The organism is Mesorhizobium sp. GW821-FHT07A06 (genome assembly GCF_059419085.1).
In genome coordinates, this window is sequence record NZ_JBWKRC010000001.1 from 1 (window position 1) to 55,736 (window position 55,736).

The following is a 55,736-nucleotide window of genomic DNA, read 5'->3' on the forward strand; positions in this document are numbered from 1 at the left end:
TCTGAAGAGCTTCACCGGAACAGTCGGTGGGGCGCCTCAATGCCTGATTCTGAGACAGGATTACAGAGTCAGGATAAGGCGTCATGATGCACCAACCCATGCAGGCCCATCGGTGCAACCACAATCGGGTAAGCCAGCTTTGCGCCGAGCAACTCCACCCGAAGGTCGATCATTTTTGAGTCGATCCCCGTCAGCCTTCGAGTCATGATGGGAAAGTCTTCAAACGCCCTACGATTTTCGCGTGATGTCCATTCGTCACCTGCGGCGCCGCTGACGAAAGCGTATGCGTAGTCGGTAATTTTTGCCTTCGCCTGCTCCTCCAGGACGTCAAGATTGATAATCTTCACGTCTTCGTTGGCGGCACTGGCCTGGTATTCTCCCGAATTGTCGGTCCCATTGCTGATGGTCTCTGCTGCCGCCACGGTCGCAAAGTGCGCTGTTCCCAGAGCGCCGGCTCCCAAGGCTCCTTGTAAAAGATAACGTCTCGATAGATGCATCCTGCAACTCCAAATGTCCTCTGCAGCGCGAGATTAGCAATTGACTGAATCCAAAAAAGAGATATAAAATTGATCAACTCCATCTAGATTAATGATGATGCTGGACAGCTTCAGCCTCGATCAACTTCGCGTATTCGTCACCATCGCGGATCTTGGCAGTTTCACCGCTGCCGCACGCCACCTGCGCCGGGCGCAGTCAGCGATCAGCCACGCTGTCGCGAACCTGGAGAAATCGTTAGGTCTCGCTCTATTCGATCGAAATGATTGGAGGCCACGCCTCACGGCGGATGGCCAAGCGCTCCTGGCCGATGCACGGAGCGTGCTCGCACGTGCGGAGCAGATGAAGCTGCGCGCGAAGGGTCTGAATCAAGGCCTGGAGGCTGAACTTTCGATTATTTTCGACGTCTTTTTCCCGGTCGCTAGAATGGTCAAATTGGTCAGCGACTTTCAACAGGCATTTCCAAACGTTGTGCTTCGCCTAAGGACAGAAGCACTTGGCGGCGTCCCAGATCGGGTTCTCAACAAAGATTATTGTCTTGGCGTTCAGGGTTCATTGCCGGATATTGATCCCACCCTGGTAAGCTATTCCATGCCCGAGATTGGTCTCGAGCCGGTCGCTGCTCCCACGCATCCGTTGTCGCTTCTTTCAAAAATTTCTCGAGACTTGTTGCGGGAGCATCCACAGGTCATTTTGACTGATCCAAGCAAGCGAACTGAGGGGCGGATGTTTTCCGTCTATGCAGAGCAACGCATTTTGACCAGTGATTTCGGGTCCAAGCACGGAATGCTTCGGTCGGGCTTGGGTTGGGGATTTATGCCGTTGAGTATTGTCAAGGACGACATCGATTGCGGGCGTCTCACAGTGCTGGATTTAGCTGACCGGCCGCCCCGCACCAGGAGAATGCCGCTCTACCTCATTCATCGATCCGAAGAATCGCCCGGAATAGCCGCACAATGGGTTATTCGCGAGCTTACTGACGCGGAACGGGCAAGCTATTGATTCCGTTAAGGACTGCTCCGGAACAGCCGGATATTTCCATTGAGGATCGAGGGGCGGACACCCTCCCGACGACGTCGCAATGCGTCGCTCCGTGGAGGGAGCATTCATGAAGGACGTGGCATGTCGGCAAGGACCTGCGCAACGCGGCCTTCAAGTCCACGGAGTCGGCGCGGATGGCGGTGTCGCGAAGCTCTCCAGGCTGCCACCTCTTCGTCTTGGGATGAAATTGCCTAATCCCTCGAGTTCCTATCCAACCGATACCGCAGCCACGCGTTCAGTCGGCTGACGACGAGAACGGGATCAACGCTCGGATTCTGGCATCACGGAGATACAGTCCACCCCAGAGAAATATTCCGACATAGACGCCAAACAGCACATGTGTGTAGAGCGGACTCTCAATCCGCAAATGAGTTGAAACGGCTCCGCCCAGGTATCCGGTGACGATTATTGCTCCCATGACGCTTGTTCTTGGCCACAAATAGAGGAGCGTGGGGAAAAATAGCAGGAACCCTAGCATTCTGAGTGTGATCGGGTCGGAATTCCACCCGAGGGTGGCTGCGGCGTCGCTCGGAACCAGGCCTAAGATCTTGACGGACGAATCCAGAACAAGAAAGGCAGATACCAGCGCGCTCAAGCCCCACCCTGTCCAGGCGAAATACCGATCTCGTGCGGCAGAAAGCATGCTTTGAGATTGAGCAGTCATGATTAGTACCTGTCGCTTGTCGCCTCTGCGTTAGCGTCTATTCAGTCCTCATTGAACTTCGGTGACCAATCGGCGCATTATTTCACTCAGATGATCTTCGATGTTCTTCACATCTTGCATCGACCGGAGTTTGACGTAGGCTCGCCCCTTTGGTCCAGGCTCAAGAACGTCAAATTGGTCTACAAGTTTACCTGGATTGTGGAATATCAAGGCAACATAATCTTTGACACGAGGGTTTACCGATACAATCGGCTCCTTGTGCTCGAAACTCGGTCCTCCCCATCGGATGGTTTCGTCGATATCTGGATGAGAGGAAATGATGATCGACCGTACCTCGCGGATCTCGTCCTTCAGTGGATGGTCGATCTGATCAATGAAATCGGCGACGCTAACCCCTTTCTTCACTTCATTGCTCCGTCTTCGTCGCGTTCGGCATTTGCATCGTCGTTTCAACCGCCGCATTGCTTGGGGATGCGGTAGGTTCTAACGTCGCCGACAATTATCTCGACGCAATCTCGACGTCAAGATAGATTGCACGATGTCGCGAAAGCAGGGAGTATTGTGCGTGGTGAACGAGGCGAAGGGCAGGGCAGTCGATCACATCGACATGCTCCGGGAGCAGTGGGCACGGGAGCTGCCCGACCTGGACACGGAGGCCGTAGCGATTCTAGGCCGAGCGCGCCGGATCACGCTGTACGTGCGGCAATCGATCGAGGCCGTCTTTGCCCGACACGGCCTTGATGCCGGAGAGTTCGACGTGCTGGCGACGCTGAGACGGGCCGGCCCCCCTTACTGCCTAACGCCGACCGATCTCTACCGCACGCTGATGATCTCTTCGGGCGGCCTGACCGATCGGCTCTCCCGGCTCGAGGTCGCGGGCCTCGTGAGGCGGCGCCCAGCTCAGGCCGACAAACGCAGCCTGCTCGTCGAGTTGACCGAGCAAGGACGAGAACGCACCGAAAACGCCCTTAGGGAAGACATGGCGCTGGAGTTGGCGCTCATAGCAGGGCTCAGCGCCAGCGAACGGCGGCAGCTTGCTGATCTTCTACGAAAGCTTGCGATCAGCCTGCCAGCCGATGCCCCATTGCCGTAGAGCGATCCACCGTCCGTCGGGTGCTGCAGCGGCCTGCCTTCAGTGGCGGCATCATTCGGCCTGAGGTTGCCTGCCAGCGATGCCTTGCTACGCCGGCTCGGTCACGCCCCCCTTCTGCAGCCTCGCCAGCTCCGCATAGGGGATGTGACAGCGGATCGAGTGTCCGGGCTGGGCCTGGGCCAGTGGCGGCTCCTGCTGCTCGCAGATCGGGCCGATCTTGCGCGGGCAGCGCGTGTGGAACACACATCCCGAGGGCGGGTTGGTGGCGCTGGGGATCTCGCCGTCGAGCCGAATGCGCGCCGTCTCGGTCTGGTCGAGCTTGGGCACCGCCGACAGCAGCGCTTCCGTATAGGGGTGATGCGGTCCGGAGAAGACTTCCTCCGATGGTCCAATCTCCATGATGCGGCCGAGATAGAGCACGGCAATCTTGTCGGAGAGGTAACGCACCACGCCAAGGTCGTGCGAGATGAAGATGTAGCTGACGTCCTCCTTGGCCTGCAAATCGGCGAGCAGGTTGAGGATCGCCGCCTGGACGGAGACGTCGAGTGCCGAGGTTGGCTCGTCGCAGACCACGATGCGGGGATCGCCGGCGAAAGCACGCGCGATGGCGACGCGCTGCTTCAGCCCGCCTGAGAGCTGGCGCGGCTTGACGGCCAGATGCCGGTCGGTGAGGCGCACCGAGCGGACGAGGTCGTCGAGGCGTGCCTCCTGTGCCTTGCCCGAGAGGCCGGCGAGCCGCTTCAAGGCGCGGCCGAGGATATGGCGGATCGAATGCGCGCGATTGAGGGCCGAGTCCGGGTTCTGGAAGACGATCTGCATCGCCTTGACCTGATCGTCGCCACGGTTCTCCAGCTTCGGCGCCAGCGCCTTGCCCTCGAGCTCGATGGTGCCGCCGTCATCGGGGGGCACAAGGCCGAGCAGCAGCCTGGCGAAGGTCGTCTTGCCGCTGCCGGATTCGCCGACCAGCCCCAGCGTCTCGCCGGGGCTGAGATCGAGCGAGACGTCCTTCACCGCGCGCAAGGGATGGCCATGGCTGGCATAGGTCTTGTTCAGTCCGGCGACACGCAGCACCGGTGCGGTTGCCGGCTTGGGCGCTGCCGCCACGTCGCTCGGTGTGGCGCGTGGCAGGGCTTGCGCCCTGTCGTGATGGAAGCAGCGCGACAGGCGCTTGCCTCGCTCGTCGCTCAGATCATAGAGCGGCGGCAATTCGGTGCGGCAGCGGTCGTCCGCCAAGGCGCAGCGGTCGGCGAAGGCACAGCCTTTGATGTCGGCGCCAATACCCGGCAGGAAGCCCGGAATGGTGTCGAGCCGCCCCTGGTCCTTGCGCTGGCCGCCGCGCGGCAGGCAGCGTAGGAGTGCTACCGTATAGGGATGGCGCGGGTCGTTGAAGACGACATCGGTCGGTCCTTCCTCGACTAGCATGCCGGCATAGAGCACGCCGACGCGGTCGCACATGTTGGACACGACGGCGAGGTTGTGGCTGATGAACAGGATCGACGCCGACAGTTCTTGCCTGAGCTGCGCGATAAGGTCGAGCACCTCGGCCTCGACCGTCGCATCGAGGCCGGTGGTCGGTTCGTCGAGGATCAGCATCGAGGGATCGTTGGCCAGCGCCATGGCGATCGCCACGCGCTGCTGCATGCCGCCGGAGAGTTGGTGCGGATAGCGCTGCATGACGCTTGGCGGATCGGAGATGCGCACCCGGTTGAGCATGGCGATGGCGCGATCGGTGGCCGCCTCGCCCGTTATGCCGCCAAGCTCGAAGATCTCGGTCAGCTGGCGGCCGATGCGGATCGACGGGTTCAGCGCCTTGCCGGGATCCTGATAGACCATCGAGACGCTTTCGGCGCGCGCGCGCCGCAAGGCCTCGGCGTCGAGCTTCATCACGTCCTTGCCGTCGAGCGAGATCGCGCCGCCCGATATCGAGCCGTTCCTCGGCAGATAGCGCACGACGGTGAGCGCCACGGTGGATTTGCCGCAGCCGGATTCGCCGACGAGCCCATAGGCCTCGCCTTGCCCGATGTTGAGGCTGAGATTGCGCAGCACGGCCCGATTGCGCCCGGCCACCCGGTAGGCGACCGACAGGTCGGTGAGTTCGAGCGCGTTTTGCGCCTTCGCGGAGTTAGTCATTGAGCGCTCCATGAACGCCGTCGGCCACAAGGTTGACACCGATCACCAGCGAGGCGATGGCGAGCGCGTCGAACAGCACCGTCCACCAGAAGCCGCCGCCGATCATGCCGTAATTGCTGGAGATCGACAGCCCCCAGTCGGGTGAGGGCGGCTGGATGCCGAAACCCATGAAGGAGAGCGTGGCGACCGCGAAGATGGCGTAGCCCAGCCGCACGGTGGTCTCGACCAGGATCGGCGGGATGACGTTGGGCAGGATCTCGACGAACATCGTGTGGAAGGCGCTCTCGTGCCTCAACTGCGCGGCTGCGACGTAATCCAGTTCGCGCTCGGCCAGCACCGCCGAGCGCACGGTGCGGGCGATGATCGGCGCGAAGCTCAGCCCAATGACGACGATGACGGTGGCCTTGGAGGTGCCGAGCGCGACGATGGCCAGCAACGCGACGATGACCACGGGGATGGCCATGAAGGCTTCCAGGACGCGGCTGACGACATCGTCGACAATGCCGCGGAAATAACCGGTGAGCAAGCCAAGCGCCGTGCCGGCAACCGTCGCCAGCAAGGTCGCCAGTGGCGCGACGGTGAGGATGTCGCGCGAGCCGACAATGACGCGTGAGAAGACGTCGCGGCCGATCTGGTCGGTGCCGAACCAGTGTTCGGACGAAGGCGGCGCCAGCGCGTTGATGATGTCGTCGGCAAGCGGATCGTAGGGTGCGAAGTGCTCGCCGAAGAGCGCGCAGGCGACCCAGAACAGCACGATGAAAAGGCCGACGAGGAAGGTCCGCGAGCGCATGAGCGAGAAGAGGACTTCCGCGAGGGGACTGCGCCGGCGCGTGCCGTCTTGTGGGGGAGAGGTGGTCTGCACGGCGCTCATTGGTCTGACCCCAGCCGGATGCGTGGATTGAGCACGGAATAGAGGAAGTCGGCGATCAACGTCGCCACGGCATAGACGATGCCGATGGTCAGGATGCCCGATTCCAGCATCGGAAAGTCCTTGCCGCGCGCGGCGGTGAAGATCAGCGAGCCGATGCCCTGGTAGCGGAACAGCGTCTCGATCACCACCAGGCCGCCGATGAGATAGCCGGTCTGGGTGGCGATGACGGTGATGGTCGGCAGCAGCGCATTGCGAAGCACATGGCGCCAGATCACCGTGCGCCAGGGCAGGCCCTTGAGCACCGCGGTTCTCGTATAATCGGAATCAAGCGCCTCGATCATGCCGGAACGCGCCATGCGCGCGATATAGCCGAACAGCACCAGGAACAGCGGCAGCGACGGCAGGATCAGATAATAGAGCTGGGTGAAGAAGCCGGCATCCTTCGGCCATGCCGCCGAGATCGGCAGCCAGCGCAGCCACACGCCGAAGATCAGGATCAGGATGATGCCGGTGACGAATTCCGGCAGCACGGTCACCGACAAGCCGCCAAGGCTGATGATGCGGTCGAGCGGCCGGTTGAGGTTGAGCGCCGCCACGACGCCGCCGAGGATACCGATCGGCACCACCAGCACGAAGGCGACCGCGGCCAGCTTCATCGAATTGCCCAAGGCATCGATGACGAATGGCGCCACCGGCGAGCGGAAGATGTAGGACGTGCCCATGTCGCCGCGGACAAAATTCCAGATCCAGGTCGCATATTGGGTGAGCAGCGGCCGGTCGACGCCGAGCGTATGATTGAGCGCGTCGACCGCGCGCTGGTCGGCAAACGGCCCCAGGATCGCACGCCCGACATTACCGGGCAGAACCTGGCCGCCCAGGAACACCATGATGCTGAGCAGGAACAGCGTCACAAGCGACAGCGAAACACGCCGGGCAAAGAAGGAAAGAATGGCTAAGCCTCCTTGTGATGGGGCTGCGGTCCGGCCAGGCCGGGCACATCGGCTAAACGCACTGTGGCAGGCGGATCGAAGGCTGTCACCGGGGGGACGGCTCCGTCAAATCGAGATACCTCGACCAGCGTCGAATTGCAGGTCGGTGATTGGGCAAGGCGCGACGTTCCCCGGTCGCGCGTCAGCACGTTCGGATTGCCATGCTTTTCCAGACTGTGCGGCTGTCCCGGCGTGGAGGGGTCAAACCATGCACCGGTGGGCAACTGGACGACGCCGGGGATCAGTCCATCCGTCAGCACCGCGCCCGCGAGGCACGCTCCGCGATCGTTGAAGACGCGCACGACGGCTCCGTCCACGATACCGCGCGCCGCGGCATCCGCCCGGTTGATCCACAGCGGCGCGCGGTCCGACACCTTGCCTGCCCGGCTGACCGAACCGTGATCGTACTGGCTGTGCAGCTTGTCGGCGGGCTGTGGTGACAGGAGATGCAGCGGGAACCGGCTGGCAAGCTCGCTGCCCAGCCATTCCCTCGGCTCCCGCCAGACGGCATGACCGGGACAGTCGTCATAGCCGAAGGAGTCGATCGTCTGCGAGAACAGCTCTATGCGGCCCGATGGCGTCGCCAGCCGCTGGCGCTCCGGATCGGCGCGGAAGGAACCGAGCAAAGTCTGCGACGTCAGTTGCCGGGCAAGGTCGGCGTGGCCGTCATGCCAGAAACGGTCGAAGGGCGGCATCTCCACTCCGGCCGTGTTCGCATTGTTCCTGGCCTGCTCGTAAAGCAAGCGGATCCAGTCGCTGGCCGCGCGTCCTTCGGTGAAGGCTTCGCCGGTACCGAGCCGCGTCGAGAGGTCGGCAAAGATCCGATAATCGTCGCGTGCTTCCCCAACCGGGTCGATCGCTTGCTTCATGGCGACGACGAGGTTTTCCCGGTTCGAGAAGGCGAGGTCGTTTCGCTCCAGCGGCGTGGTGACCGGCAGCACGATGTCGGCATGGCGCGCCGTCGCCGTCCAGAAGGGCTCGTTGACGATGATCGTTTCAGGCCGCTCCCAAGCCTCCACCAGCCGGTTCAGGTCCTGGTGATGATGGAACGGATTACCGCCGGCCCAGTAGACCAGCCTGATGTCGGGATAGGTCATCGCGGCGCCGTTGAAGTCGAAGGAACCGCCCGGGTTGAGCAGCATATCGGCCATCCGCGCGACCGGGATGAAGTCCGGAACCTGGTTCCTGCCTTGCGGCACGGATGGCCACCGGAATCCCATCTCCGGTCTTCCGGCGCCGTTGGTCGACGAATAGCCGAAGCCAAGGCCGCCGCCCGGCAGTCCGATCTGGCCGAGCAGCGCGGCAAGCGTGATCGCCGCCCAGTATGGCTGTTCGCCGTGGTCGGCGCGCTGCAAGGACCAGCTCACCATCAACATCGTGCGCTTGGTGGCCATTTCCCTGGCCAGGGCGACGATCCTGTCCTGCGCCACGCCGCTCAGGGCGGCAGCCCATGCTGGACTTTTCGGCTGGCCGTCGGTTTCTCCCAGGATGTAGGCCCGCACAGCCTCGAAGCCGGTGCAGTAGCGCGCCAGGAATGCCTCGTCATGACGATGCTCGCTGAGCAGGACATGGCACAGGGCCAGCATCAAGGCGGTGTCGCTGTTCGGTCGCAGCGCCAGCCATTCGGTCTCGACGCCACGCGGTGCGTCATCGCGCACGGGCGAGACATTGATCAGCCGGGCGCCGTTGGCGACAGCATTGCGCAAGGCCGCGGCGGCCTCGTGACGGGCCGCGCCGCCGCCTTGTATCTGCGCATTGCGCCAGGGCAAGCCGCCAAAGGCGATGATCAGTTCGCTATGCCGTTCGATACCGTCCCAGGTGGAATGATTGCCCGTCAGGCCGTCGGTCCCGCCAAGCACATGCGGCAGGATGATTTCGGCCGCGCCGTAGGAATAGCTGAGCACCGAGCTCGTATAGCCGCCAATCGTGTTGAGGAAACGGTGGACCTGGCTCTGGGCATGGTGGAACCGCCCCGCGCTCGCCCATCCATAGGAGCCCGCATAGATTGCGCTGTTGCCATGCTCGACGCGAACACGGTCCAGTTCGGCCGCCACGATGTCCAGTGCCGTTTCCCAGGAGACTTCGACAAAAGCCTCGCCGCCGCGCCCGCCCCTGCCGCCGGACCTGTTCCCTTCCAGCCAGCCGCGCCGGATGGCAGGACGGGAGACACGCAGGTCGCCCTGCACGGTGCCGAGCATGGACTTGCCGATCGGCGATGGATCGGGGTCGCCGATCCACGGCTCGACGCTGACGAGCCTGCCCTTCTCGGCACGGACTTCGTAGGTCCCCCAATGCATGGTGGTGAGCAGGGTCTCGGACTCCATGGGCAACGATCGATCGTCCCGCAACGCGAGGCTCCGCGTCCGGCCGGCGCGCTCGGCCTGGCAGCGAAAGCGCCAGCCCCACTGGGGGCTGGCGGTCGCGGGATGGGCTTGTCTGCCTCCGCTTAGGCCTTCGATGCCTTTTCGAGGAACAGCTGCGACATGGCGGTCGGCTGTACGCCGGCCACGCCCTTCGCCGTCGCCGTCAGGTAGTCGTAGAAATAGCCGAAGATAACAGGCGTTTCCTCGAGCAGCAGCTTCTGGATCTTGCCGGCATCGGCCTTCTGCGCCTCGAGATCAAGCGCCGCGATGTAGCTGGTCGCCAGGGCGTCGTAGTCCTTGTTCTTGAAGTGCGCCGCGTTCCAGGTGCCTTCGCTCTTCAGCGGGGCAGCGAGATAGACATTCGGCACGCCGCGGTGGCCATAGTCGGTGATGCCCATCACCGAATCCAGCCAGTTCGATTTGCCGAACACCGCGTCGCCGTAATACGCGCTCTGGTCGAGGATGTTGAGCTCGAGCTCGATGCCGATCTCCTTGACCCAGTTCTGGATGAGCTGGGCATATTCGGGGATTTCGAGGTAGCGCTCGGTGGTCAGCGTGATCTTGAAGCCCTTGCCGACGCCCGCCGCTTCCATCAGCTGCTTGGCCTGTGCGATGTCCTGCTTGCGCTGCGGCACGCTGGTATCTGTGGACGGGTAGACCGATGCGAACGGGCTGTCATTACCCGCCACGGCGCGACCCTTCATCAGGCCGGCGACCAGCTTGTCGCGATCCATGCTGAGCGCGATGGCGCGGCGCACGCGCGCGTCCTTCAACGGGCCGTCGTCGCAGCGCAGGTGCAGTTGCTGATGCGCTGAGGACTTCAGGCTGATGATGTCGACGCTCGGATCGCTGAGCAGGGCGACGCCGGCCAGGACCGGCATCTGGTTGATGATGTCGACCTGGCCGCCCTGCAGGGCCAGGATCATCGGCTGCACATCGGTGAAGAAGGTGAATTCCGTGCGATCGGGCAGGGCCTTCTCGCCCCAATAATTCTCGTTGCGGACGAAGGATGCGCCGACTTTCGGCGTGTACTTCTCGACCTTGAACGGCCCGGTGCCGTCGAAGCTCTTCTCGTAGTCGCCCTTGTAGCTCGCCGGGATGATGACGGCGTTGTAATTGTCCGATGAGAGCATGTAGGGGAAGTTGCCGTTCGGCGCGTCGAGGTGGAACTCCACCGTATAGTCGTCGACCTTCTTGCTGGCGCCTTTCGACAGGATGCCGGTGAACACCGACAGCGCGTTGGACGAGTTTGCCGGGTCCGCAAGGCGGTCGATGCTGGCCACCACGTCCTCGGCCTTCATCTCGCCGCCCGAATGGAATTTCACGCCCTTGCGCAGCTTGAAGGTCCACACCGAGCCGTTGTCGTTCGGCTTCCAGCTTTCGGCCAGTGCCGGCTTGAGCACGAGGTCCGGGCCATCGACGCAGAGGAACTCGGCAACCTGCTGCATGACCAGCAGGCCGCCGGCGTCGGCGATGGTGACCGGGTCGATGGCTGCCGCCGGCACGCTGCTGGCGACACGGATGGTGGCGCCGGGCGCGCCCTGGGCGCGGGCGAGCGACGGCATGCCGCCGAGGCCGGCGGCCGTGGTGATGCCACCCAGGAGTGGCAGCGACAGGCCGAGCAGGCTGCCGTGGCGGATGAAGTCGCGGCGGCTGACGCGGCCGTCGACGAGACCGTCGATAAGGTGATTTTCGAGCGGCGAGCGGTTGCGCCGGATCAGGTCGAGAATGCGGTAGTTCTTGCTCATGGGTTTAACCCTTTCCCCTTGTTTCTTATGGCTGAAGAATGCACTTGCGGTTGACGAAATTCCGTGGAGTTCTCCTGTCCCGGCCATCAACGAAGTCGGTCGACCGGGACTGTAGCATGCTGTCTTTTCTGGTCCATCCGATCCTTGCGGCGCAGGGTCAGATTTTCTTGAAGCAATGCTTCCACCCGTCAGGTGCTACCTTGGCGATCCAAGTCGCTGCGGCGCCCCTTGTTGTCGGCTAGTCTCCTTTCCTTCTCTGTCTCCTAGTTCAGCGGCAGGCGGCGGTATGTTCCGGGCTTTGCCGGGTCGTGATATTTGTTGCACGGGCCGTTCTCGGTGAAGTCGCGATGGCAGGCCGCGAGGTTTTTCCGCGACAGGGTAACGCCGAGGCCGGGGCCTTCCGGCACGCGCACGACATTGTTCCTCGGCGAAAACGGCCCTTCTTCGGTGATGTCCATCGGCTGCATGCGAAACAGCGACTGGTTCGGCTCCCGGATCCAGCCGAGCGCCGCGCACAGATGAAGATAGGCCGCGCTGCCGATGCCGCTGTCGCCGCTATAGCACCAGAAATCGACGCCCGCATGTTCGCAGGCGCCGACGAAGCGCAGCAGGCGGCCGATGCCGCCATGCGCCGTCGGATTGCCGACGAAGGCGTCGGGAACCTTGAGGTCCATGGCGCGCGCGATATCGATATTGTGGGTCGAGAACGGGATCGAGCAATGCTGCCGCAACTGCCTCATCTCCTCGATCGTCGCCACCGGGTCCTCCCAGTTGCGCACCCCGAGGTCTTCCAGCGGCCGCGCCAGCCGCCGCGCGGTGGCCAGCGAATAGGCCTGGTTGGAATCGATGCGGATCATCGCCCCGTCGCCGAGCTTTTCGCGGATCAGCTCGACCATTCTCAGCGAGACTTTCGGGTCCTCGGTCGAGAATTTGCCTTCGAAGAAGGTCGTTCCATGTGTCTCGTTGAGTTCGACGCAATAGTCGGCGACTTCTTCAGGCGTCGTCTCGCCTTTCACCTTGGGCCCGTCGCCGCGCAACGAAAAATAGTCGGTGAACGGAATGTCCTTGCGCACGGCGCCGCCGAGCAGCTGGTAGAGCGGCTGCTTCCACGCCTTGCCGCGCAGGTCCCACAACGCCATCTCGATGGCGCCGAAGGCCATGATACGGGTGCGATCGTTGATCGACTGCACACCGGTCCAGTAGGGCAGGCAGACATATTCGGCGCCGGCGATGTCGAAGGCATCTCGTCCGACCAGGCGCTCGGCCAGGACATCGTTGATGATCGCGGCTGCCGCCGGCGTTGGCGCTTCGCCGAGGCCGATCAGCCCATCCTCGGTCTCGACCTCGACAATGGTCTGCGAAAAGCCGTCGAGCTCGCCAAAGACCCAGCCATAGGGCGCTTCGAGACGAAGATTGATCGGCGTGGCCTTGATGCTGCGGATTTTCATCTCAGCCGACCTCGAAGAAAGGCTTGCCGAGCAGGCTCGGGTCCACGTCGATGCCGAGGCCAGGCCCATCCGGAATGCCCATATGGCTGCCGGTGACCGGCGGGGCGTTGAAGGCCGTGCGCACTGTCACCCATTCATGGAAGGCAATGGCATGCAATCGCCGCTCTTGCGGTGTAGACAGCGACAGATGTGCCATCGCCGCCGTGTCGATCTCGGCGCCGCCCGTGTCCTCGACCGTGATCATGAAACCGAGGTCGACGGCAACGTCACGGATCTGCCGGGTCCTGGTGACGCCGCCCAGCCGCGAGATTTTCAGCGTCAACCCGTCGGCCGCGCCCAGGCGGTGGATCTCCAGCATCTCTTCCAGCGACGTCACGGATTCGTCGAGCACCATCGGCTTGTCGAGCATGCGGCGCACCGACATGTTCTCCTCGATCGTCGTGCAGGGCTGCTCGAACGTGTAGTCGATGCCACGCGTGGCATCGGCGAACTGCCGTGCCTGATAGGGTGTCCAGCCGGCATTGGCGTCGCAGAAAATCACCGTGCCTTTCGGCACGGCCGAGGCGACCGTCGCTACCCGCTCGATGTCGTCGTGCACATTGCCGCCGACCTTGACCTGCAAACGGCGACAGCCCTCGGCGATGATCCTCTTTGCCAGGGCCGCCATCTGGTCGAGCGTGCCGTGGGTGACGACCCGGTAGGTCTCCGCCATATCGCTCTCGCGGCCGCCGAGCATGGTCACCAGGGGCACGTCGGCGGCGCGTGCGGCCAGGTCCCAGCAGGCCATGTCGAGCGCCGATTTGATGTAGGGATGGCCTTTGAACACCGTGTCCATCAGCCGGCCGATGCTGGCCAGCCCGCGCGGGTCCTGGCCGATGAGATGCGGCGCGATCTCCGGCACGCCCGCGCGTGTCCCTGCTGGAAACGCGGCCGAATAGAAATTGCCGAGCGGCGCCATCTCGCCCCAGCCGGTCACGCCGCTATCGGAAGTGATGGCGACGATGACGGCGTCGAAGCAGTCGGCGACCCGCCCCTTTGACATGCGGTAGGGGCCGTCCACGAAGGGCTGAACGACATGGTAGGCCTTGATGGATTTGATCTGCACTATTGTCTGTCCGCTGTCGGTGATTTCAGGAAAGCATCGCCGTGATGGCGAGGGCCTCAGACGTTGTTGTTCCGTCCGGCTCGATCGGCCTTGGCGCCCTTCGATTCCCGTTGCTCCAGCCCGCGCGCATAGGCGAGCAGCTCCTCGAAATCGATGTCGATATGTTCGCGGGCATAGCGCTGTGCGGCGCGCATATCCTTGCCTTTCATGAGCCGCACATAGGTTTCGTGCATGTCCTCGACCGGCACCGGCTCGTTGCGGGCATGCAGATGGAGCGCGAAATACATCTGCAGCCGGCTGGTCAGCCGCTGCCAGGTTTCCAGCAGCACCGAATTGTCGGCCCATTCGTAAATCAGTCCGTGCAGTTGCAGCGCGGTCTCGATCTGGCGCGTGGTGTCGAGAGCCCGCGTCGCCTGCTTCACCGCCTCATGGCGCCGGTCGATCTCGTCGAAGAAGCGCTGGTCGCGTAGCGGCCAGGTGCGCTCGATGGCGAATTCGTCCAGAACCTTGTTCAGCGAATAGGCATCGTCGATGTCCTTGGCGGTGACGTCGACGACGAAGGTGCCGGCGTAGGGAATGCTGGCGAGAAGACCCTCCTGCACCAGTTCGCGCATCGCCTCGCGCAATGGCGCGCGGCTGACCCGCATCTGCTCGGAAATCCTGAGTTCGTTGAGCTTCTGGCCGGGCTCCAACTGGCCGGTCAGGATGGCGCGCCGCAGCAGCGCCACGATCTCGGCGCGGCGCGTCGTGTCGGCAATCGGGCTGAAATCCGTCTTCACCATCCGGCCCACTCCAGTGAGAACAGACAGCAAGACAATCAGATTGTCGACAATCTAACAAGGTCTCATCTTCGGATTTTTCTCGGCGCCGCGCAAAATCCGACCCGGATGCGGTGGAGGGCGGTTCAGGCCGCCCGGCCGTAGAAGCCGACCCGTTCCTCGGCGCTGAACATCACGCCGGGTTTCTCGTAATAGGAGAAAACCGCGATCATGCGCTCGCGTTCGCCTTCGACGGTGGTGACGCGGTGCGCGGTGTTCTTGCCGCGGAAGACATTGAGCGTACCGGGCTTCATGCGCAGGATTTTTGCGTCGGGGTCCCGCCCTTCGAGCAGCCTTGCGACGCCGTCATAGTTTGGATCGTCGTCCGAGCGCAGATCGGTGCGGTATTCGAGGTCGCCGCCACTCTGCGCCTGCTGCAGCAGAAGCGTCGTGGTGAATTCCGAGCGGTCGAAATGCCAGTTCAGCGCCTCTCCGGCGCGGTAGGCCATGACATTGGTGCGGGCCAGCGGATCCTGCATGACATGTAGTTCTGTCTTGCCCATCGTCGCTGCGAGGAAACGCACAAGGGGTTCGTATTCGTAGATGGCAAGCACGGTGCTGTCGGGAAGCTGGTCGGCACAGACAGTGTGGCTGATGGTCTCGACCTTGCGCAAGGCGGGATGGTCGGGCGCCAGTTCGGGGATGCTGGGCTTGAAGTAGATATTGTGCATGCGCTTGTGGATATGGGACTGCGTGTCCATGACCGGCTTGATTTCCCGCACTGCCTGTTCTGCGACGCCGGGCCGCAAAAAACCTTCGAGATTGAACATGCCGTCGGCTTTGAGCGCCGCGACGGACTGTTCGACGAGGCGCTTCCAGTCGGCGCTGCCTTCGCGGTCGAGCGGATAGCGGTCGAGATCGAGAATGTCTTTCATGTCACGTGCTCCAAAGGTTGAACACAGAAGACGGCAAAAAATTCTTTCTCTCAACGTGGAAAATTATTAGGATTGACCAAGAAAATCTTACGGAACCTGGCATGGAAAAACTACCGCCGCTGAACGCGATCAAGGCCTTCGAGGTCGCCGCCCGCTCCGGCAGTTTCACCCTGGCCGCGAGCGAGCTTGGCGTGTCCTCGGCGGCGGTCAGCCAGCAGATCCGCAATCTCGAAACCTGGTTCGGCAAGCAGCTGTTCGTGCGCACTGGCAACCGCATCACGCTGACCGACGCCGGCCACGCCATCTACCCGCAGACCGCGCGTGCGCTTGGCGACATCGCGGCCATCGGCCAGCGCATGCTGGAAGGCGGCCTGAGAACGCGGCTGGTCGTCAGCGTGCCGTTTTCGCTGGCCGAGCTATGGCTGGCGCCGAGGCTGGCTGCGCTTCTCGATGCCTTTCCGCACATGGCGATCGACGTGCGCGCGGAAGACGATCCGATTGATCTGATGCGCCAGAATGTCGATCTGCGCATTTCCTATGGCGACTATCACTATCCCGGTTTGCGGATGATCCGCCTCGTCCATGACGATGTGCTGCCGGTCTGCGCGCCGGAATTCCGGAACCGGCACGGCAATGGCGATCCGGGTCTCACGGACCTGCATGAGAGCCTGTTCATCCACACCAATTGGGGTCCGAACTACGCCTCGCACCCAACCTGGGCCGACTGGTTCGCGGCATGCGGCGCGAGCCGCTCGCCAGACCCGTCGCATGGGCGCCGTGTCGGCTTGTCCAGTCTGGCGATCGCCTCGGCGAGGCTCGGCCTGGGCATTGCCCTTGGCCAGCGGGTGATGGCGCAAGCCGATCTGGAGGCGGGCCGCCTGGTTGCGCTTTCCACTGTTTCAGTGCGCCTCGGCCATCCCTATTGCGCCTTCATGCCACCGGCCAGGGCCGATCGCGCCGATGTGGCCGCCCTTGTCGGCCTGCTCGTGAAAACGGCGCCCGCGACCTGAGAAAAGGTCGAGGGCGCCGCGCGGAAACCGGGCCTGCGGGGGATTCAGGTAGCCGGTTTCTGTGGCAGTGGCGAGATCGGCATTCCCGGTCCGATCTTCTGCAGATTGCCTGTGATGATCTGGTCGCCTTCGGCGACGCCGCTCAGGATCGCAACCAGATCGCCGCTGGTCGGGCCGAGCGAGACCAGGCGCTGGTCGACCGTGTTGCCCTTGCCGACGACGTAGAGATATTTGCCGAGCTGGCTCGAACCCAGCGCCGTCTGCGGCACCATCAGCGCGTCGGGCTGCTGCCTGATATGCAGCCGCACGCGGACATACTGGCCAGGCATCAGCGTGAACTTCGCATTGCCGATGGTGGCGCGTGCGGTGATGGTTCCGGTCGAATGGTCGACCGTGTTGTCGATGAAGGTGAGTTCGCCCTTCTGGCTGGTCTCGGTCTCGCCCGGAAGCAGAACCTCGACCTCGATCGGGCCGGCCGCGCGGGCCTGCTCGATCTCGGCCAGATCCGTCTCGCTCGGATTGAAGGTGACATAGATCGGGTCAAGCTGCACCAGCGTGTTGAGCACCGTGCCGGCGACGCTGACCAGCGTTCCGACCGAAGCCTGATTGCGGCCCAGGCGCCCGGTGAACGGCGCATGGATCTCGGCATAGCTCAGATTGAGCTCCGCCGTGCGCACCGCTGCCTGGTTGAGCGCCAGCGACGCCTGTGCCTCGCGCAAGGTGCTTGTGCGCTGGTCGAAGCTGTCCTTGTCCAGGTAGCCGCTCTTGGCGAGCTCGGTGCCGCGGCCGAGATTGGAACGCGCATAGTCGAGTGTCGCCGTATCGCGCTGCACCTGGGCTTTCGCCTGGTCGAGAGCTGCCTGGAAGTCGTCGGGCGAGATCTTGTAAAGGAGGTCGCCCTGCCGCACATCCGCGCCATCTTGCGCGGTCTGTTCCTGCAGGTAGCCCGGCACGCGCGCTTGCAGCGTGATGCTGCGGATCGGCTCGATGCGGGCGGCATAGTCGAGATAGATCGGGATCGTCTTCTTGACGACGCTTGCCACCGGCACCGGCATGACGAATGCCGCCGGAGCCGGCGTCGCCGCTCCCGCCGTGGCGCCGCTCAACCTGAGGTTACCCATGTCGAGCAGGTGGACGCTGGCCACCGAGATCGCGCCCAGTGCGACAGCCGTTCCCAACGCGATTTTCCATTTACGCATGATTAGTCTCCAATCTTATTCGGCCGCTTCCGCCAGGGGAGGGAAGGCGGGTTCGGCAGTTGGTTCAGTGTGCTTGGAGGCGGGCTCGCCGCTTTCGCGGCGCTCCCGCAGTTGTTCAATGACCGCGTAGAAGACCGGCACGAACACCAGCGACAGGATGGTCGCGGCGACCATGCCGCCAAACACGGTGGTGCCGATCGACTGACGGCTCGCGGCACCGGCGCCAGTGGCGAACATCAGCGGCAGCACGCCGAGGATGAAGGCGAAAGCCGTCATCAGGATCGGCCGCAGCCTGAGCCGCGCGGCTTCCATCGCCGCCTCGACGATGCTGAGGCCCTCCTCGCGTCGCCGTCTTGCGAACTCGACGATCAGGATGGCGTTCTTGGCCGCCAGGCCGATCAGCATGACGAAGCCGATCTGCGAGTAGACGTCGATCTGCATGCCGCGCGCCCAAAGTGCGGCGAACGCGCCGAACAGGGCTAGAGGCACCGCCAGCAGCACCATGAACGGCATTGCCCAGCTCTCATACTGAGCCGCCAGGATCAGGAAGACGAAGACGATGGCGAGGCCGAAGACGACGGACGCGATCGATCCTGCCTTGAGCTCCTGGAAGGTGATGCCGGTCCATTCGAAACCGAAATCCCTGGGCAGGGCGGTGGCGGCCGCCCGTTCCATGGCGGCGACCGCCTGGCCCGAGGAGAAGCCGGGTGCGGCACCGCCATTGATCGAGGCGGAGGCGTTGTTGTTGTAGTGCGGCACGGTTTCGGGACCGACGAAGGGCACGAGCTTGCCCAGCGTCGAGAGCGGCACCATGCCGCCGGAGGCGTTGCGCACATAAAGCCGCGAAATGTCGGCGGCGCCCGCACGTGCATCCTTGTCGGCCTGGATGGTCACCCGGAAGGTGCGGCCGAACAGGTTGAAGTCGTTCACGTAGAGCGAGCCGAGATAGATCTGCAGCGTGTTGAAGACATCGGGCAGGTTGAGGCCGAGCAGCTTGGCCTTGCTGCGGTCGAGGTCGTAGTTGAACTGCGGCGTCGAGGTCGAGAACGGCGAGAACAGCTGCTGCGGGTTGATCTCCGGCTGCTTGCGCGCCTCGGCGATCACGGCTTGCGTCGCGTCGTTGAGGGCGGTGCTGCCACGACCGGTCAGGTCCTCGACGACGAATTCGAAGCCGCCCGTGGTACCAATACCCGGGATGGAAGGCGGATCGAAGCTCAGCGCAAAGGCTTCCGGAATCTGCATCAGCTTGCCGCGCACGTCGGACACAAGCTTCGATGCGCTCTGGTCGGGGCCACGCTCTTCCCATGGCTTCAGGATGGCGAACTCGACCGCCGAGTTCGATTGCGCGGCACTGGTCAGGAAGTTCAGGCCGCTGATCGAGCCGACGATGTCGACGCCGGGCGTCGCCTGCAGGATGTCGCGCGCTTGCTTGGCCACCGCGTCGGTGCGTTCCAGCGAGGCGCCGTCGGGCAACTGGATGACGACGAAGAAATAGCCTTGGTCCTCGACCGGAAGGAAGGTCGACGGCAGACGCTGCCAGACGAAGTATGTTGCGACCAGTCCGGCCGCGAACAGGCCGAGCATGATCCAGCGCAAGCGGATGAGGAAGCGCACGCCATGGGCATAGGCATGCGACAGCCTGTCAAAGCCGGTGTTGAACCAGCGGAACAGCACGAACTGCGTCGGCTGGCGATGCTTCAGGAAGGCGGCACTGAGCGCGGGGCTGAGCGTCAGCGAATTGAAGGCGGAAATGCCGACGGAAATCGCCACGGTCAGCGCGAACTGGTTGTAGAGCCGGCCCGAAACACCGGGAATGAAGGCAACCGGCACGAACACGGCCATCAGCACCGCGGTGGTGGCGATGATCGGGCCGGTGACTTCGGCCATGGCGGCCTTGGTGGCCGCCAGTGGTTTCAGCCCTGCCTCCAGTTGCCTTTCGACATTCTCGACCACCACGATGGCGTCGTCGACCACGAGGCCGATCGCCAGCACCATGCCGAGCAGGGAGAGCATGTTGAGCGAGAAGCCCAGCATCTCCATGACGACCAGCGTCGCCACCAGCGATACCGGAATGGCGATGGTCGGGATGATGGTCGTGCGCCAGCTCTGCAGGAAGACGAACACCACGGCGACGACCAGCACCAGCGCTTCGCCGAGCGTGATCAGCACGTCATGCATCGACGCCGAAACGAAGCGCGTCGTGTCGTAATGCATCGCGTAGGATACGCCCTTGGGGAATCGGCCGGACAGCTCCTGCATCTTGTCCTTGACGCGCTGCTGAAGGTCGAGCGCGTTGGAACCAGGCATCTGGTAGACGGCGAGCACCACGGTCGGGTCCTTGCCGAAGAAGGCCGAGGACGAATATTGCAGCGCGCCAAGCTCGATCCGGGCAACGTCGCGCAGCCGCACCAGCGAGCCGCTGTCGGTGTTGGCGCGCACGACGATGTCGCCGAATTCCTTCGGGTCGCTCAGGCGGCCGACGGCGTTGACCTGCATCTCGAAGGCGGTGCCTGCCGGCGCCGGAGACTGGCCGATCTTGCCCGCCGCCACCTGGACGTTCTGTTCGGCGATGGCATTCTGCACGTCGACGGCGGTGATGCCGAGATTGGCGAGCTTGTCGGGATCGAGCCAGACACGCATCGAATAGCGCCGCTCGCCGAAGATCTGGACGTCGCCAACGCCTTCCAGCCGCTTCAGCGGATCGACGACCTGGAGATAGGCAAGGTTCGAGAGCGCCACCGGATCGACGGAACTGTCGGGCGAGGTCAGGTTGACGATCAGGACGAAGTTCGGGTTCTGCTTCTTGATCGTCACGCCGCCCTGGTTGACGATCGCCGGCAGCGACGATGCCGCCTGCGAGACGCGGTTCTGGACGTCGACGGCGGCGGTGCTCAGGGAGTAGCCGACATCGAAGGTGATGGTGATGGTCGAGGAACCGTCATTGGAGCTCGTCGACGACATGTAGGTCATGCCTTGCACGCCGTTGATCTGCTGCTCCAGCGGCGTCGTCACCGTGTCGGCCACCACTTGCGCGCTGGCGCCCGGATAGTGGGCGCTGACCACGACCTGGGGCGGCGTGATGTCGGGAAACTGCGAGACCGGCAGCAGGAAATAACAAATCGTCCCGGCGAGCACCATGATGATGGCGATCGACGAGGCGAAGATCGGGCGGTGAATGAAAAAGTTTACCACGACACACATGCCTCGCCGGCTGCTCTTGCCCGCCCGAAGGCACTGGCAACCCTGGACAACTGGCCGTGCCCGTCACGGGACGCTTCCCGTGAACGCAGCAACGGCACCTCGCGACGCTGCCCATCGGCAAGCGAGCGAAGCATTTTCTCGAAAGCGCGGGGGTCGACCCCATCTGCTTTCATGACCAGCCGGATCATCGGATCCCGGACGGCCTCATCTATGGTAAGATCGCGGCGCTGTGGCATTGGCCGGCTCCTTGTCTGTCGATTCGCAGCCCATGCTCGCGAACCGTTTTCATTTCTTCACCGGCCGAGGCCGCATGATTGGCAGTTTCTCGTCCCTCTCATCTGGCAGGACCAGTTCACGGCCTTGTTATTGACGGCGGACGACATAGGTGTTACCAGTAAGTAACATTCTGGAAGTTACAGACCGGTAACACCCTAGTCAAGAGGTGGCCGAGGGTTTTTTGGAAACGAAAGGAGATCATGATGACAGACGGCGTCGTGGAGCGCTCTCGTCCCCGGGATCGAATCCTGGAGACGGCACGCGACATGTTCCACAAGCACGGCATCAAGGGCGTCGGCGTCGACGCCATTACCGAAGCTGCCGGCACGAACAAGATGACGCTCTATCGTCACTTCGAATCCAAGGACGAGCTGATCGTCGAGTGCCTGCGCGCCAGCGCGGCCAAGGCGGGCGCCATGTGGGACACTTTCGAGGCCGAGTTCCCTGGCGACAAGCTTGCGCAACTGCATGCGTGGATTCGCAAGGCAGCTGCCATGCTCAATGCGGATGGTCGCGGCTGCGATATGGCCAATGCCGCCGCGGAGCTGACCGAGCCGGACCATCCGGCCAGGCTGGTGATTAAGGAACTCAAGGAGGCTCAGCGCGAGCGCCTCGTGACGTTATGCCGGGATGCCGGCATTGGTCAGGCCGAACTGCTCGCAGACACGCTGTCGCTTCTGTTCGAGGGTGCGCGCGTCAGCGTGCAGACGGTAGGGGCCGAAGGTCCGAGCACCCAGTTCGTGCGCATGGCCGAAGGGCTGGTCGTTTCCTTCCGGGGCGCTGCCGCTGGTTGAGTTTAGTCGCCTCTGTCGGTGGTTTTCCGGTCATAAGACCGAGGCGATGCCTGGCGCCGTTCGACGCAGGCTGTGCCCCCATCCCTGATAGCAGAACGAAAAAAGCCCGCTGCCGGGAGGAGGTGGCAGCGGGCTCGATTTCGAATGTGATGCGGGAGGAGGTGCACCCCATTCAGCGTCGGCATCGCATCTGGGAGGAGTAGATGGCCGACAACCAGAAACTATGAGTTGCCCAATGATTCGGCAACAATGAATTGTGCATAGCTGCTGTGCAGATTTGCCGTGTCGTCCGCAAAAGCCGGGAAACACGGTATCATTGCACCGGAACGTTTTCCCTGAAGATCAGTCGTGGCTCGATGAATTTTCGCGTCAGATAGGGCGCCGATGAGGCGATGGAGCCCAGCAGGCGAATGACCGACTGTTCGGCGATCAGCCTGGCGTTCTGGTCGATGACGACATCGGCGAGGTCGTCGACGAGGTAGCCGCGCGTTTCTCTCGTCAGGTCGTGGCAGATGAAGACCGGCTTGCGGTTGGGCCTGGCTTCCCGGATGGCTTTTGCAACGCCGGAGCGCCCGGCCCCGACACAATAAATGCCGAGCAGTTCCGGTTCGTTGTGCAGCGCCTTCATGGTTTCGGCATAGCTGGCATCCGGCTCATCGTTGATCTCGACGGCACTGGTTACGGTGAGGTTGGGAAATTCCTCGCCAAGCACGGAGCGAAAGCCCATTTCACGTTCCTCATGTCCGCGATAGGAGCGCGAGCCGACGACCATCGCAAGATGGCCCTCGCGGCCGCCGAGGAAGCGTCCCATCAAGAGCGCGGCCGTCCGTCCCGCCACGCGGTTGTCGATGCCGACATAGGCCGAGCGGGGAGCGGCCGGAATATCGGACACCAGCGTCACCAGGCGGATGCCGGTGTCGACAATGTCGCGCAGGATGTTGCGGGTTCGCGGATGGTCGATGGCGATGACACCAACGCCATTGGCCCTCAGCGACAGGTTTTCGACGGCCCCCTGCAGCGCATTCGGCGCGATGCCGGCGAGGTTGTGGATCCGGCAGGAGGCGACCAGCGGCAGGCGTGATGCATAGTCCTCGATGTGTCTTGCCAGATCCTGCATGAAGGCATTGCTGCCGATCGGCAGGAAGAATTCGAGATTTGCAGGCTTCGAGGGAAGCGTCACCTGGTCGGCGACCGGCAAATAGCCAAGCTGCTTGGCCGCCTCCATCACGCGCTGCCGGTTGGCTGCACTGGCACCTGGCCTGTTGTTGAGCACCCTGTCGACCGTCGCGGTCGAGAGTCCGCAGTTCCTGGCGATGTCGGAGACGGTGGCCTTCATGCCGCAACCCTATGCGCCGATGCGATGGCGCGCCAGACAAGCGATTTGGCGGCCGATGCGATATTAGGGACGGGTGATCGACACCCATCATCGCGATGCGCATTCGGCTGCCTCGACAAGATGGCTTCCGCCCGTGCTCAATGTGACGGCTTGCCGTCGGCGATGGCGTCGCGGATTTCCTTGTCCGACATGCCGGTGATGATCCGCTCGACTTCCGTCACGGTTGTCTTCTTCGGGTCGATGTCGTCGGCGACCACCTTGCCCCGGCGCATGACGACGATGCGGTCGACCACCTGGAAGACATGATGAATGTTGTGCGCGATGAAGATGCAGGAATGGCCGGAATCACGGGCGTTGCGTACGAAGCTCAGCACGCCCTGCGTTTCGGCGACGCCGAGGTTGTTGGTCGGCTCGTCGAGGATGATGAGGTCGCTGTCGAAATGCATGGCGCGCGCGATCGCCACCGCCTGGCGCTCGCCGCCCGACAGCGAGCCGATTGGAGTCGTCGGCGGGATGTTCTTCGAGATGCCGACCTGTTTGAGCAGGTCGCGGGCGACGGTGTTCATCGCCTCTTGGTCCATGCGGTTGAGGAAACGCGGCGGCTTGATCGGCTCACGCCCGAGGAACAGATTGCGGGCGATCGACAGTTGCGTGACCAGAGCCGAGTCCTGGTAGATCGTCTCGATGCCCTGGGCGATGGCGTCGCTGGTGCTGCGCAAGGTTACCTTCTTGCCGCGGATGAAAATGTCGCCGCTGGTCAGCGGCACGGCGCCTGAGAGCACCTTGATCAGCGTCGACTTGCCGGCGCCGTTGTCGCCGAGCAGGCCGACGATCTCCCGCTCATTGACATGAAAATTGGCGTCCTCCAGCGCTTGCACGCGACCATAGGACTTGCGGATATTCTGCATGCGGATCAATGGCTCGGCCATGGTTCAAGTCCCTGCCTGATGCCGGCGTTCCAGCCATGAGTGGAGCGCCATCATGCCAAGGATGATAGCGCCGATGAAGATGTTGTAGGCGAGGCCCGGCACGCCGATCAGCACGATGCCGTTGCGCATCACGCGCAGGATCAGGATGCCGAGCACGGTGCCGATGATGGTACCGCGCCCGCCGGTCAGCGCCGTGCCGCCGATCACCACCATGGCGATGACTTCGAGTTCGTAGCCGGTGCCGCTGTTGGGATTGGCTGCGGACGTGCGCAGCGAGGAGATGACGCCGGCCAGCGAAGCCATGACCGAGGAGAGCACGAACAGGCCGATCTTGACGCGGTTGACATTGACGCCGCGGGCCCGCGCCGCGTTGGGATTGCCGCCCGCCGCCTGGATCCAGTTGCCGGTCCGGCTCTGCGTCAGCACATAGCCGAGCGCGATCGCCGCGGCGATGAACCAGAACAGCGACATGTAGATGCGGAACGGCCCGATGAAGAAGTCGCCGACCAGCGCTTCCGCCAGCCAGCTGCCCTCGGCGCTCCAGGTGCGTTGCGGAAAACCGTCGGTGATGAAAAGGGCACTGCCGCGCACCACCAAAAGCATGCCGAGCGTCACCAGGAAGGAGGGGATCTTGAGCTGGGTGACGAACCAGCCATTGACCAGGCCGATCAGGGCGGCGACCAGCAGCGCGGCGACGAAGCCCATTTCCAGCGAGGTGACGCCACTGTTGAACAGCGTCCACATCAGCACCGGCGAAAAGCCGAACAGGGAGCCGACGGAAAGGTCGAATTCGCCTGACGTCATCAGCAACGTCATCGCCAGCGCGATCAGGCCGAGCTCGACGGTGAAGGCCAGCGTGTTGGAGATATTCTGTGGCGACAGGAAGTCGTGGTTGAAGCCCCAGAAGACACCGATCTCTACGACGAGCAGCACGAAGGGACCAAATTCAGGCCGCGCGATCAGGCGTTGGACAAGCGAATGATTTTCCACAGGGAACCCGCGACATGGTTGGAACGGGCCGCGATCCCACCGCATCGGGCGGGCCAGTCGCGGCGCAAGGGAAACCTGGCGCCGCGTGCCAGAACGGTGCGGCGCCAGGATCGCGGTTATTTGCCGGACAGGATCTTGTCGTAGACGCCGGCCGTGTCCTTTTCGTAGAGCGCGCCGGTGATGACGTTGAAGCCCGGAGGAATGCCTGACGCGGCCATGTTGGCGAGCGACAGCGCGACATAGCTGGTCGCCTGCGGGTCCTGCCACTGGCCGGCATTGACATAGCCGTTCAGCACTTCCTGCGTGGTGTCGAGCGAATTGCCCCAGCCGACGACCGGGATTTCGCCCGGCTTGACGCCGACCTGGTCGAACACCCGCTTGATCGAGCCGGTGACGAGGTCGCCGAGGCCGATGATGGCGTTGACCTTGCCTTTGTGGGCGGTGAGGTAGTCGACCATGCGGTTGATCACCTCGGCCTGATCGAGCGTCGCTTCGGTCACTTCATAGGTGATGCCGAGCGGTCCGAACACGCTCTTGATGCCTTCTTCTTCCTGGACGCCGTAGGTGGCGCCGGGAATCTCGACCGGCATCCAGACGAAGTCGCCCTTCTTCACCAGGCCCTTGTCGACCAGATACTGCGCCCAATGCTTGCCGAAGGTGACGTTGTCGCCGCCGACATAGGCATTGAAATTGGCCTTGGGATCGGGCGTGTTGAAGTTGATGATCGGGATGTTGGCGGCGCGGGCTTCCTTGACGATCTCGACAAGGCTGCCCGGATCGGGGCTGGTGGTGACGATACCGTCGGCCTTGGCCGAGAGGGCGGCGCGAACCGCTTCCTGCTGGGAGGCGACATCGCCATTGTGGAACGAGGTGTTGACGGTATTGCCGGTGTCCTTGGCCCATTGCTTGGCACCGGCCAGGAAGTAGGTCCAGACCGGGTCGGCCGGGCCGCCATGTGAAATCCAGTAGAAGGTCTTGGCCTGCGCCGCGGCGGGAATGACCGTCAGCGCGACCAGCAGGCCGTAGAGCACAAGTCTCAGTCTTGTCAGCATTTGATTTCCTCCCGGTTGAAGATGATCCGTCCCTTGTTCCGGCTCGGCCGGATTGCGTCTTTTGCCAGCGCCGCTCGGATGCCTAAGAGCATTCCCTTTTTCGACGAATGGCAAGCCTCCATCTGCAGATGTAGTCGGCGCCTGACGCGCCGCCATCAGCGGACCCATCAGATTGCATCAGTTGGGAGGATTTTTCAGGGCAGCCGGATGATCGGCGAAGGGGCTCGGCCCGTCAGCACCTTTGTCAGCGTTGACTTGCCGGCGCCGCTTTCGCCGACCAGCGCGTGGATCGAGCCGCCCTCGATCACAAGGTTCATGTCTTCGAGCATGACCGTGCCGCCAAGGCGACTGGCGACCTTGCGCACGAACAGGATCGGCGAATCGGACATCGGAGCGGCCCCCTGACCGCACCGCGACCTTGAAGCGGATCGCGTCCGCAGTCGTCCAGTTCCGCGCAAAATCATGTTGGTTGCGGCGGTTTGGGCGAAGATTCTAGAGAAGATCAGCTTTCGCCAGGTCGCGCATCAAATGGCTGGCGCCGTAGGTCCAGTGCGGGCAATCGGGCGACAGCCGCACCCGGTTGACCAGCGCGCCGAATTTTTCCGACGAGATGGTGACGATGTCGCCGACCTTGTGTGTAAACCCCTTGCCTTTCTCGCCGCGGTCCTTCGACGGCACGAACATGGTGCCGAGATAGAGCGCCAGCCCGTCCGGATACTGATGGTGCGGCCCCATGGCCGCGGCAACCAACTCTTCCGGCGAACGGCTGATCTCGGCCATCGAGCTTGCGCCTTCCAGCGAGAATCCGTCCTCGCCCTCGACTTTCAGGCGCACCACGGCCCGCTTCACGTCGTCGATCGAGAACGTGTCGTCGAACAGGCGGATGAAGGGGCCAAGCGATGCGGAGGCGTTGTTGTCCTTGGCCTTGCCAAGCAGCAGTGCGGAGCGTCCTTCCACGTCGCGCAGATTGACATCGTTGCCGATGGTGGCGCCGACGATCCTGCCGCTCGAGGCGGCGATCATGGCGATCTCCGGTTCCGGATTGTTCCAGGTCGACACCGGATGCAGGCCGACATCGGCGCCGAAGCCGACCGAGGCCATCGGTTGGCACTTGGTGAAGATCTCTGCGTCGGGGCCTATGCCCACTTCCAGATATTGCGACCAGGCGCCGCGCGCGATGAGCTTGGCCTTGATCTCCATGGCCTCCGGGGACCCCGGCTTGAGCTTCGACAAATCATGGCCGATCAGTCCGGCAATGTCGGCGCGGATGGCATCGGCCTTTTCCGCCGAGCCGCGCGCCTGTTCCTCGATCACCCGCTCGAGCAGGCTGACGACGAAGGTGACGCCCGATGCCTTGACCGCCTGCAGGTCGACAGGGGAGAGGAGGTGCGGTTTTGCCGGATCGCGCCCGGCCTCGAAACTGTTGGCCGCGATGTCATCGAGCGAGCCGATCGGCTTGCCCCTGGCCGAGCGCACATGCCCTGCCGGATCGGCCATCTCGCAGATATCACGCACGGTCGGCGCCGCGCTTGATGTGATGTCGAAGACGGTGCCGTCACGTACCGTGACCACCATGGGATGCGAGACATCGCCACTCCTGGCGCGGCCGACAAGAAGACCCTCGGTGGGCAGATGCGTCGGGTTTGTCATGCGCGGGCTCCTCTGATCATCGAAATTGCGGCTTGCCGGATAGGCGCGGCACTTTCACCGGATTCCGATCAAAGGTCTATCCCATCGATGGTGATCCAAGCTGCCGTGCTTTGGCTGTGAAACCTCGGATCCGCGACAGCTCGGTCTTGCCAGGCGGCACAAAACGCGAGCTTTTTCAAGAGCATGAAATGCCCAATGGATTTTCATGCCGGACAAGTAAGCCCGTGCGGCTCCGGTCTCGCCGAATTCGGGCGTTGATCTCAACCATCAATGCCAGCGGGATTCTGCTTGACAGTTTCACAAATATGAAAAAATCTCAGCCAATTTCAGAATCTCGATGGAACAGGTCCATGTCGACCCTGGTTGCAACAGAGGTGCCCGAGTCCCGGTCCTTGTCGGGCTTCCGGCTCGCCATGCTGCTGCCGGGGGCAATGGTCACGTTCCTGCTGATCCTGTTCGCGCTTGGCCTGGTGCTGTTCCTTGCCTTCCGCGGCAATGACGGCTCGCTGCTCGGCGTTGGGCTGACCGTCGAAAACTTCACCACCGTGGCAACCGATCCGCTCTACTGGACGGTGACGCTGCGCTCGCTGGTCATTGCCGGTCTGGTGACGCTGGCAACCGTCGTCACCGCCTATCCCGTCGCCTACTATCTCGCCTTCCATGCCGGTCGCCGGCGCGGCCTGCTGCTTTTCCTGGTCACGCTGCCGTTCTGGACCAGCTATCTCCTGCGCGTCTTCGCCTGGAAGATCGTGCTCGCCTATAACGGCGTCTTGAATTCGGCGCTGATCGAAAGCGGCATCTGGTCGGAGCCGACGCTGGCCTTCCTCAACACACCGGCGGCGGTGGTCGTCACGCTCGCCCATGCCTACGCGCCGTTCGCCATCCTGCCGATCTATGTGGCGCTGGACACGATCCCGAAATCGCTGCTCGAGGCCGCTTCCGACCTTGGCGCGCGACCGTTCACTGCGTTCCGCCGCGTCGTTTTGCCAAACTCCATGCCCGGCGTTCTGGCCGCGGCCCTAGTCGTCTTCGTGCCGACGGTTGGTGACTATGTCACACCGGCCATGGTCGGCGGCCCGGCCAGCACCATGATCGGCACGCTGATCCAGTCACAGTTCGGCAAGGCCAATGACTGGCCGTTCGGTGCGGCACTTTCGGTCTGCGTCATGCTGGTCATCCTCCTCGTTGTGCTGGTCGCGCGCGGCGCCGACCGCAGATTTGGCAGCCGCACATGAGGGCCGAACACGCCGGGACGAAACGAGATGGCCCCTGGCTCGGCCTCTACGTACTTGCCTATCTGGTGTTCCTCTATCTGCCGGTTCTGCTGATCCCGCTGTTTTCCTTCAACGATTCCATCCAGGCGGCGTTTCCCCTGCAGGGCTTCACGCTGCAGTGGTACGCGACGCTCTACGGCAATCCGGCGCTTTCGGGCGCGCTCGCCAACAGCCTCGTCATCGGCGTCGTCGCGGCTTCGGGCGCCACGCTGTGCGGCATCACCGTGTCCTATATGGATCTGTATGGCCGCTCCCCTTTGGCCGTCACCATCAGCGCCATCGCGCGGCTTCCGATCCTCATCCCGGGCGTCATCGTCGGCATATCGTTGCTGATCCTTGTCAACCTGATCGGCCTCGGGCCATCGCGCATCGCCATCGTTCTCGGCCACATACTGGTGGCTCTGCCGACCACCGTGGTCATCATGCGCAGCCGTTTCGCCGCCATCCCCAGGACCGTTCGCGAGGCGGCCCTCGATCTTGGCGCTTCCGACTGGACGACGTTCCGGCGCGTCATGCTGCCGCTCAGCCTGCCGGCCGTGCTGTCGGCCTTCATGCTTGCTTTCCTGATCTCCTTCGATGAATTCATCGTCGTCTTCTTCCTCGCCGGAACCGAGCCGACATTGCCGCTCTACATCTGGAGCCAACTGCGCTTTCCCCGATCGTTGCCGACCGTCATGGCGCTGGGGACGGTGATCCTGGCTGTTTCCTTCATCATCGCCGGTACCGCCGAGATCCTGCGCCATCGCGGGCTTGGCGCCGCGCGCCGCAATCCAGCCTGACCATAACAACCAAGAGGAGAACGAAAATGGCATTCCTGAAATCGATAACCGGACACAAGGCCCGGGCCGGCCTCGCGGCATTGGCGCTCGCCCTGTCCTCGACCGTGACGCTGGCCGCCGAAAAACTTCAGTATTTCACCTGGTCGGGTTACGAATTGCCCGACTTCAACAAAAGCTTCCTTGCCGCGCATCCCGATGGCGTCGAGGCCTCGATCTTCGGGGACGACGACGATGCCTTCACCAAGGTCAAGGCTGGCTTCCGTCCTGACATCGCCCATCCCTGCTATGACAAGGTGGCGCGCTGGAACAAGGAAGGCCTGCTGCAGCCGATCGACACCAAGCGCATCAAGAACTGGGATTCGATCTTCCCGGTATTCAAGAACCTGCCCGACCTGCAAGCCGGCGACGGCAAGGTCTGGATGGTGCCGTGGGACTGGGGCAACACCTCGATCCTCTACCGCACCGACCTGGTGAAGAATCCCGAGGCGAGCTGGAACCTGCTCTGGGACAAGCAATATGCCGGCCGCATGGCGACCATCGACGCCGTCCATGACACGCCGATCGTTGCCGCGCTTCTCGCCGGCGTGAACCCCTTCGACATGACGCCGGCTGAGATGGACAAGGTCGCGGCAAAGCTGCGCGAACAGCGCCCGCTGCTGTCGAGCTACACCACCGACATGACCTCGGTCGAGCAGGCGCTGGCCAGCGGCCAGCTGGTCGCCGCCATGACCTGGAACGCATCGGCCACCTCGCTGAAGAAGCAGGGCGTGCCCGTCGAGTTCATGAAGCCGAAGGAAGGCATGCTGACCTGGGCCTGCGGCTTCGTCATGCTGAAGGACGCCAAGAATGTCGATCTCGCCTATGACTTCATCAACAGTCGGCTCGACGCCGACTCCGGCAAATTCCTGATCCAGTCCTATGGCTATGGCAGCTCGCTCAGCACTGCTTTCGCCGGCGTGTCGAAGGACGAACTGGAGAAGCTGCAACTGCCGTCCGACCCGGAGGTGATGCTGAAGAGCACCATCTTCACCGGGCCGATGAAACAGAACGACGATGTGGCCAAGATGTTCGAGAAAGTGAAGGCTGGCGGGTGACGCTGGTTCTTCCTTCTCCCCTTGTGGGAGAAGGTGTCGCCGAAGGCGACGGATGAGGGGTGCTCCAGCTTGGCGCCGACGGTGATCCGTCACCCACCCCTCATCCGTCTCGGCGCTACGCGCCGATCCACCTTCTCCCACAAGGGGAGAAGGAAGAAGCAAACGAGGACGAATGCATGGATGTTCTTGACGAAGCGGCGGACAAGCCGAAGGATGATGCCGATGTGCGGGTCGGCCGACGCGTGCGGGCGCTCAGGCTCGAGCGCCGCCTGTCGCTGGCCGAGCTGGCTGTGAGGGCGGGCGTGTCGATCGGCGCGCTCAGCCAGATCGAACGCGGCATGTCCTCGTTGCGCGTCAAGGTAATCTGGCCGCTCGCCGCCGCGCTCGACATCGAGCCTTCGGCGCTGATTGCCGATGGCAACGAGGCCGTCAACGATCTCTATTGCGTGCGCGCCAACAGCCGCCGCGCGATTCCGGTGAAATCCGAAGGCATCGCCAAGGCACTGCTGTCGCCGCCCGGCGCGACGCTGACCGGCATGCTGGTGACGGTGGAAGCCGGTGGCGGCACGGCGGAAGCCTACGCCCATGCCGGCCATGAATTCGGCTTCGTGCTTTCGGGCGAAGTCGAACTGGTGGTGGATTCGACAAGATATGGGCTGAAGACCGGCGACAGTTTCGCCTTCAAGAGCACGCTTTTGCACGCCTTCCGCAATCCCGGCGCGGAGCAGTGCCAGATCCTGTGGGTCAACACCACGAAGCCGTCCGAGGTTCGCGATGGCGCCTGATCCACTCGTCCGGCTGCAGGCGGTTTCCAAGGTTTTCCCCGGTGGCATCGTCGGGCTCGATGCTGTCGATCTCGACATTGTCAGCGGCGAATTCATCACGCTGCTCGGGCCGTCGGGCTGCGGCAAAACCACCAGCCTGCGTGTCATTGCCGGCTTCGAAAGTCCGTCGAGCGGCAAGGTCTTGCTCGAGGGCCGTGACATCACGGCCCTTCGGCCTTTCGACCGGCCGGTCAACACCGTGTTCCAGGACTACGCGCTGTTTCCGCACATGGACGTCGCCGAGAATGTCGGCTTCGGCCTGTCCTTGCGAAAACTGTCCGGCGCCGAGCAGGCTAAGCGCGTCGGCGAAGCCCTGGAGATGGTGGGTCTCGCCGACAAGCTTCGCGCTCGCGTCCTGGAACTTTCGGGCGGCCAGCGCCAGCGCGTCGCGCTCGCCCGCGCCATCGTCTGCGAGCCGCGCGTGCTCTTGCTCGACGAGCCGCTGTCGGCGCTGGACGCGCATCTGCGCGAACAGATGCAAGTCGAGTTGAAGCGGCTGCAGTCGCGGCTTGGCACCACCTTCGTCATGGTCACCCACGACCAGACCGAGGCGCTGTCGATCTCCGACCGCATCGTCGTCATGAACAAGGGCCGCATCGAGCAGATCGCGCCGCCGGCGACCCTCTATGATCGGCCCGCAACAAAGTTCGTGGCGAGCTTCATCGGCACCATGAATCTCCTGCAATCGCATTTTGTCGGCCGCGATGGCGATCGCCTGCGTTTCACTGCCGGCACCTTGCCGCTGGAGGCCATTTCCGAAACCGGCCAGTCCCCCGGCGAAGGCGACATGCGCACCATCGGCGTGCGTCCGGAGGATCTGCTGGCGACGACCGAGGCCGCGCCCGGCACGGCGCCGGCACGTGTCAACAGCATCGTATTTCACGGTCGTACGCTACGCCTGCATGCCGAACTCGGGCAAGGGTTGCCGGTCGTGATCGATGCGCCGCGCAAGGCAGAGGGGTTTCAATTCAGCGTCGGTGATGTGGCGCATATCAGCCTGCGTCGTGGCGCCAACTGCCCTGTGCTGCCGGGCTAGGCTGACCACCTCGCAAGGTCTGCGCACAACTGCGGGGGCGAAGCAGGTCTCGATCGACTATCGGACCGGGCACGTTCGGGGGCGGATATGCAGGTTGTGCGATCCATGGCTTCTTCAAGATCAAGGGCATCATCGGCGACGGTGACTTCGAGAGCCCTGCCTGACAGGGCTCCCTCAATCTTGAAGTTGCAGGCGCTGATGCGGAGAGCATCGGCGCCTGTTTCGTTTCAACTTGATTTGTTCACTTTATGTTCTATATTTCTCGACTGGATTCAATTTGCCGACGAGTTCCGTCATGAGTAGGCAACCTGCATTCGCAAAGAACGGTCAGACCTCTTTCCCATTTGAGGAACCGAGTCCAATCCGGGAGCCACATCTGTTCTACGCGTTTCTGGTCGAAGCCCCAGTCAACGTGATGCTGCGGCGCAGGGCAGAGCGCTACAATCGGGAACTGGGGTTGCGAGGATGGCTGACGCCAACCGATCAAATACACATAACCCTGATGGGCCTTGGCGACGGCAAACAGGAGCGTGTGGTGGAGATCGCCCGCCATGTCGGCTTGCTAATACAGGCTGCGCCATTCGAAGTTTACTTCGACTGCCTGTCGGCCTTCGGCGGCGGAGCGCTGGTGCTTCGCAGCAGCGACCATTCGCCGGCCCTGCAAGCCTTCTGGCGAAAGCTCTCCGCTGTGATCGACGACAGCCCGCTGCAGCCGTTCGTCACGAGTTCTTTGGAGCCACATGTCACGCTGCTTCGTGACAGAAGAGGCATGCCGAAAGTGCGGGAACAGATTGTTGAGCCGATATTCTGGACGGTGCGCAGCTTTGCGCTGATCCGCAGCTATCAGGGCGAATACGAATGTCCGGCGATCTGGCAATTGACCGGTCAGGACGATTCCCTTGCGGGTATGTAAGCCGCCACAAATCTCGTCACACGGCCGCGCTATATCCATCGTCCTGACACGGCTTGTCAGCTGTCATGCGGGCAAGGGTGGCGGGCCGGCAAGCACTTCCTTACTTCGAGTGCGTCTGAACAGGAGGAACACAAAATGACCATCGCGGAAATTGCCAAGGATTTCACCGAGCTCCTCAAGCAGGGAGACCACAACGGTGCCGCCGAAAAGTACAATGCCGATGACATCGCCAGCTACGAGGCCATGGAGGGACCGATGGCCGTCAGCCACGGCAAGGAGGCCCTCAGGCAGAAAAGCCAATGGTGGCAAGAGAACCATGAGGTCCACGGTGGAACGGTCGAGGGACCCTATGTCAACGGCGACCAGTTCGCGGTGCGCTTCACATTCGACGTCACACCCAAGGCCACCGGCCAGCGTGTAACCATGGACGAGGTTGGCCTCTACACGGTCAAGAACGGCAAGATTACCGAAGAGCGTTTTTACTACTGAGGCAGGAGATGCCTCCGACTTCGAAGCCTGCTCTTCGCTTCGAGATAGAAGCATTGCGGCCGGGACGGCGTCCGGGTCGCAATGTGCCGCTCAAATCGTCTTCACATACTCGGCAAGCTGGTCGGCCACCGTGCCCCAGCCATCGAAGAAGCCCATCTCCTCATGGCTGTTGCGGGTCGCCTCGTCGCGGTGGATGGCGGTGGCGGTGTAGTGCGTGCCCCGGCCATCGGGCTGGAGAGAAATGACCGCGGTGATGAACGGTTCGCCTGACGGCCGATAGCCCGGCAGCAGCGCATCCGTCCACACCAGCCGCTCGTTCGGCACGATTTCGAGATAGCAGCAATGGCGGTCGTTGACCTCCTTTCCGTCGGGCGACTGCATGCGTGTCCTGAACAACCCGCCTGGCTTGAGATCGATCTCGCAGTCGGTGATCATCCACGGCCTCGGCGTGAACCACTGCTTGACATGCTCCGGCTTCGTCCACGCCCGCCACAACAGTTCGCGCGGCGCATCGACGACGCGCTCCAGCACGAGGTCCAGCCTGGGATCCGGCTTGAAGGGATAGCTCATTTTTCCTGCTCCTTGAGGGTCATCACATAGGCGTCGAACTGGTCGAGGCGGCGCTTCCACAGTGTCCGCTGTTCGGCCAGCCAGTTCTCGGCAAGCTTCAGCGGCTCGGGTGCCAATTGGTAGGTTCGGGTGCGGCCGATCTTTTCCGATCGCACCAACCCGCAGCCCTCCAGCACCTTGAGGTGTTCGATGAAGGAGGGCAGGGCCATCTCGAAGGGATGCGCCAGCTCGCTCACCGAGGCCGGGCCGCGGTTCAGCCGCTCGACGACACTGCGCCGCGTCGGGTCGGCAAGCGCGCGGAAGATGCCGTCGATGGGCGGAAGGTTCGGATTGGCAGTCTGGAGGCTTGTCATTGCTCGGTCCCAAAGCGTCGTCAAAAGCGACCCAACAATACTTAGGAAAATTCCTTAGTATTGGCAAGCCCGAAAATTCCGCGTTTCAGGCCTGGGCGCTGGCAAAGCGGGAAGGGCGGTTTTAGGCTGTGGGAAGGATTCGATTGTCAGCCCAAGGGAAACGCGCTTTGACGACTACGATCTACGGCATCACCACCTGCGACACGGTCAAGAAGGCGCGCGTCTGGCTGGAGGGCCATGACATTGCCTATCGCTTCCATGACTTTCGCGCGGAGGGGCTGGACGCGAAACGGCTGGGTGGCTGGGTTGGCAAGGTCGGCTGGGAAAAGCTGCTCAACAAGAGCAGTACCACGTTCCGCGAACTGCCGGACGCAGACAAGCAATCGCTCGACGAAAAAAAGGCCAAGGCGCTTATGCTGGCCAAGCCGACCATGATCAAGCGTCCGGTACTTGAAGTCGGAGACCAGATCTTGGTTGGGTTCAAGCCGGATGTCTATGCTCAGGCGGTTGGCAAGTAAGGGCTGTATTCGCCCACTTCGTCATTGCCTGAAAGCGGGGCTCCGAGGCGGTCTGATTCCTCGGAGCTGTTGACGAAGCTGTGTCCAACGATGGCTAGAGCACTTCACCGTTTCACGGAAACGGCGAACCACTCTAACTCCTTGTTTTTACGAAATTCCGGACGGAAAACCGCTCACACTTTTCCTGGAATTGCTCTAGTGAACGCCTGCGAGATACCCCGCCAACGCCACCGCATTGTTGTGCGCTTCGTCATGCGCACTGTAGAGCAGCGTCACCTTGCCATGGCGGAGCAGGCCACGCAGTCGCGCCACCGCCTCTTCGTTCTCATCGAGCTCAGCGCGATACCGCTTCTGAAATTCCGTCCAGAGTTCGGGCTTGTGCCCGAACCACTTGCGCAGATCGTCGCTCGGCGCGATCTCTTTCAGCCACAGCGCCAGCGTGGCATGCTCCTTGCTGACGCCGCGCGGCCAGATGCGATCGACCAGCACCCGTTGGCCGTCGGCCTTGTCGGGTGCTTCGTAGATGCGCTTGACCGCGATATCGAAAGTCATCCCGCCCTCGCAGGCTGGCAAGCCGTCAGGCCCACTCGCCCTTGCGCATGACCGCCACGCGGCTGCCGTCCTTGTGGACGCCGTCTATGTCGATCTTGTCCGAACCGATCATCCAGTCGATATGGATGAAGCTCTTGTTGCCGCCGCGGGCCGCGATCTCGTCCTGGCTGAGGGAGGCGCCGTTGACGAAACACTTCGAATAGCATTGGCCGAGCGCGATGTGGCAGGCGGCGTTCTCGTCGAACAGCGTGTTGAAGAACAACAGGCCGCTGGCCGAGATCGGCGAGGAATGCGGCACCAGTGCGACTTCGCCCAGGCGGCGCGATCCCTCGTCGGTGTCGAGCACTTTCTTCAGCACGTCTTCCCCTTTCGAAGCCTTGGCCTCGACTATCCGTCCGGCTTCGAACCGCACCGAGATGTCGTCGATCAGCGTGCCCTGGTAGGACAGCGGCTTGGTCGAGGAGACATGGCCTTCGACCCGCCTGGCATGCGGCGTGGTGAAGACCTCCTCGGTCGGGATGTTGGGATTGCAGGTGATGCCGTTCTTGGCGGTCGAGGCGCCGCCCATCCATTCATGGCCGTCCGCCAGCCCGACCGTCAGGTCGGTGCCCGGTCCGGTGAAATGCAGCGCGTGGAAATCATGGCCGTTCAGCCATTCGGTGCGGCCGCGCAGAGCGGCATTGTGCGCCTTCCAGTTGCCGATCGGGTCCTCCACATCCACCCGCGAGGCGGCGAAGATGGCATCGGCGAGCTTGACCACGGCGACATCGTCGGCATCGCCGGGAAAAACCTGCTTGGCCCATGCGAGGTCCGGATAGGCGATGATGTTCCAGTTGATGTCGAAGCCGGTGATCTTTTCCAGCGCCGGCTGGTAGGCCATGGAATTCGCCTTGTTGGCGCGCGCCACTTTCGCCGGGTCCTGCGCCGACAACAGCGAGGGATCCTCGCCACGCACGGCAAGCCTGGCCGCATTGTTGGAAAAGGCCTTTGCCATGCCTTCATAGAGCCAGCCGGCGGCGTGGTCGAAACCGGCGTCGGCGCCGAAGCGGTAGCGCGCCAGCGTCATCTCGTCGTCGTTGAAGATCGGCGTCACCAGCCCGGCGCCGGCCTTGTAGGCGTGTTCGACGATGCGCCTGGTCAGCGGCAGGGCCGCGATCGACGAGGTCAGCACCAGATCCTGTCCCGGCTGCAATTGCAGCCCGACCTTGATGGCGACTTCCGCCAGCCTGTCGAGCTTCACCGGGTCGATCGTTGCGGAAACGCCGCGCGAATGTGTGGTCATGATCCTGCCTGCCGTAGTTGGATATTCGACTCTACATAGACCGGGGACACGGTGCTTTCCACCGCGATCGCGCTGGCGGGACCTGTAGTCGTCGCTCCGAATTGCGCCATCGTCGCCTCGATCTCTTCCTTGATCCAGATCTTGAAGTCCCGGACCTTGCGGCTTTCCGCCTTCGTCGACGGCGTCACCAGCCAGTAACCGAGCCCGCTCTGGGCACGGATTCCGAACGGCGCCACCAGCCGTCCATCGGCCAGCGCATCCGCCGCCAGCAACTGCCAGCCCAGCATCACGCCATGGCCGGCAATCGCCGATTCCAGGCATAGCATCGGATCGGTGAAGCGGGCGCCCTTCTGGAAGGTGACGGGCGCAACACCGGCGGCGGCGAACCAGCTGTCCCAGTTGATCATTGCCCGCTCGTCGGTGATGGCGCAGGTCCGGGCAAGGTCCTCGATCGAGCTCAGTTTCCTGGCGATGCCGGGCGCGCAGACCGGGAAAACTTCCTGCGCCAGAAGCAGTTCCGCGCGTCCGCCCGGCCATTTGCCGTCGCCAAGCCGGATGGCGATGTCGATGTCGGAATGATCCAGATTGGCCAGCCGCACCGAAGCGTCGATGCGCAGCAGCACATTGGGATGCCGGTCGAAGTGGCGCGACAGTCGCGGCAGCAGCCATTTCGAGGCAAAGGCCGGCGCCACCGAAACCACCAGGGTGCATTGGGTCGCTTCGTCCGCCAGCGCCACCGCCTGGGCAAGCTCGCGAAATCCAGCACCAAGGCGGGCCGCGAAGACAGCGCCGAATTCGGTCAGCGCGAGACCGCTGGCCGTGCGCTCGAACAGCGCCTGGCCGAGCTGCTTTTCGGTACGGCTTATCTGCTGGCTGACCGCGCTGACGGAAACGTTGAGCTCGCCGGCGGCCGCTGCAAGCGAGCCGAGACGGGCAACGGCCTCGACGGCCCGAAGGCCGTTGAGATGAACGCGATTGAGCATGGCCATTTGAGATTTTCTAAACTGGTCCGGCCGAAATCTCAATTGAAACTCATATCGGGACGGCAGACTTTGCTGATGGGAGACAGACCCGCGGAGCCGGAAATGCTGAGGATGGTGTCGTCGTTGAAGGTCCTGTTCGCCGCGAATGCCTCATGCGCGCCTCGCTCCCGGAGCGAGGCGCAGGGATGGCTGACAGACCCGCTGTCACATCCTGTGCTGAACGCCATGTCGGAGCGCGAACTTGGCGACATGCCGTTCAGGCTGACGGCACGAAGGACCGAGCACGAGACCTGCTCACCCCATGCCGGTCTGGGTGAACGCCGCTGAGTTGAAGGCCACGCGGTCCGGCCTGAGGAATGTCGGACAGAGCGTGGCGCATTGGCGGTCGTATTGGCCCAATGAAATGCGGGTTGTTTCAGCAATGCCGGCATTTATTGTGCGCCGCGATGACATCGACCTCAGCAGCGCTTCGCTTCACCGTCGCCGGCATGATCGCGCTGGCCGTCGCCATGGGCATCGGCCGCTTCGTCTACACGCCGATCCTGCCCGGCATGATGGAAGAGCTGCATCTGTCGCCGGCCAATGCCGGGTGGATCGCTTCCGCCAATTATCTCGGCTATCTCGTCGGCGCGTTTGCCGCGGCCGGTGGTTGGGCGCATGGCCGGGAACGTCTGCTGATGTTGACGGCTCTTGGCGCCAGCACTGTCCTGGCCGCGCTGATGGGGATGACCGACGCCATGCCCGCCTTTCTCCTCATCCGCTTTCTGGCCGGTCTGGCCAGCGCCTTCGTCATGGTCTTCATGGCCAGCATCGTTTTCAGCCATATCAATGCCGCGGCTCGTGGCGATCTGCAGGCCTGGCATTTCGGTGGTGTCGGGCTCGGCATGGCGATCTCGGCGGTGATGATGGCGGTGCTGGTCACTGAACATGCCGGCTGGGCGGCGGGCTGGTTGTGGTCGGCTCTGATTTCGGCTTGCGGCTTGATCGTCGTGGCGCTGCTGGCGAACGAAGGCCCGCTCGTCAACGGCGAAGCCGCCCGAGAGCCGGCCCTGCCGAAAGCCCGGTCGCTGATGAAGATCATCGTCGCCTACGGCCTGTTCGGGTTTGGCTATGTGGTGACCGCGACATTCCTGGTCGCCATCGTCCGCCAGGGCGGCGGCAGCCGCGTCTTCGAGGCCATGGTGTGGCTGGTCGCCGGCCTTGCCGGCTTTCCCTCCACGTGGCTGTGGCAGAAGATCGCCGCGCGGATTGGCCTTTACGCCGCCTATGCGCTGGCATGTTTCACAGAAGTGATCGGCGTCACCGCCAGCGTGGCGCTTGGCGGATATTCGGGGCCGCTGCTCGGGGGCCTGCTGCTCGGCGGCACCTTCATTGCCATAACCGCGCTGGGCTTGCAGGCCGCCCGCCAGCAGGTGCCAAGGGCGCCCCGGCGGATCTTTGCGTTAATGACGGCGTCGTTCGGCCTGGGCCAGATCATCGGCCCGATCGCTGCCGGTTTTTTGGCGCAGATATCAGGTGATTTCTTCCTCGCTTCGCTCCTCGCCGCGGCCATGCTGGTCGTCTCCGGCGCCATCGCCTGGTCGGCCGCGCCAAAATCGCCATGATTATGGTCTTGCTGGCGCTGGGCATCGGGCAGGCATTTTCTTTCCCTCTAATGTGTGACTTTATGCCCGCTGTTGTCAGCTGATTTGCGCCTAAGGCAAGGAATTCGCCCAGTGTTCGTATCCTTCTTCCCGCAGCCGAAGCTCTTCTTTTCTTCGGCCGCTATCTGGAGCCTTGCGGCGATCCTGTTCTGGTTTTTCGGTGGTGAGCAATTGGGCGCCGTCTTCGGCCTGCCGGCGGCGGCCGCCGACGCGCCGCCGATCATCGGCATTGCCGTCCTCGTGTCGAAGCCGTTCCTCTGGTTCTATATCTATTTCGTGGTCTGCGTGGCCATCTTCTACGCGTTCTGGAGCTGGTATTCGCCGCATCCCTGGCAACGCTGGTCGATCCTGATGACGGCGGTCATCTTGTTCTTCATCTATTTCAATGTGCAGGTCAGCGTCGCCGTCAACGCCTGGTACGGGCCGTTCTTTGACTATGTGCAAGGGCTGATGTCAGGGACCGGCAAATCGACCAACGGTGAATTCTATACCGGACTGGCCGATTTCTCATGGCTCGCGCTGGTCGGCATGAATGTGCAGGTGGTCAATGCCTTCATCGTCAGCCACTGGATCTTCCGCTGGCGCACGGCGATGAACAACTACTTCATCGAGAACTGGGCCAGGTTGCGCCATATCGAGGGTGCCTCGCAGCGCATCCAGGAAGACACGATGCGGTTCTCGCAGATCATGGAGGATCTCGGCTCCAGCTTCGTGCAGTCGATCATGACCTTGATCGCCTTCCTGCCGGTCATGATCCAGTTGCAGGCCCATATCAGCGAGTTGCCGATCATCGGCGCGATCCCCCAGCCCCTGGTGGTCGCGGCACTGGCCTGGTGTCTGTTTGGAACGATCTCGGTGATGATAGCCGGCCTGAAGCTTCCGGGGCTGCAGTTCCGTAACCAGCGCGTCGAGGCCGCTTACCGCAAGGAACTGGTTTACGGCGAGGATCATGCGGACCGTGCACAGCCTGCCACCACCGCCGAGCTGTTCGCCAATGTCAGGCACAATTATTTCAGGCTCTATTTCCACTACATCTATTTCAACGTCGTCCGGTACACCTACCTGCAGGCCGACAATATCTTCTCCCTGCTGATCCTGGGTCCGTCGCTGGTCGCCCACAAGATAACGTTCGGCGCGCTGAACCAGATCTCGAACGCCTTTGGCAAGGTGACGGGTTCGCTGCAGTTTCTGCTCACCTCCTGGTCGACCATCGTCGAGCTCCAGTCGGTCCACAAGCGCCTACGCGCCTTCGAGGCCACGCTCCTGGGCGAGCCGCTGCCCGAGATCGACCAGCGTTATCTGGCAAGGCATGGCGCCGAAGACCCGGCTTGAGAAGATTTGGGTTTGATCCGAAACGGGTTGGCGGCTCAGCCGCCGACCGTTGCCTGTTTCTGGCCAGCGCTTTGCCGCGTCACATAATCGCGAAAACTGATGCATTCGACATCGGCCTTCACGCAGACCTCGCCGGCAAACCGCTCAAGCGCGTCCCAATACGCGCCGTCATTCATCAGCGTGAAATGGAAGCCGAGTTCCAGCGGAATGCGCTTGCCCTGATACTGCGCGTCGAAAGCAGCGCGAAACGCCTGATAGGTCCGGCCGGCGAACTCGCCCGCCTTGCTCGGCCGCTCGAAGCCGCCGGAATGCCTGACATAGAGATTGTAGTCCATCGCGATCACCGGTCGGGATTTCGGCCCCTCCGGTATCTGCGGCAGTGAAAAGCGGGTGATGCCGCCGACAGTCGGCGGCAGGGCAGGGCCTTGCGAGACGCCACTTGCGTCGAACTGGTAGCCGGCGGCAGGCAACGCCTCGTAAAGCGCCTTGTTCGTCGACAGATATGGCGCGCGGAAGCCGACAACCGCATGCCGGGCGAATTCTCGCCAGCCATCCGGCTCCGACGCGATGCCGTTGATCGCATAGGCGTTCTCGAGAATGTGCTCGAACGAAGCGAACTCCTTCAGCCAGTCGGCCTTGCTCCAGTCCTTGCCGTCGAAATGACCGCAGGCATGGCTGGCAATGTCGTGGCCTTCATGCGCGGCAAGGCCGATCTGTTCGAGCCGCTCAGTCACTTCCTGCTTGGAGGCGGCAAAGCCGATGTTGGATGTGCCTGATGTCTTGCCGGGTGCGGTGTATTCGTTGCGCGTCTCCGGCGACAGCAGGAAGACGCAGGAGAGAAAATAGGTGAAATGCGCGCCGGTGCGCCGCGCCAGCGCCCGGCTGCGCGTCCATTGCGAGATGTCGCGCGCGCTGTCGAAGGAGATGATGACGACCTGCTTCGGCTTTGCCGGCATTGGCGGCGCGGGCGGATCGGCCAGAGCCGCGCCGGAAGCGGCGAGCGAGGCAAGAGAGAACGCAACAACGCGGGACAAACGAGGCATCGGCAAACTTACAGGCTCCGGGCGGTCAGCAAGCCGGCTATCCCCGAAATGTGGCGTGGGTGCGATTGGGCCATTTTGTCGTATTCCCCGGGGGCAAACATCCGTTTGCCCCCGGGGAATAGGCGATTTTCCGCCCGAACCCCTTCCATGCCGACAAAATTTCGCTAAAACGCGGGCTCATGAACCGCTCCGGCCCGGGGCAAAAGTGGTTTTGATTGATGTCCGACGACAGTTTTATCCGTGAAGTCAATGACGAGATCCGTCGCGAACAGGCGCAGGCGCTGTGGGACCGTTTCGGCCCGGCCGTGCTTGTCATTGCGGTCCTCGTGGTGCTCGGCACCGCCGCTTTCGTCGGCTATCGCTATTGGGACGAGACGCGCGCCAACCGCTCCGGCGATGCGTTCTCGCAGGCGCTGAAGCTTGCCAATGACGGCAAGAACGACGAGGCGCTCGCCGCGCTCGACCAGCTCGAGAAGGATGGCTACGGCGCCTATCCCCTGCTAGCCCGCATGCGCGCCGCCACCGTCAAGGCGAGCAAGGGCGACACCGATGCCGCCGTCAAGGATTTCGACGAAGTCGCCGCCGACACCGCCATACCCCAGGGCATTCGCGACATGGCAAGGCTGCGGGCGGCGCTCCTGCTCGTCGACCACGGCTCCTTCGCCGACGTTTCCAGCCGCGTCGAGGCGCTGACATCGGACACCAACACGCTACGCCATACAGCACGCGAGGCGCTCGGCCTTGCCGCGTGGAAGGAAGGCAAGACCCAGGACGCGCTGAAACTGTTCGACCAGATCGCCGCCGACGACGGCGCCCCGCGCAACACCCGCGAGCGGGCAACGCTGATGTCCGAGCTGATCCGTGGCTCGGGCAATGCCTCGTAAATGCATGTCGCCCAAAAGTGTGCAGCGGTTTTGGGACAACGACATGCATGATTGTAGGACCGTATGACCTTCAAAGTCGCCATTATCGGCAGACCTAACGTCGGCAAATCGACTCTTTTCAATCGGCTGGTGGGAAGGAAGCTGGCGCTTGTCGACGACACGCCGGGCGTCACCCGCGATCGCCGTGTCCATGCCGCCAAGCTCTATGACCTGCATTTCGACGTCATCGATACAGCCGGTTTCGAGGATGCCGCCGCCTCGACCTTGCCTGGGCGCATGCGCGCGCAGACCGAGATCGCCATTCACGAAGCCGACCTGATCTTCTTCACCATCGATGCCAAATCCGGCCTGCTGCCGGACGACAGGACCTTTGCCGAAATCGTGCGCAAATCCGGCAAGCCGGTGGTTCTGGTCGCCAACAAGGCCGAGGCGAAGGGCGCCCAGGGCGGCATGCTGGAGGCCTGGGAACTCGGCCTTGGCGAGCCGATCCCTGTTTCGGCCGAACATGGCCAGGGCATGCCCGATCTGCGCGACGCGGTGATCGCGGCACTCGGCGAGGCGCGCGCCTTCGGTGAGGAGGAAGAGGGCGAAGACGACGAGATCGCCGCCACCGAGGTGCTGATCGGCGAGGACATCGCCGATCCCGACGCCGAGGATACGCACAGTTACGACGACACCAAGCCGATGCGCATCGCCGTCGTCGGCCGTCCGAATGCCGGCAAGTCGACGCTGATCAACGCCTTGATCGGCGAGGAGCGGCTGCTGACCGGACCGGAAGCCGGCATCACCCGCGATTCCATATCGGTCGATTGGGACTGGCGAGGCCGCCGCATAAAGCTGTTCGACACTGCCGGCATGCGCCGCAAGGCCAGGATCCACGAAAAGCTGGAAGTGATGTCCGTGCAGGACGGCTTGCGCGCCATCCGTTTCGCCGAGATCGTCATCATCGTGCTCGACGCCACGATCCCCTTCGAGAAGCAGGATCTGCAGATCGCCGACCTGATCATCCGCGAGGGCAGGGCGCCGGTGATCGCCTTCAATAAATGGGATCTGATCGATCATCCGCAGGAGCTTCTGGCGGAACTGCGCGAAAAGACCGAGCGGCTGCTGCCGCAGGTGCGCGGCATCCAGGCCGTTCCGGTCTCGGCCGAGACAGGGCGTGGCCTCGACAAGCTGATGGATGCGGTGCTGAGGACCCACAAGGTCTGGAACAGCCGCGTCTCGACCGGGAAGCTCAACCGCTGGCTTGAAGCCATCCTGGCGCATCACCCGCCGCCCGCCGTTGCCGGGCGCCGGCTGAAGGTCAAATACGTCACGCAGGCCAAGACGCGGCCGCCGGGCTTCGTGGTCCAGTGCTCGCGCCCGGATGCGATGCCGCAATCCTATGTGCGGTATCTCTCCAACAGCCTCCGCGAAGCGTTCGACATGCCGGGCGTGCCGATCCGCATCGCACTGCGCACCTCGGACAACCCGTTCGCCGGCCGAGCCAAGAAACGCGGCTGAGCCTGGCGCTCGTCCGATCAGGCCACGGCGCGCAGGCCCGCGGTCCGCGCATTGTCGGGTAGTGCCTGTCGCGCAGCCTCCAGCAATATATCGGCGAGGCGCGCCGCCACCGGCTCGAGTTCGGCATCCCTGCGATGCAGGTACAGCGCCATTTTCGGCAGCGCCGGCAGGCCGGCAATTTCCGGCTGGATCGTGCTGACGCTGGCTGGCAGGCCAATGTCGGTGCGGATCGTCAACCCCAGCCCCGCGGCCACGGCCGCCCAGATGCCGCCAAGGCTCGGGCTGGAGAAGGCCATGCGCCAGGGCAATCCGGCGCGGTCGAGCGTTTCCGTCGCCACCGTGCGCAGCAGGCATGGCGCCTCGAGTGCCACCAGCGGCAGGGGTTCGCCGTCGAGCAGGCTGGTCTCGATGCGCTTGGCCGGACCGATCCAGCGCATTGGAACGTCGGCGACGTGCTCGCTATAGGGCAGCATCGTGCCGTTATGCCAGGCAAGCGCGATATCGAGACTGCCTGAGGTGATCTTGTCGGCAAGTTCGGAACTGCGGGCGATCCTGGCCTCGATCTTGACCTTGGGGTGGGCACGGGCGAAGCGGCCGAGCACGTCCGGCAGCACCGCTTCGCCGAAATCCTCCTGCAGGCCGAGCCGCACCCAGCCCTCCAGCTCGACATCATGGATTGCCGCCGCCGCCTCGTCATTCAACTCGAGCAGCCGGCGCGCATAGCCGAGCATGGTTTCGCCGGCCTCCGTCAAGGCGAGGCCGCGTCCCGATTTGCGGAAGATCGGCGTCGCTGCCTGCTCTTCCAGTTTCTTCAGCTGCGCGCTGACCGCCGAGGTCGACCGGCCAAGCCGTTCGGCGGCCCTGGCAAAGCTGCCCAACTCCATGCCGGTGACGAAACTGCGGAGAACGTCGAGGTCGAAGGTCACGCGTTGTTGCATAAAGGAATATCCTGTTTTTCAGGATTGATAATCAAAAAATTCCTGATTTTAAGGACGAATCTATGGCGCTAGAGAGATGGCGTCAAGGTCCATGCGACTGGAACCCATAGGAACGAAATCATGTCCGCCATCGCCGACTGCGCCGACCAGGAGCCAACAAAAATCCTGCAGAACAGGGCTGCCGGCCCCACCGAAAGGGTGTTCAGCCCCGGGCATCGCTGGAAGGTCCTGGGCATCGGTGTCGCCGCGAACGCCAGCTTCTCGGCCACCTTCTCCGGCATACCGGCAACGGCCGTCGTGCTTCGGCAGGGCTACCAATTGAGCAATGCCGAGCTTGGCCTGGCGCTTGGCCTCCTCGGACTGGGCGTTGCGCTCAGCGAATTGCCCTGGGGCTTGCTCACCGATCGCTGGGGCGATCGCCGCGTGCTTCTGATCGGGCTTGGCGCGACGGCGGCCTGGCTGCTTGCCATGGCCATGCTCGTCGTGCCGACGAGGTCAGGTGTTCCCGATATCACCCTCCTGTCGGCAAGCCTGCTCATCACCGGACTATTGGGCGGCAGCGTCAACGGCTCGAGCGGCCGCGCCATCATGGGCTGGTTCCGGGAAAACGAACGTGGCTTTGCCATGAGCATCCGTCAGACGGCGGTGCCGCTTGGCGGCGGCCTGGGCGCGCTTTTCCTGCCGTCGCTCGCCCTGGTTTTCGGCTTTTCCGCGGTGTTCGGGCTCCTCGCCGGCACATCCGCTCTCTCCGCCCTGTTCGCCTGGCGGTGGCTGCACGAGCCGCCGACCGTGGATCACGTCGTTTCGCCGGCCGCGGCCGGATCGGCGCCGCTGTGCAACATCGAGGTCTGGCGCATCGCGACCGCTATCGGCTTGCTCTGCTTCCCTCAAGTGGCGGTGCTCACTTTCGCGTCTGTGTTTCTGCACGACTTCGCAGGGCTGGGAACCGCCGCGATCAGTGCGAGCCTCGCGGCCGTGCAGATCGGCGCCATGGTCATGCGCGTCTGGAGCGGCCGCTTTACCGACCGCCACGGCAATCGCCGCCAGTTTCTTCGCAGATGCAGTGCGTTCAGCGCGCTCGCCTTCGTGGCGCTCTGGGTATCGGTCCTGGCCAGCCCCGCCATGCCGGGCGGCCATTCTTTCCTGATCGCTGTTCTTCCCCTGGTGCTGATTGCCGCGGGCATCTCGGTCTCCGCCTGGCATGGCGTTGCCTATACCGAGCTTGCCACGCTTGCCGGCGCCGGCCATGTCGGAACCGCGCTCAGCCTGGCCAACACCTTTGTTTTCGTTGGCTTCTTCCTGGTGCCGGTGGCCATCCCCGGGCTGCTGCACCTGTGGTCCTGGTCCGGCGTCTGGCTGTCGGCCGCCATCTGCGCACTGATCGCATGGCCGATCTTCTTGCGGCAGGTGGATACAACGTCAGGCGACGGCACCGACGCCAACATGCGCGGATAAAGGTGCCCGCCTGGTCATCGGGAACTTTTGCCTGGCCCAGTCCATACCGGGTGTCTCCACGGCTCGATGGAGAACGATTGAAAAACCAAGGCTTAGCATGCCTGCCGAGATCGCGGCGACTGTCGGACCACAGTGCTGCCTGATCTCGAAGTTGTAGGCCAGGACGTGGATGACAACCTGGTGAATCATGTAAAATGCGAAGCTGATCTCTCCACAGAAAACCAGCACACGGCACGACAGGACGCGCGTCAATGAGCCTGACTGATGTGCGAAGACATAGACGATGGCAGCGAATAGCGGATACAGCCCAAATTCGCGATAGGCGACGGACGCCATCAGCGATGCATGATCAGCGATAAATTGCGTGATCTCGGCATGTACGCATGCCCAAAGCATCAGGCACACCACCGCTGCAACTTGGCAGAACGTCACCCAGTCATTGGAAATGCGTCGGCTACTGAACAGCCGATAAACGGCTATCCCGGACAGGAATTCCACCATGCGCACTGGCGGGAAGAGGTGAACCAGAGACGCATCCGTGACGTAGAGGTCCAGCCAGGGCTTTTCGGAAGGAGGAGTAAATACGGGCCCGGGTATGGTCGCGGTGAGAGCGATCAGACCAAGGACGGCAACTGTCCAGCAGCAGACCACCAGCATGACCTGATTTGGCCGCAAGATCACAATGAACGGCAATGCCAGATAGAAAAACAGTTCGACCGATATCGACCACGAAACGCCGTTGTATGCGTAGGCCGTTCCGTAGGTTGGAAACCATGACCCTTGGAGTGTGGCCGCCAAGTATGCGGTGAAGAGGCTGGTCGGAGGATGACGTGCCACGAGGGCAAGGAAGAAACATAGCACGTGGACGGGCCACAGCCGGAAGAATCTCTGGAAGATGAAGTTTCTTATATCGTGCCAGCCGAAGAATCGTCCCGAGAAACTGTACGCCAGCACGAATCCTGAAAGGACAAAGAAGAACGAAACAGCACAGCCGAGATACATATCCCGAATGGATCGGGATGCATCGATTCCCAGTTCCGTCAGATGGTGGACGAATATCGCCAGGGCTGCGAAGGCGCGCAGGGCGGTCAGATTGAGAAGCATCGGGCGCGCCGTTGCTTTCGCCGGTTGGGCGTCATCCACGGCAAGATTTCCCGCGACCGCTGTCATCCGTCCGCTATGCTGAACCGCTGTTTGAAGCCAACTGCCATATGGCGGCTGGAAGATGGATATCCCGTTAAGCTCATTTCTCTGGAACAGCAGACCTGCGGGCTTGGTCCTGCAACGTCTGGTCGTTTACGACCTGGAGCCGGCCGGGAAAACCCGACCGATCCCGTTAACGTCCCATCAAGGTTAATGCATCATTTTGCTCTCCAGTGGGGTCAGTAGCGTTCCTGGAGAGAGTTCCGTGCATCGACGCGTCTTGAAGCGGCTTGCTGCCGCCGCCGGTGAGAAGAAGCGCAATTTTGTGTCTCCGCTCATCATCGGCCTCGGCATCTGGATCGGTTTCCCGACCGTCGCCGCCTACCAGGACATGACCAGCCTGGTTTCCGGCCTCGAATCGCCGACCGCGCGCTGGAATTCCTATGTCGAGAGATCCGTCGCCGGTTCGGTGCATGCCGCCGAAATGCCGTTCGTCGATTCCGATGTCACCGGCTCGATCTCCGGATCGGGTATTCACCTGGCGGGCGTCGGCTCTGTCTCGTTTCGTGGCAAGGGCGGCAAGGTCAGCGGCTCGCCCGACGAGGATCGCGTCATGCGCGCCGACAAGAAGGGCCGCATCGTCCAGGTGTCTCCCGTCGCACCGCCGAAGAACTTCAACGCCGGTTCGATCTTCCAGCGGACCTCTTCCTTGATGCGGCCGAGCATGGACAGCGACCTGAAAATGGCCTTTGCCAAGCCCCAGATCAAAGGCAAGGAAATCCAGATCGCCGCGGAATTCCATGCGCGCGAAGACAAGAAGCGGGATCCCGGCGTGCCGGCCATGCTTGCGGCCCTCGTCAACAACGATCATCCCGATGTGCTGGCAACGGCCTATGCGCAATCCGAGCCGGACTATGCCAAGGCCTCGCCCTTCGAAGCCCTTCTCCAGGACGAGCAGCCCAACAGCGGCCGCTTCATTCCGCCGATGGCCAAGGGTGACCATTGGTGGATCCAGAATCCGCTGCCTGAAAGTGTCTTCTCCAAGAAGGAGCAGGCATGCCTGGCCAACGGCATCTATTTCGAGGCGAGGAGCGAGTCCGTGCGCGGCCAGGCCGCCGTTGCCCAGGTCATTCTCAACCGCGTCCGCAATCCGGCCTATCCCAATTCGATCTGCGGCGTGGTCTACCAGAACGACAGCTGGTTCAACCGCTGCCAGTTCTCCTTCGCCTGCGACGGCAGGAAGAAGCGCATCGACAGCCCGGTCGCCTACAAGACCGCGCAGGACATCGCCATGGCCGTCACCGCCGGCAAGATCTTCATCCCGGAGGTCGGATCGTCGACCCACTACTATGCCCAATATGTCCATCCGGGCTGGGCGCGCACCATGCAGAAGATGACCAAGATCGGCCTGCATATCTTCTACCGCACCTATGGCGGCGGCTGGAGCTGAGGGTTGTCGGCCGCCGGTCTTTTCCACCGGCCACGGGCCCGATCAGCGAGCCATTGCCCGGGGGATTCGCGCAACCTATCCCCATCATCGCGGCGGGCACGATGTCGCACCTCTCTAATTGATTGATTTTATTGCCTAAAATACATGGCAATGAACTTCCGCCCGTGGCTTGACGGGCGCAACCCCTCTAACTATGTTGCCGGCGACTTTAGAAGCGGACGGACGGTGACGGTCTGACCGGGCAGGGGGGTTGCGATGGCCGACAAGAATGGGCCAGACGGAACCGGAGAAACCGGCCGCGGCAAGCAGCATGAAACCGGCATCCGCGACGACGATCTTGAGCGACGTCGGCGTGAACTTGAAGCATCGCTTGCGACAAGGCTGCCGAACCGGCTCGAGGGGAAAGACGACGCGAAAGCGGGCAGTGCGGCCGGATACGGCCAGGCGGTCAAACTCTCCAGTGAATTTATCGCTGGCGTGGTGGTGGGCGCCGGCATCGGCTGGATCATCGACCGTATGGCGGGGACTTCGCCATGGGGGCTGATCGTTTTCCTGCTGCTTGGTTTCGGCGCCGGCGTGCTCAATGTCATGCGTTCCGCGGGCGTTGTGGCAGAATTCGGACAGGGCGATAAATCGCGCTCTGGCCGGGACGACAGGAAATGACCGCCCTTCAGGCGGCATTTGGAAATAGCCGCCTCGTGCGGCAATGGTAATTTGGCCGTTCGCGGCATTGACGGGGTTAGAACGTGGCAGCTGACAAGGTCGATCCGATCCACCAGTTCCATATCATCAAGCTGGTTCCGATTAACATCGGCGGCTATGACCTGTCCTTCACAAATTCGGCATTGTTCATGGTCGCGACCGTGGTGGTCGCTGCCGCGTTCCTGTTCCTCACGACGTCGAGCCGCAGCCTGGTTCCCGGCCGGCTGCAGTCGATCTCCGAGATGGCCTACGAATTCGTCGGCAACATGTTGCGCGATGCCGCGGGCACGCAGGGCATGAAGTTCTTCCCGTTCGTGTTCTCGCTGTTCATGTTCGTGCTGGTCGCCAACCTGCTCGGCCTGTTCCCCTATTTCTTCACCGTCACCAGCCATATCATCGTCACCTTCGGCCTTGCGGCGCTCGTTATCGCGACGGTCATCGTCTATGGCTTTGGCAAGCATGGGCTCGGTTTCCTGAAGCTGTTCGTTCCGCACGGCGTGCCGGTGTTCCTGCTGCCGCTGGTGGTGTTGATCGAAGTCATCTCCTTTGTGTCGCGCCCGGTCAGCCTCTCGGTTCGTCTGTTCGCCAACATGCTGGCCGGCCACATCACGCTGAAGGTGTTCTCGGGCTTCGTCGTCAGCCTCTCCGCGCTCGGCGCGGTCGGCGTGGCGGGCTCTGTCCTGCCGCTGGCGATGGCCGTGGCGCTGACAGCGCTTGAACTGCTGGTCGCCTTCCTGCAGGCCTACGTCTTCGCGGTGCTGACCTGCATGTACCTCAACGACGCCCTGCATCCCGGGCACTGAGCCAAAGAGTTTCCGGCCCAAGAGTTTCCAACATTGGCGCCGGATGGAATACAAACGGAATTTCAGATCCAAAGGAGTTAACAAATGGACGCAGAAGCAGCAAAGTACATCGGCGCCGGCATCGCTTGCCTGGGCATGGGTGGCGCGGGCATTGGCCTGGGCAACATCTTCGGCAGCTACCTCTCGGGCGCGCTGCGCAACCCGTCGGCTGCTGATGGCCAGTTCGGCCGCCTGATCTTCGGCTTCGCCGTGACCGAAGCTCTGGGCATCTTCTCGCTTCTCATCGCGCTTCTGGCCCTGTTCGGCTGAAGCAACTGGGAAGATTGGACAGGCCGGCCGCGAAAGCGGCGGGCCTGATATCTGGGGATAGTCCATGTTCGTGACATCTGCCTTCGCGCAAGAGTCAGCGCCCGCCGCCGATACCAGCCATGCCGCGACCGGAGGCGACACGCATTCCGGCACCAGCGTGCCTGCCGAGGCACATGGCGCATTTCCGCCGTTCGATCCTGCGACCTTCCCGTCGCAGCTTCTGTGGCTGGCGATCACTTTTGGGCTGTTCTACCTCTTCCTGAAGCGGGTCGTGGTACCGCGCGTCGGCGGCATCATCGATGTCCGCAACGACCGCATCAGCCAGGATCTCGACCAGGCGAGCAAGTTGAAGGGCGAGGCCGACGCCGCTGTTGCCGCTTACGAGCAGGAACTGGCGGAAGCCAAGAAGAACGCCAACTCGATCGGCCAGCAGGCCAACGATGCGGCCAAGGCGGAAGCCGAGACCACGCGCAAGAAGATCGAGGCGGCGCTCGACGAGAAGCTTGGCGAGGCCGAAGCACGCATTTCTTCCATCAAGGCCAATGCCATGAAGGAAGTCGGCAGCATCGCCGAGGACACCGCTTCGGCAATCGTCGAGGCACTGGTCGGCGGCGGCAAGGCCAGCAAGACCGAGATCGCGGCCGCGGTCAAATCCGTGGCTCGGTGAGGAGCGCATCATGGACGCCACATCTCTCGCAACGCTTTGGGCAACGATAGCCCTGATCATCTTCCTGGGCGTCGCCATCTACATCAAGGTGCCTGGCCTGATCGCCAAGGCGCTCGATGCCCGTGCCGCCAGGATCAGCAGTGAACTCGACGAGGCGCGCAAGCTGCGCGACGAGGCCCAGCAGCTGCTCGGCCAGTACCAGAAGAAGCGCAAGGAAGCCGAGCAGGAGGCTGCCGACATCGTGGCGGCCGCCAAGCGAGAGGCCGAACTGCTCGCCGCGGAAGCACACAAGAAGACCGAGGACTACGTTACCCGGCGCACCGCTCTTGCCGAACAGAAGATCGGTCAGGCTGAACGCGACGCGGTCGCCGAGGTGCGCGCCAGCGCCGTCGACATCGCAGTCGAAGCCGCCCGCGCGCTGCTGGCCGCCAAGGTCGATGTCAAGGCCGGCGCCGACCTGTTCAAGGCTTCGCTCGCGGATGTTAAGGCCAAGCTGAACTGAGCGGTTCCCGAACCGCCGACATGGAGCCGCCCGGGCAACCTGGCGGCTTTTTTGTTGTGGCGCGGATAGTCTCCCCCCTCGAGGGGGAGATGTCGCCGAAGGCGACAGAGGGGGTCGGTTCGACCGGTCTCAGCGCAATTTTGCGGCGTAGAACAGAACAATCTTTGCGGCGTAGAATAGAAACAGTCGGCGCTTCCATGAGCGGCGACCCCTCTGGCCTGCCGGCCATCTCCCCTCGAGGGGGAGATTGCGCGCTTGGCTCAATCCAGCCCGGCCAGGCTCTCTTCTTCCGTCACCTCGGCCCCGCCCAGCCTGAAAGGCGCAAACGACACGCGGTGCAGCCGGGCGACGGGGCCATGCGCCTCGATCGCCGTGCGGTGGCGGGCCGTGGCGTAGCCCATGTGGACTTCAAAGCCGTAGCGGTCGTGATGGCTGCCGCAGCCGCACATCATGCGGTCGCGCATCACCTTGGCGACGATCGAGGCGGCGGCGATCGACTGCGAGCGCTGGTCGCCCTTGATCAACGCGCGGCCGTCGCACGGCAGTCCGGGCGGCACATCGCGGCCGTCGGCAAGCGCGAGTTTCGGGCGGACCGACAGTCCGACCAGCGCGCGCCGCATCGCCTCCAGGCTCGCCTTGAGGATGTTGCTGCCATCGATGCCTTCGGCACTGATGGAGGCCATCGAAACCGCCTGTGCGGAGCCAAGAATGCGCAGGAACAGCGCCTCGCGCTGCAAATGACTGAGACGTTTGGAATCGTCGAGGCCTTCGGGAATGTTGGCTGGATCGAGCACCACCGCGGCCGCGACCACCGGCCCGGCCAGTGGGCCGCGGCCGGCCTCATCCATTCCCGCGACAGGCCATAACCCGTCAGCCATCGCCTTCGTCTCGAAGGAGAAATCGGGTTTCTCGACGATTTCGAAGAGAAGCGGAGAATCGGAACGCGCGCGAGCCATGTTGCGGCGAGGTTCGCATCGGCTCCGATTCTCCGCAAGTCCCTCCGGGTCGGGTGGGGCGCCGGACCGGGAAGGCACCGTCTGCAGGCCGGGGCAGGCCGGACGGGATTCTTTGCCGCGATGGCAATGAGCTGCGGCGGCGAAGGGGGCGTTCAGAGCAGCATCAGCTGCTCCTGGTCCTTTCCGGCCGCGACGAACTGGTCGGTGCGCAGCGTGCGCCGCTCGGCATTGAGGCCGAGCCGTTTGGCGGTGATCTCGAAGCGGCGGCCGATCTGCCAGGCGTAGGGTCCGGCGCCCTTCATGCGCTTGCCCCATTCCGAATCGTAATCCTTGCCGTCGCGCATCGAACGAATCAGGGACATCACGTGGCGGTAGCGGTCGGGGTAATGGCGCAGCAGCCAGTCCTTGAAGATCGGGCTGACCTCCAAAGGCAGGCGCAGAACGACGTAACCCGCCTCGCGCGCACCCGCCGCGTGCGCCGAATCGAGGATCCGTTCCATCTCCTGGTCGGTGAGGCCGGGGATGATCGGCGCCACCATGACCGAAGCCGGAATGCCGGCATCCGAAAGCTGCCGGATCGCCTCCAGCCGCTTGGTCGGCGTCGACGCTCGGGGCTCCATGGTGCGCGCCAGCATGCGGTCCATTGTCGTCACCGACAGCGCCACCTTGGCCAGCCCGCGCTCGGCCATGCGCGACAAGATGTCGATATCGCGCGTCACCAATGCGGACTTGGTGACGATGCCGACTGGATGGCCACGCGCTTCCAGCACTTCGAGGATCTCGCGCATGATCCGGTACTGTTTTTCGATCGGCTGGTAGGGATCGGTGTTGGTGCCGATGGCGATGGTGCGCGGCTGGTAGCCGTCCTTCGACAGCTCCTTGTCGAGCAACCGCGCCGCATCCGGCTTGGCGAACAGCTTGGATTCGAAATCCAGGCCCGGCGACAGCCCCATGAAGGCGTGCGTCGGCCGTGCGAAGCAATAAACGCAGCCATGTTCGCAGCCGCGATAGGGGTTGATCGACCGGTCGAAGGAGATATCGGGCGATTCGTTGCGGGTGATGATGGTGCGCGGCTTTTCAACCTGCACCTCGGTCTTGAAGGGTGGCAGTTCCTCCAGCGAATCCCAGCCATCATCGAAGACATGGCGGCTGACCGGCTCGAACCGGCCGGACGGATTGATGCCCGCCGACCGGCCGCGATTGCGGTCCGGACGGATACGCATGCCACTCTGCTCGATCATCGCATTGGCCATCTCGGCTCGTCCAGCTCCGAAGGCTGCAATGTCGGCGCGCACGATCGGTTCCATCTTGGCCCGCTCCCAGGGACTGTCCATGTTGTTTCGAATCGCTCGGTTCATGAAATTATTCCTATTTTCTTGATGAGAACAAATCAAGAACTTTCTATGTTGCGCTGCAAAAACTGGCGCTGTGCGCTGCTTTCCGCTATTCGGCTAAACATGCTCAGTGTTCTCATTGAAACGCGCAATGACGAAGAGGCTCTCGCCCGTACGCTCGGCTCGCTGGTTGGCGGCGCTGTCGAGGGTGTCGTGCGCGAGGTCGTCGTCTGCGACGCCGGCTCCACGGACCAGACGCATCATGTCGCCGAGCATGCCGGCTGCCAGTACGTGGCGAGCGGCGGCATTGCCTTGGGGATCCGGCAGG

At 62.9% G+C, this 55,736-nt stretch carries 55 protein-coding genes (1 of these 55 running past the window's edge); 25 read left to right on the plus strand and 30 right to left on the minus strand.

Annotated elements, in window-relative coordinates; all coding sequences use genetic code 11:
* Positions 1-68: 68 nt before the first annotated feature.
* On the minus strand, positions 69-497 hold the full coding sequence (locus AC07SZ_RS00005) for an alpha-hydroxy-acid oxidizing protein (RefSeq protein WP_494912937.1): 429 nt from the start codon (positions 495-497) through the stop codon (positions 69-71).
* Positions 498-591: 94 nt separating this feature from the next.
* Here AC07SZ_RS00005 and AC07SZ_RS00010 point away from each other — a divergent pair, with 94 nt between their 5' ends.
* A complete protein-coding gene (locus AC07SZ_RS00010; protein ID WP_494912938.1) occupies positions 592-1,497 on the plus strand; it encodes a LysR family transcriptional regulator in 906 nt (301 codons plus the stop codon).
* A gap of 274 nt (positions 1,498-1,771) precedes the next feature.
* On the opposite strand, the gene AC07SZ_RS00015 is transcribed toward AC07SZ_RS00010, so the two are convergent.
* Both AC07SZ_RS00015 and AC07SZ_RS00020 read right to left on the minus strand, forming a co-directional pair.
* The gene (locus tag AC07SZ_RS00015) at positions 1,772-2,200 is read right to left on the minus strand and encodes a DoxX family protein (RefSeq protein ID WP_494912939.1); all 429 of its coding nucleotides are present in this window, start codon (positions 2,198-2,200) and stop codon (positions 1,772-1,774) included.
* Between the two features lie 48 nt (positions 2,201-2,248).
* Entirely contained in the window at positions 2,249-2,605 is a 357-nt protein-coding gene (locus AC07SZ_RS00020) for a DUF1801 domain-containing protein (RefSeq protein ID WP_494912940.1), read from the minus strand.
* A 202-nt stretch (positions 2,606-2,807) separates the two neighbouring features.
* Here AC07SZ_RS00020 and AC07SZ_RS00025 point away from each other — a divergent pair, with 202 nt between their 5' ends.
* The gene (locus tag AC07SZ_RS00025; RefSeq protein ID WP_494913619.1) at positions 2,808-3,293 is read left to right on the plus strand and encodes a MarR family winged helix-turn-helix transcriptional regulator; all 486 of its coding nucleotides are present in this window, start codon (positions 2,808-2,810) and stop codon (positions 3,291-3,293) included.
* An 87-nt stretch (positions 3,294-3,380) separates the two neighbouring features.
* Here AC07SZ_RS00025 and AC07SZ_RS00030 read toward each other — a convergent pair whose 3' ends face one another.
* From AC07SZ_RS00030 to AC07SZ_RS00070, 9 genes are all read right to left on the minus strand, one after another.
* Positions 3,381-5,423: an ABC transporter ATP-binding protein gene (locus AC07SZ_RS00030; RefSeq protein WP_494912941.1), complete on the minus strand. Its 2,043-nt coding sequence runs from the start codon at positions 5,421-5,423 to the stop codon at positions 3,381-3,383.
* Positions 5,416-6,294, minus strand: a complete 879-nt coding sequence (locus tag AC07SZ_RS00035; protein WP_056564225.1) for an ABC transporter permease — start codon at positions 6,292-6,294, stop codon at positions 5,416-5,418. The genes AC07SZ_RS00030 and AC07SZ_RS00035 overlap by 8 nt, the downstream gene beginning before the upstream one ends.
* Positions 6,291-7,244, minus strand: coding sequence for an ABC transporter permease (locus AC07SZ_RS00040; protein ID WP_081294671.1), 954 nt, complete (start codon positions 7,242-7,244; stop codon positions 6,291-6,293). Before AC07SZ_RS00040 ends, AC07SZ_RS00035 begins: the two co-directional genes overlap by 4 nt.
* A 2-nt stretch (positions 7,245-7,246) precedes the next feature.
* Positions 7,247-9,607 (minus strand): molybdopterin-dependent oxidoreductase, encoded by a 2,361-nt coding sequence (locus AC07SZ_RS00045; protein WP_494912942.1) that lies wholly within the window; start codon positions 9,605-9,607, stop codon positions 7,247-7,249.
* Between the two features lie 122 nt (positions 9,608-9,729).
* The gene (locus AC07SZ_RS00050; RefSeq protein WP_056564218.1) at positions 9,730-11,394 is read right to left on the minus strand and encodes an ABC transporter substrate-binding protein; all 1,665 of its coding nucleotides are present in this window, start codon (positions 11,392-11,394) and stop codon (positions 9,730-9,732) included.
* A 263-nt stretch (positions 11,395-11,657) separates the two neighbouring features.
* On the minus strand, positions 11,658-12,842 hold the full coding sequence (locus AC07SZ_RS00055; RefSeq protein WP_056564216.1) for a mandelate racemase/muconate lactonizing enzyme family protein: 1,185 nt from the start codon (positions 12,840-12,842) through the stop codon (positions 11,658-11,660).
* A 1-nt stretch (position 12,843) separates the two neighbouring features.
* Positions 12,844-13,947, minus strand: a complete 1,104-nt coding sequence (locus AC07SZ_RS00060; protein ID WP_056564213.1) for a mandelate racemase/muconate lactonizing enzyme family protein — start codon at positions 13,945-13,947, stop codon at positions 12,844-12,846.
* 56 nt (positions 13,948-14,003) lie between these two features.
* Positions 14,004-14,729 (minus strand): GntR family transcriptional regulator, encoded by a 726-nt coding sequence (locus AC07SZ_RS00065; RefSeq protein ID WP_172374214.1) that lies wholly within the window; start codon positions 14,727-14,729, stop codon positions 14,004-14,006.
* 122 nt (positions 14,730-14,851) lie between these two features.
* A complete protein-coding gene (locus tag AC07SZ_RS00070) occupies positions 14,852-15,640 on the minus strand; it encodes a HalD/BesD family halogenase (protein ID WP_172374213.1) in 789 nt (262 codons plus the stop codon).
* Between the two features lie 101 nt (positions 15,641-15,741).
* Between AC07SZ_RS00070 and AC07SZ_RS00075 the strand changes: the two genes are divergently transcribed.
* Positions 15,742-16,650, plus strand: coding sequence for a LysR substrate-binding domain-containing protein (locus AC07SZ_RS00075; protein ID WP_494912943.1), 909 nt, complete (start codon positions 15,742-15,744; stop codon positions 16,648-16,650).
* A gap of 44 nt (positions 16,651-16,694) precedes the next feature.
* Here AC07SZ_RS00075 and AC07SZ_RS00080 read toward each other — a convergent pair whose 3' ends face one another.
* Together AC07SZ_RS00080 and AC07SZ_RS00085 are read right to left on the minus strand one after the other, a co-directional pair.
* Positions 16,695-17,849 carry an efflux RND transporter periplasmic adaptor subunit gene (locus AC07SZ_RS00080; RefSeq protein ID WP_056564200.1) on the minus strand — a complete coding sequence of 385 codons (1,155 nt, stop codon included), beginning with the start codon at positions 17,847-17,849 and terminating at the stop codon, positions 16,695-16,697.
* A 15-nt stretch (positions 17,850-17,864) separates the two neighbouring features.
* On the minus strand, positions 17,865-21,041 hold the full coding sequence (locus tag AC07SZ_RS00085) for an efflux RND transporter permease subunit (protein ID WP_056565655.1): 3,177 nt from the start codon (positions 21,039-21,041) through the stop codon (positions 17,865-17,867).
* Between the two features lie 488 nt (positions 21,042-21,529).
* Here AC07SZ_RS00085 and AC07SZ_RS00090 point away from each other — a divergent pair, with 488 nt between their 5' ends.
* Positions 21,530-22,120 carry a TetR/AcrR family transcriptional regulator gene (locus AC07SZ_RS00090; protein ID WP_494912944.1) on the plus strand — a complete coding sequence of 197 codons (591 nt, stop codon included), beginning with the start codon at positions 21,530-21,532 and terminating at the stop codon, positions 22,118-22,120.
* Positions 22,121-22,433: 313 nt separating this feature from the next.
* On the opposite strand, the gene AC07SZ_RS00095 is transcribed toward AC07SZ_RS00090, so the two are convergent.
* The 6 genes from AC07SZ_RS00095 to AC07SZ_RS00120 form a co-directional block, all read right to left on the minus strand.
* Positions 22,434-23,456, minus strand: coding sequence for a LacI family DNA-binding transcriptional regulator (locus AC07SZ_RS00095; protein WP_056564193.1), 1,023 nt, complete (start codon positions 23,454-23,456; stop codon positions 22,434-22,436).
* A gap of 137 nt (positions 23,457-23,593) precedes the next feature.
* Positions 23,594-24,385: an ATP-binding cassette domain-containing protein gene (locus AC07SZ_RS00100; protein WP_056564191.1), complete on the minus strand. Its 792-nt coding sequence runs from the start codon at positions 24,383-24,385 to the stop codon at positions 23,594-23,596.
* A gap of 3 nt (positions 24,386-24,388) precedes the next feature.
* On the minus strand, positions 24,389-25,375 hold the full coding sequence (locus tag AC07SZ_RS00105; protein ID WP_056564189.1) for an ABC transporter permease: 987 nt from the start codon (positions 25,373-25,375) through the stop codon (positions 24,389-24,391).
* Between the two features lie 116 nt (positions 25,376-25,491).
* Positions 25,492-26,427: a substrate-binding domain-containing protein gene (locus AC07SZ_RS00110; RefSeq protein ID WP_056564187.1), complete on the minus strand. Its 936-nt coding sequence runs from the start codon at positions 26,425-26,427 to the stop codon at positions 25,492-25,494.
* A gap of 194 nt (positions 26,428-26,621) precedes the next feature.
* Positions 26,622-26,816: an ATP-binding cassette domain-containing protein gene (locus AC07SZ_RS00115; RefSeq protein WP_056564186.1), complete on the minus strand. Its 195-nt coding sequence runs from the start codon at positions 26,814-26,816 to the stop codon at positions 26,622-26,624.
* A gap of 103 nt (positions 26,817-26,919) precedes the next feature.
* A complete protein-coding gene (locus tag AC07SZ_RS00120; RefSeq protein WP_494912945.1) occupies positions 26,920-28,077 on the minus strand; it encodes a fumarylacetoacetate hydrolase family protein in 1,158 nt (385 codons plus the stop codon).
* Positions 28,078-28,427: 350 nt separating this feature from the next.
* Here AC07SZ_RS00120 and AC07SZ_RS00125 point away from each other — a divergent pair, with 350 nt between their 5' ends.
* The 7 genes from AC07SZ_RS00125 (at position 28,428) to AC07SZ_RS00155 (ending at position 34,486) form a co-directional block, all read left to right on the plus strand.
* Positions 28,428-29,312, plus strand: coding sequence for an ABC transporter permease (locus tag AC07SZ_RS00125; protein WP_081294672.1), 885 nt, complete (start codon positions 28,428-28,430; stop codon positions 29,310-29,312).
* On the plus strand, positions 29,309-30,130 hold the full coding sequence (locus AC07SZ_RS00130) for an ABC transporter permease (protein ID WP_494912946.1): 822 nt from the start codon (positions 29,309-29,311) through the stop codon (positions 30,128-30,130). Before AC07SZ_RS00125 ends, AC07SZ_RS00130 begins: the two co-directional genes overlap by 4 nt.
* A gap of 26 nt (positions 30,131-30,156) precedes the next feature.
* On the plus strand, positions 30,157-31,224 hold the full coding sequence (locus AC07SZ_RS00135; protein WP_065004940.1) for an ABC transporter substrate-binding protein: 1,068 nt from the start codon (positions 30,157-30,159) through the stop codon (positions 31,222-31,224).
* 176 nt (positions 31,225-31,400) lie between these two features.
* The gene (locus AC07SZ_RS00140; RefSeq protein WP_056564178.1) at positions 31,401-32,009 is read left to right on the plus strand and encodes a cupin domain-containing protein; all 609 of its coding nucleotides are present in this window, start codon (positions 31,401-31,403) and stop codon (positions 32,007-32,009) included.
* Positions 31,999-33,084: an ABC transporter ATP-binding protein gene (locus AC07SZ_RS00145; protein WP_494912947.1), complete on the plus strand. Its 1,086-nt coding sequence runs from the start codon at positions 31,999-32,001 to the stop codon at positions 33,082-33,084. The genes AC07SZ_RS00140 and AC07SZ_RS00145 overlap by 11 nt, the downstream gene beginning before the upstream one ends.
* Before the next feature lie 295 nt (positions 33,085-33,379).
* The gene (locus AC07SZ_RS00150) at positions 33,380-33,997 is read left to right on the plus strand and encodes a 2'-5' RNA ligase family protein (protein WP_494912948.1); all 618 of its coding nucleotides are present in this window, start codon (positions 33,380-33,382) and stop codon (positions 33,995-33,997) included.
* 135 nt (positions 33,998-34,132) lie between these two features.
* Entirely contained in the window at positions 34,133-34,486 is a 354-nt protein-coding gene (locus tag AC07SZ_RS00155) for a SnoaL-like domain-containing protein (RefSeq protein WP_056564169.1), read from the plus strand.
* 90 nt (positions 34,487-34,576) lie between these two features.
* Here the strand turns inward: AC07SZ_RS00155 and AC07SZ_RS00160 are convergent, their stop codons facing one another.
* Together AC07SZ_RS00160 and AC07SZ_RS00165 are read right to left on the minus strand one after the other, a co-directional pair.
* Positions 34,577-35,056, minus strand: coding sequence for an SRPBCC family protein (locus AC07SZ_RS00160; RefSeq protein WP_494912949.1), 480 nt, complete (start codon positions 35,054-35,056; stop codon positions 34,577-34,579).
* Positions 35,053-35,409 (minus strand): ArsR/SmtB family transcription factor, encoded by a 357-nt coding sequence (locus AC07SZ_RS00165; protein WP_056564159.1) that lies wholly within the window; start codon positions 35,407-35,409, stop codon positions 35,053-35,055. Before AC07SZ_RS00165 ends, AC07SZ_RS00160 begins: the two co-directional genes overlap by 4 nt.
* 167 nt (positions 35,410-35,576) lie before the next feature.
* On the opposite strand from AC07SZ_RS00165, the gene AC07SZ_RS00170 reads away from it, so the two are divergent.
* Positions 35,577-35,927 (plus strand): ArsC family reductase, encoded by a 351-nt coding sequence (locus AC07SZ_RS00170; protein WP_056564156.1) that lies wholly within the window; start codon positions 35,577-35,579, stop codon positions 35,925-35,927.
* A gap of 195 nt (positions 35,928-36,122) precedes the next feature.
* Here the strand turns inward: AC07SZ_RS00170 and AC07SZ_RS00175 are convergent, their stop codons facing one another.
* Genes AC07SZ_RS00175 through AC07SZ_RS00185 form a run of 3 tightly spaced genes read right to left on the minus strand, consistent with a single transcriptional unit; the run spans position 36,123 to position 38,750 of the window.
* The gene (locus AC07SZ_RS00175) at positions 36,123-36,479 is read right to left on the minus strand and encodes a DUF488 domain-containing protein (protein ID WP_494912950.1); all 357 of its coding nucleotides are present in this window, start codon (positions 36,477-36,479) and stop codon (positions 36,123-36,125) included.
* 25 nt (positions 36,480-36,504) lie between these two features.
* Entirely contained in the window at positions 36,505-37,761 is a 1,257-nt protein-coding gene (locus AC07SZ_RS00180) for an aminopeptidase (RefSeq protein WP_494912951.1), read from the minus strand.
* Entirely contained in the window at positions 37,758-38,750 is a 993-nt protein-coding gene (locus AC07SZ_RS00185) for a LysR substrate-binding domain-containing protein (RefSeq protein ID WP_494912952.1), read from the minus strand. The genes AC07SZ_RS00180 and AC07SZ_RS00185 overlap by 4 nt, the downstream gene beginning before the upstream one ends.
* 69 nt (positions 38,751-38,819) lie before the next feature.
* Between AC07SZ_RS00185 and AC07SZ_RS00190 the strand changes: the two genes are divergently transcribed.
* From AC07SZ_RS00190 to sbmA, 3 genes are all read left to right on the plus strand, one after another.
* Positions 38,820-39,071 (plus strand): hypothetical protein, encoded by a 252-nt coding sequence (locus tag AC07SZ_RS00190; RefSeq protein ID WP_246740205.1) that lies wholly within the window; start codon positions 38,820-38,822, stop codon positions 39,069-39,071.
* A 119-nt stretch (positions 39,072-39,190) separates the two neighbouring features.
* Positions 39,191-40,348, plus strand: a complete 1,158-nt coding sequence (locus AC07SZ_RS00195) for a YbfB/YjiJ family MFS transporter (RefSeq protein WP_494912953.1) — start codon at positions 39,191-39,193, stop codon at positions 40,346-40,348.
* A gap of 111 nt (positions 40,349-40,459) precedes the next feature.
* Entirely contained in the window at positions 40,460-41,719 is a 1,260-nt protein-coding gene (sbmA, locus tag AC07SZ_RS00200; RefSeq protein WP_056564147.1) for a peptide antibiotic transporter SbmA, read from the plus strand.
* Positions 41,720-41,754: 35 nt separating this feature from the next.
* On the opposite strand, the gene AC07SZ_RS00205 is transcribed toward sbmA, so the two are convergent.
* Positions 41,755-42,762 (minus strand): polysaccharide deacetylase family protein, encoded by a 1,008-nt coding sequence (locus AC07SZ_RS00205; RefSeq protein ID WP_494912954.1) that lies wholly within the window; start codon positions 42,760-42,762, stop codon positions 41,755-41,757.
* A gap of 218 nt (positions 42,763-42,980) precedes the next feature.
* On the opposite strand from AC07SZ_RS00205, the gene AC07SZ_RS00210 reads away from it, so the two are divergent.
* Positions 42,981-43,646: a tetratricopeptide repeat protein gene (locus AC07SZ_RS00210; RefSeq protein ID WP_056564145.1), complete on the plus strand. Its 666-nt coding sequence runs from the start codon at positions 42,981-42,983 to the stop codon at positions 43,644-43,646.
* A 63-nt stretch (positions 43,647-43,709) separates the two neighbouring features.
* Complete coding sequence (der, locus tag AC07SZ_RS00215) at positions 43,710-45,149, plus strand: ribosome biogenesis GTPase Der (protein ID WP_056564143.1); 1,440 nt, start codon at positions 43,710-43,712, stop codon at positions 45,147-45,149.
* A 17-nt stretch (positions 45,150-45,166) separates the two neighbouring features.
* Here the strand turns inward: der and AC07SZ_RS00220 are convergent, their stop codons facing one another.
* Positions 45,167-46,087 (minus strand): LysR substrate-binding domain-containing protein, encoded by a 921-nt coding sequence (locus AC07SZ_RS00220; protein ID WP_056564139.1) that lies wholly within the window; start codon positions 46,085-46,087, stop codon positions 45,167-45,169.
* 120 nt (positions 46,088-46,207) lie between these two features.
* Here AC07SZ_RS00220 and AC07SZ_RS00225 point away from each other — a divergent pair, with 120 nt between their 5' ends.
* Positions 46,208-47,542: an MFS transporter gene (locus tag AC07SZ_RS00225; protein ID WP_494912955.1), complete on the plus strand. Its 1,335-nt coding sequence runs from the start codon at positions 46,208-46,210 to the stop codon at positions 47,540-47,542.
* Here the strand turns inward: AC07SZ_RS00225 and AC07SZ_RS00230 are convergent.
* Positions 47,507-48,712 (minus strand): acyltransferase family protein, encoded by a 1,206-nt coding sequence (locus AC07SZ_RS00230; RefSeq protein WP_494912956.1) that lies wholly within the window; start codon positions 48,710-48,712, stop codon positions 47,507-47,509. The two genes, AC07SZ_RS00225 and AC07SZ_RS00230, sit on opposite strands and share 36 nt — an antisense overlap.
* Positions 48,713-48,950: 238 nt before the next feature.
* Here AC07SZ_RS00230 and AC07SZ_RS00235 point away from each other — a divergent pair, with 238 nt between their 5' ends.
* The 6 genes from AC07SZ_RS00235 to AC07SZ_RS00260 all read left to right on the plus strand — a co-directional run bounded on the left by AC07SZ_RS00235 (position 48,951) and on the right by AC07SZ_RS00260 (position 53,118).
* Positions 48,951-50,135, plus strand: a complete 1,185-nt coding sequence (locus AC07SZ_RS00235; protein ID WP_056564132.1) for a cell wall hydrolase — start codon at positions 48,951-48,953, stop codon at positions 50,133-50,135.
* 255 nt (positions 50,136-50,390) lie between these two features.
* The gene (locus tag AC07SZ_RS00240) at positions 50,391-50,798 is read left to right on the plus strand and encodes an AtpZ/AtpI family protein (protein WP_056564131.1); all 408 of its coding nucleotides are present in this window, start codon (positions 50,391-50,393) and stop codon (positions 50,796-50,798) included.
* A gap of 83 nt (positions 50,799-50,881) precedes the next feature.
* Positions 50,882-51,640 carry a F0F1 ATP synthase subunit A gene (locus AC07SZ_RS00245; protein ID WP_056564128.1) on the plus strand — a complete coding sequence of 253 codons (759 nt, stop codon included), beginning with the start codon at positions 50,882-50,884 and terminating at the stop codon, positions 51,638-51,640.
* Between the two features lie 84 nt (positions 51,641-51,724).
* Positions 51,725-51,949, plus strand: coding sequence for a F0F1 ATP synthase subunit C (locus tag AC07SZ_RS00250; protein WP_013896722.1), 225 nt, complete (start codon positions 51,725-51,727; stop codon positions 51,947-51,949).
* Positions 51,950-52,013: 64 nt separating this feature from the next.
* On the plus strand, positions 52,014-52,616 hold the full coding sequence (locus tag AC07SZ_RS00255; protein WP_056564126.1) for a F0F1 ATP synthase subunit B: 603 nt from the start codon (positions 52,014-52,016) through the stop codon (positions 52,614-52,616).
* Positions 52,617-52,626: 10 nt separating this feature from the next.
* Positions 52,627-53,118 carry a F0F1 ATP synthase subunit B gene (locus tag AC07SZ_RS00260; RefSeq protein WP_056564123.1) on the plus strand — a complete coding sequence of 164 codons (492 nt, stop codon included), beginning with the start codon at positions 52,627-52,629 and terminating at the stop codon, positions 53,116-53,118.
* 260 nt (positions 53,119-53,378) lie between these two features.
* On the opposite strand, the gene rnhB is transcribed toward AC07SZ_RS00260, so the two are convergent.
* Positions 53,379-54,074, minus strand: a complete 696-nt coding sequence (gene rnhB, locus AC07SZ_RS00265) for a ribonuclease HII (protein WP_056564120.1) — start codon at positions 54,072-54,074, stop codon at positions 53,379-53,381.
* A 152-nt stretch (positions 54,075-54,226) separates the two neighbouring features.
* Positions 54,227-55,381: a PA0069 family radical SAM protein gene (locus AC07SZ_RS00270; RefSeq protein ID WP_065005111.1), complete on the minus strand. Its 1,155-nt coding sequence runs from the start codon at positions 55,379-55,381 to the stop codon at positions 54,227-54,229.
* 150 nt (positions 55,382-55,531) lie between these two features.
* Here AC07SZ_RS00270 and AC07SZ_RS00275 point away from each other — a divergent pair, with 150 nt between their 5' ends.
* Positions 55,532-55,736, plus strand: the 5' end (the start) of a protein-coding gene (locus tag AC07SZ_RS00275) for a glycosyltransferase (RefSeq protein ID WP_056564116.1). 323 nt of this gene lie beyond the right edge of the window; 205 of the gene's 528 nt are visible here — the first part of the coding sequence; it begins with the start codon at positions 55,532-55,534; its stop codon lies off the right edge, out of view.

Coding starts and splice junctions, on each gene's coding strand:
- AC07SZ_RS00005 (WP_494912937.1), bottom strand. CDS start 497: ATGCATCTATCGAGACGTTATCTTTTACAAGGAGCCTTGGGAGCCGGC.
- AC07SZ_RS00010 (WP_494912938.1), top strand. CDS start 592: ATGATGCTGGACAGCTTCAGCCTCGATCAACTTCGCGTATTCGTCACC.
- AC07SZ_RS00015 (WP_494912939.1), bottom strand. CDS start 2,200: ATGACTGCTCAATCTCAAAGCATGCTTTCTGCCGCACGAGATCGGTAT.
- AC07SZ_RS00025 (WP_494913619.1), top strand. CDS start 2,808: ATGCTCCGGGAGCAGTGGGCACGGGAGCTGCCCGACCTGGACACGGAG.
- AC07SZ_RS00030 (WP_494912941.1), bottom strand. CDS start 5,423: ATGACTAACTCCGCGAAGGCGCAAAACGCGCTCGAACTCACCGACCTG.
- AC07SZ_RS00035 (WP_056564225.1), bottom strand. CDS start 6,294: ATGAGCGCCGTGCAGACCACCTCTCCCCCACAAGACGGCACGCGCCGG.
- AC07SZ_RS00045 (WP_494912942.1), bottom strand. CDS start 9,607: ATGGAGTCCGAGACCCTGCTCACCACCATGCATTGGGGGACCTACGAA.
- AC07SZ_RS00050 (WP_056564218.1), bottom strand. CDS start 11,394: ATGAGCAAGAACTACCGCATTCTCGACCTGATCCGGCGCAACCGCTCG.
- AC07SZ_RS00055 (WP_056564216.1), bottom strand. CDS start 12,842: ATGAAAATCCGCAGCATCAAGGCCACGCCGATCAATCTTCGTCTCGAA.
- AC07SZ_RS00065 (WP_172374214.1), bottom strand. CDS start 14,729: ATGGTGAAGACGGATTTCAGCCCGATTGCCGACACGACGCGCCGCGCC.
- AC07SZ_RS00070 (WP_172374213.1), bottom strand. CDS start 15,640: ATGAAAGACATTCTCGATCTCGACCGCTATCCGCTCGACCGCGAAGGC.
- AC07SZ_RS00075 (WP_494912943.1), top strand. CDS start 15,742: ATGGAAAAACTACCGCCGCTGAACGCGATCAAGGCCTTCGAGGTCGCC.
- AC07SZ_RS00080 (WP_056564200.1), bottom strand. CDS start 17,849: ATGCGTAAATGGAAAATCGCGTTGGGAACGGCTGTCGCACTGGGCGCG.
- AC07SZ_RS00090 (WP_494912944.1), top strand. CDS start 21,530: ATGACAGACGGCGTCGTGGAGCGCTCTCGTCCCCGGGATCGAATCCTG.
- AC07SZ_RS00095 (WP_056564193.1), bottom strand. CDS start 23,456: ATGAAGGCCACCGTCTCCGACATCGCCAGGAACTGCGGACTCTCGACC.
- AC07SZ_RS00100 (WP_056564191.1), bottom strand. CDS start 24,385: ATGGCCGAGCCATTGATCCGCATGCAGAATATCCGCAAGTCCTATGGT.
- AC07SZ_RS00110 (WP_056564187.1), bottom strand. CDS start 26,427: ATGCTGACAAGACTGAGACTTGTGCTCTACGGCCTGCTGGTCGCGCTG.
- AC07SZ_RS00115 (WP_056564186.1), bottom strand. CDS start 26,816: ATGTCCGATTCGCCGATCCTGTTCGTGCGCAAGGTCGCCAGTCGCCTT.
- AC07SZ_RS00120 (WP_494912945.1), bottom strand. CDS start 28,077: ATGACAAACCCGACGCATCTGCCCACCGAGGGTCTTCTTGTCGGCCGC.
- AC07SZ_RS00125 (WP_081294672.1), top strand. CDS start 28,428: ATGTCGACCCTGGTTGCAACAGAGGTGCCCGAGTCCCGGTCCTTGTCG.
- AC07SZ_RS00130 (WP_494912946.1), top strand. CDS start 29,309: ATGAGGGCCGAACACGCCGGGACGAAACGAGATGGCCCCTGGCTCGGC.
- AC07SZ_RS00135 (WP_065004940.1), top strand. CDS start 30,157: ATGGCATTCCTGAAATCGATAACCGGACACAAGGCCCGGGCCGGCCTC.
- AC07SZ_RS00140 (WP_056564178.1), top strand. CDS start 31,401: ATGGATGTTCTTGACGAAGCGGCGGACAAGCCGAAGGATGATGCCGAT.
- AC07SZ_RS00145 (WP_494912947.1), top strand. CDS start 31,999: ATGGCGCCTGATCCACTCGTCCGGCTGCAGGCGGTTTCCAAGGTTTTC.
- AC07SZ_RS00150 (WP_494912948.1), top strand. CDS start 33,380: ATGAGTAGGCAACCTGCATTCGCAAAGAACGGTCAGACCTCTTTCCCA.
- AC07SZ_RS00155 (WP_056564169.1), top strand. CDS start 34,133: ATGACCATCGCGGAAATTGCCAAGGATTTCACCGAGCTCCTCAAGCAG.
- AC07SZ_RS00160 (WP_494912949.1), bottom strand. CDS start 35,056: ATGAGCTATCCCTTCAAGCCGGATCCCAGGCTGGACCTCGTGCTGGAG.
- AC07SZ_RS00165 (WP_056564159.1), bottom strand. CDS start 35,409: ATGACAAGCCTCCAGACTGCCAATCCGAACCTTCCGCCCATCGACGGC.
- AC07SZ_RS00175 (WP_494912950.1), bottom strand. CDS start 36,479: ATGACTTTCGATATCGCGGTCAAGCGCATCTACGAAGCACCCGACAAG.
- AC07SZ_RS00180 (WP_494912951.1), bottom strand. CDS start 37,761: ATGACCACACATTCGCGCGGCGTTTCCGCAACGATCGACCCGGTGAAG.
- AC07SZ_RS00185 (WP_494912952.1), bottom strand. CDS start 38,750: ATGGCCATGCTCAATCGCGTTCATCTCAACGGCCTTCGGGCCGTCGAG.
- AC07SZ_RS00190 (WP_246740205.1), top strand. CDS start 38,820: ATGGGAGACAGACCCGCGGAGCCGGAAATGCTGAGGATGGTGTCGTCG.
- AC07SZ_RS00195 (WP_494912953.1), top strand. CDS start 39,191: ATGACATCGACCTCAGCAGCGCTTCGCTTCACCGTCGCCGGCATGATC.
- AC07SZ_RS00205 (WP_494912954.1), bottom strand. CDS start 42,762: ATGCCTCGTTTGTCCCGCGTTGTTGCGTTCTCTCTTGCCTCGCTCGCC.
- AC07SZ_RS00210 (WP_056564145.1), top strand. CDS start 42,981: ATGTCCGACGACAGTTTTATCCGTGAAGTCAATGACGAGATCCGTCGC.
- der (WP_056564143.1), top strand. CDS start 43,710: ATGACCTTCAAAGTCGCCATTATCGGCAGACCTAACGTCGGCAAATCG.
- AC07SZ_RS00220 (WP_056564139.1), bottom strand. CDS start 46,087: ATGCAACAACGCGTGACCTTCGACCTCGACGTTCTCCGCAGTTTCGTC.
- AC07SZ_RS00225 (WP_494912955.1), top strand. CDS start 46,208: ATGTCCGCCATCGCCGACTGCGCCGACCAGGAGCCAACAAAAATCCTG.
- AC07SZ_RS00230 (WP_494912956.1), bottom strand. CDS start 48,712: ATGACAGCGGTCGCGGGAAATCTTGCCGTGGATGACGCCCAACCGGCG.
- AC07SZ_RS00240 (WP_056564131.1), top strand. CDS start 50,391: ATGGCCGACAAGAATGGGCCAGACGGAACCGGAGAAACCGGCCGCGGC.
- AC07SZ_RS00250 (WP_013896722.1), top strand. CDS start 51,725: ATGGACGCAGAAGCAGCAAAGTACATCGGCGCCGGCATCGCTTGCCTG.
- AC07SZ_RS00255 (WP_056564126.1), top strand. CDS start 52,014: ATGTTCGTGACATCTGCCTTCGCGCAAGAGTCAGCGCCCGCCGCCGAT.
- AC07SZ_RS00260 (WP_056564123.1), top strand. CDS start 52,627: ATGGACGCCACATCTCTCGCAACGCTTTGGGCAACGATAGCCCTGATC.
- rnhB (WP_056564120.1), bottom strand. CDS start 54,074: ATGGCTCGCGCGCGTTCCGATTCTCCGCTTCTCTTCGAAATCGTCGAG.
- AC07SZ_RS00270 (WP_065005111.1), bottom strand. CDS start 55,381: ATGGAACCGATCGTGCGCGCCGACATTGCAGCCTTCGGAGCTGGACGA.